Below are 53,960 nucleotides of genomic sequence, written 5' to 3'. Positions count from 1 at the left end.
GCAGTCCGGCGCGCAGCTCGGGGATCGGGCGGCGCAGCCGCTCGGGCATCGCCGCGTCCGGGTCGTCCAGGTCGAGGATGTCCTTGACGTGCAGGTAGCCGAGCACGGTGCCGGCGGCGTCGGCCACCGGGAAGCGGGAGAAGCCGGTGCGGACGGCGAGCCGTTCGACCTCCCGGGCGCTCACCCCGACCGGCACGGTGACCAGCTGGTCGGGCTTCAGCAGCACCTCGGTGACCGGCCGCTCGCCGAGCTCCAGGGCGTCCTCCAGCCGCTCCTGGCGCTGCTCGTCGAGCAGTCCGGCGTCGGCGGAGTCGGCCAGCAGGTGCAGCAGCTGCTCGCTGTTGAAGACCGACTCGACCTCGTCCTTGGCGTCGACCCCGAACAGCCGCAGGACCGCGTTGGCGAAGGCGTTCAGGAAGGCGATGAACGGGCGGAGGATCCGGGCGAGGCGGTCGAGCGGCGGGCCGAGCCAGAGCGCGGCCTTCTCCGGGCCGGCGAGGGCGATGTTCTTGGGCACCATCTCGCCGACCACCATGTGCAGGAAGACCACGACGGCGAGCGAGACCGCGTAGCTGAGCAGGTGCATCAGCGACTCGGGCACGCCGACCGCGTGGAAGGGGTCGTGCAGCAGGTGGGCGATGGTCGGCTCGGCGAGGGCACCGAGGCCCAGCGAGCAGACGGTGATGCCGAGCTGGGCGGCGGCGAGCATCGCGGAGACGTTGGACAGGGCGTGCAGCACGGTGCGGGCGCGCCGGTTGCCGGACTCGGCGAGCGGCTCGATCTGGCTGCGGCGCACCGAGATGACGGCGAACTCGGCGCCGACGAAGAACGCGTTGCCGAGCAGCAGCAGGACCGCTGCGGCGAGTTGGAGCGCGGTCATCGGTCCTTCCCCCCGTCCGTGCCGTCCTCGCCCGCGAGGTCGGGGTCGGTGCGCTGGATCCGGACGCGGCCGGTACGGTGCCGGTCGACGGCGAGCACGGTGAAGCGCCAGCCGGGCAGTTCGGCGGTGTCGGCGACGGCGGGCAGCTTGCCGAGCAGGTCGGCGAGCAGGCCGCCGAGGGTCTCGTAGGGGCCCTCCGGGGCCTGCAGGCCGATGATCTCCAGCTGGCCGGTGCGGGTGAGGCCGTCGGCCTCCCAGACGGGCAGGCCGTTCTCCGGCGGCATCGGCCGCAGGTCGGGCTCGTCGGCGGGGTCGTGCTCGTCCTGCACCTCGCCGACGATCTCCTCGACGATGTCCTCGACGGTGACGACGCCGGCGGTGCCGCCGTACTCGTCGACCACGACGGCCATCGGCTGCTGGCGGCGCAGCCGGTCGAGCAGTTGCTCGGCGGGCAGGGTCTCGGGGACGAGCAGCGGCGGGGAGGCGAGGTGGGCGACGCGGGTGTGGCCGCGGCGGTCCTCGGGGACGGCGAGCGCGTCCTTGAGCGTGACGGTGCCGGTGATCTCGTCCAGGTTGTGCACGTACACCGGGAAGCGGGACAGGCCGGTGGCGCGGACGAGGTTGACGACGTCGGCGGCGGTGGCGTCGTGGTGCAGGGCGACCACGTCGATCCGCGGTGTCATCACGGACTCGGCGGTGAGCCGGCCGAGTCCGAAGGTGCGCACGAACAGCGTCGCGGACTGCTGGTCTATCGCGCCCGCGCGGGCGGAGTGCCGGGCCAGGGCGACGAGTTCGGCGGGGGTGCGGGCGTGGCCCAGCTCCTCCTGCGGTTCGATGCCGAGCGCGCGGACCATCTTGTCCGCGGAGCCGTTCAGGAAGCTGATCAGCGGGCGGCAGGCGGCCGAGAAGGCGCGCTGCGGGCCGACGACCGCGTACGCGACCTGGAGCGGCCGGGAGATCGCCCAGTTCTTCGGGACGAGCTCGCCGATGACCATCTGCAGCACGGTGGCGCCGATCATGCCGATCACGACGGCGGCGCCGCGGGCGGCACCCTCGGACAGGCCGATCGCGGTGAACACGGGCGAGAGGATCACGGAGAGGGCGGGCTCGGCGAGCATACCGACCACCAGGGAGGTGATGGTGATGCCGAGCTGGGCTCCGGAGAGCTGGAACGACAGGTGCCGCAGGGCCTTGGAGAGGCTGCGCGCCCGGATGTCGCCGGCCTTGGCGGCGCGTTCGACGGTGCCGCGCTCCACGGTCACGAAGGCGAACTCGGCGGCCACGAAGAGGCCGTTCGCGAGGATGAGCAGGAAGGCCGCGAGCAACAGCAGCCAGGCGGTGGTCATCGTGCCGCCTGCTTTCCGAGCGTAGGACGCAGGGCGGCGCAGGTACTACCGGACGGATCGTCCATGGACGGGGAGTGTCACTCCTCAGGTCGGTTCGGGGACGGCGGGCACTTTTGCCCTGGCTTTACCAGCCGTCACCAGCCTAGACGATACCGAACGAGTGTAGGGATCCCGCCCGAGCGGGCCGTCAGCGACGCGCCGTCCCGCGCTCGTCCACGAGGTCGCGCAGCGTCCGGGCGGCGGTGATCGCCTGTTCCCGGCCGGCGGCGGGCTGGATGCCGACCGCGGCGAGCGAGGTGCCGTCGGCGAGGTCGAGGATCACCCAGGGGTCGCCGGCCCGCAGGTTGACCCGGACGATCTCGGCCCAGGCGAGGCGGCGGCTGCGGACGAAGTTGACCACCGTGACGCCGTCCTCGTCGGCGCTCACCCGGGGCCGGGCGAGCATCAGGCCGACGCCGGCGAAGAGCAGCCCGCTGAGCACCATCATGGCGCGGTCGTTGGTGTGCCAGTTCGCCGGGAGGATCACGGCGAGCACGGTGAAGACGATCACCAGCACGGCGCAGAGCGGCAGCAGCACGTAACGGTTGCGGCGCGGCGACCAGGTCATCGGCAGGGCGGCGGCGGGGGTCGACAACGGGGTGGCTCCAGGAAAGCGCGGGGCGGGGGCCGGCCGGCCCCCGCCCCGGGAAGGATCGGTCAGAGGCGGCAGGCGTGGATGTTGGTGACCAGGATGGCGCGGGCGCCGATCGCCCACAGGTCGTCCATGATCCGCTGGGCCTCCTTGCGGAGCACCATGGACCGGACGGCCACCCAGCCCTCGGTGTGCAGCGGCGAGACGGTCGGCGACTCCAGGCCCGGGGTCAGGGCGACGGCCTCGCCCACCTTCTCGGCGCGGATGTCGTAGTCCATCAGCACGTACCGGCGGGCCACCAGGACGCCCTGGAGGCGGCGCAGGAACTGCTCGACGCCCGGGTCGTCGCCGGCGCCCTTGGGGCGGATCACCACGGAGTCGGAGACCAGGATCGGGTCGCCGAACACCTCCAGGCCGGCGTTGCGCAGGCTGGTGCCGGTCTCGACGACGTCGGCGATGACGTCGGCGACGCCCAGCTGGACGGCGGTCTCGACCGCGCCGTCCAGCTTGGTGACGGTGGCCTTCACCCCGCGCTCGGCGAGGTGCTGCTCCACCAGGCCGGTGTAGGAGGTGGCGATCCGCATGCCCTCCAGGCCCTGCACGTCCTCGACCTGCACGCCGACCGGGCGGGCGAAGCGGAAGGTGGAGCCGCCGAAGCCGAGGGCCAGCACCTCCTCGGCGTCCGCGCCGGAGTCCAGCAGCAGGTCGCGGCCGGTGATGCCGACGTCGAGCCGGCCGGAGCCGACGTAGACGGCGATGTCCCGCGGCCGCAGGAAGAAGAACTCGACCTGGTTCTCCGGGTCGACCAGCACCAGTTCCTTCGGGTCCTTGCGCTGGCGGTAGCCGGCCTCATGCAGCATCTCCGCCGCGGGACCCGAGAGAGAACCCTTGTTGGGAACGGCGATGCGGAGCATGGGAGACGGTTCCTTCGCTGTGGGAGGGGTGGCTGACACGGATGCGGTCAGAGGTGGGCGTACACGTCGTCGAGCGTCAGCCCGCGGGCGATCATCATCACCTGGAGGTGGTAGAGGAGCTGCGAGATCTCCTCGGCCGTCTGCTCGTCCGACTGGAACTCGGCGGCCATCCAGACCTCGGCGGCCTCCTCGACGACCTTCTTGCCGATCGCATGGACGCCCTGCTGGACGAGCTGCGCGGTGCGGGAGGACGAGGGGTCGCCGGCGGCGGCCTTCTGCTGGAGCTCGGCGAAGAGCTCCTCGAATGTCTTCGAAGCCATGATGGGCTCACCATACGGGGTGCGGGCTGACCGACGGTAAACGGTTCCGGACCGTGGACAGTCCGGTGGGACAATCCCCGCCCCTCGGGGGCGCGGACACCGCCCGGGGGCGCGGGACGACCGTCGGGGGCGCCGGGAGACGGTCCCCGGCGCCCCCGCGTGTGCACTGCCCTAGGCGATGCCGCGCAGCGCGACCGCGGTGGCGACGGCGGCGGTGACCGCCTCGTGGCCCTTGTCCTCGGCCGAGTCGGGCAGGCCGGCGCGGTCCAGCGCCTGCTGCTCGTTGTCGCAGGTCAGCACGCCGAACCCGACCGGGACGCCGGTGTCCACCGCGACCTGGGTCAGGCCCAGGGTGGCGGCCTCGCAGACGTAGTCGAAGTGCGGGGTGCCGCCGCGGATGACGACGCCGAGGGCGACCACGGCGTCGTAGCCGCGGTCGGCGAGGCGCTTCGCGGCGACCGGCAGCTCGAAGGTGCCGGGCACCCGCAGCACGGTCGGCTCCTCGATGCCGAGCTCCTTGAGGGCGCGGTGGGCGCCGTCCAGCAGGCCGTTCATCACCTGGTCGTGCCACTGCGCGGCGATCACCGCGACCCGCAGGTCGCCGCAGTTCTCGATGGTCAGCTCGGGGGCTCCGTGGCCGCTCACGTCGTACTTCCTCTGTCTCGAAGGCTGTGCTGGTGGTCGTGCGGAAGGCGGTGGCTCAGGAGTCGGCGTCGAGCCACGGCAGGTCGTGGCCCATCCGGTCCCGCTTGGTGCGCAGGTAGCGCTCGTTGTGCTCGCCGACCCGGACCTCGACGGGCAGCCGGCCCTTCACCTTGAGGCCGTGCTCGGTGAGCGCGTTCTGCTTGTGCGGGTTGTTGGTGAGCAGGGTGAGCGAGCGGACGCCGAGGTCGGCGAGCATCTGCGCGCCGATCGAGTAGTCCCGGGCGTCGGCGGGCAGGCCGAGGTCCAGGTTGGCGTCGACGGTGTCGCGGCCGCGCTCCTGCAGCTCGTAGGCGCGCAGCTTGTGGCTGAGGCCGATGCCGCGGCCCTCGTGCCCGCGCAGGTAGAGGACGACGCCGCGGCCGGCCTCGGCGACCTGGCGCAGCGAGGCCTGCAGCTGCGGGCCGCAGTCGCAGCGCAGCGAGCCGAGGACGTCGCCGGTGAGGCACTCGGAGTGCAGCCGGACGAGGACGTCCTCGCCCTCGGGCAGCCGGCCGTCCGCGTCGAGGCCGCCGGCGACCAGCGCGAGGTGCTCGACGCCGTCGATGGTGCCCTTGTAGCCGACGGCGGTGAAGTCGCCGTACTCGGTGGGCAGGGCGGTGACGGCGGCCCGGCCGACGTGCAGCTCGGTGCGGCGGCGGTAGGCGATCAGGTCCTCGATGGAGATGATCGCGAGGCCGTGCTCGCGGGCGAAGGCGACGAGTTCGGGCAGCCGGGCCATGGTGCCGTCGTCGTTGACGACCTCGGCGATGGCGCCGGCCGGGGTGAGGCCGGCCAGCCGGGCGAGGTCGACGGCGGCCTCGGTGTGGCCGGGGCGGACGAGGACGCCGCCGTCCACCGCGCGCAGCGGGAAGACGTGGCCGGGGCGGGTGAGGTCGGCGGCCTCGGTGCCGGACGAGGAGAGCAGCCGGATCGTGCGGGCGCGGTCGGCGGCCGAGATGCCGGTGTCCACGCCGTCCCGGGCGTCGACGGAGATGCTGTAGGCGGTGCCCTTGCGGTCCTCGTTGACGGCCGTCATCGGCGGCAGCTTGAGCCGGTCGAGCTCCTCGCCGGTCATCGGAGCGCAGATCACGCCGGAGCTGTAGCGGATGGTGAAGGCGAGGAGCTCGGGAGTCGCGGCGGAGGCGGCGAAGACGATGTCGCCCTCGTTCTCGCGGTCCTCGTCGTCGACCACGATCACTGCGCGGCCGAGGGCGATGTCGGCGACGGCGCGCTCGACCGGGTCGAGCACCAGGTCGTCGCCGGAGTGCTGGATGGTCATGCCGTGACTCCCTGGGGGTTCTCGGTGAACGAAGGACGGGCCGTGCGGGTGCTCAGCCACCAGGTGCGCAGGCCGAGCAGCACCAGCACGAAGTAGATGGCGAAGGTGAGGGCGGAGAAGACGTAGCCGTGGGTGTAGGAGTACGGGACGCCGATCAGGTCGACGGCGATCCAGGCGAACCAGAACTCCACCCAGCCGCGGGCCTGGGCGACCATCGCCGTCAGGGTGCCGACGAAGATGTAGGCGTCCAGCCAGGGCGCCCAGGAGAGCTTCGGGAAGGCCATGAACACACCGGCCACGGCGGCGGTGCCGAGCGCTGCGCCGGCCACCAGCAGGGCGCGCTCGCGCCAGGTGGCGAACCGGACGGCGACCGTGCCGCCGTCGCGGCTGCCGCGCTGCCACCGGGCCCAGCCCCAGGCCGCGGTGACGATGACGATCAGCTGCTTGCCGACCATGCCGGGCGCCTGCCCGCCGAGGAAGGCGACGACCAGTACGGCGCCGGCGAGCAGCTGGACCGGCCAGCTGAGCACCGAGCGGCGCCAGCCGAGGGCGAGCGCGGCCAGGCCGAGCAGGTTGCCGATCATGTCGGCCCACTTCACCTGCTCGCCGAAGGCGGTGAAGGCGACTCCGGTCAGCGCGCTCACGAGGCGTCCCCGGTGAGGTGGTCGGGCAGGGTGCGGGTGTCGAGCAGCCGCTCGACGTACTTGGCGAGGACGTCCACCTCGAGGTTGACCGGGTCGCCGACGGCCTTGGTGCCGAGGGTGGTCAGTTCGAGGGTGGCCGGGATCAGCGAGACGCTGAAGGAGTCGAGGGCGGCGTCGACCACGGTCAGGCTGACGCCGTCCACGGTGATCGAGCCCTTCTCGACCAGGTACCGGGTGATGGACTGCGGCAGCGAGAAGCGCAGCACCTCCCAGCGGGGGTTGCCGTCGGCGTCGAGGTCGCCCGGGGCGCGGGAGAGCAGTTCGCCGGCGGCGTCGACGTGGCCCTGGACGAGGTGCCCGCCGAGCCGGGCGCCGAGCGCCATGGCCCGCTCCAGGTTGACCCGCGAACCGGGCTCCAAAGCGCCGAGGCTGGAGCGCTTCAGCGTCTCGGCCATCACGTCGGCGCTGAACTCGCCGCTCTCGGCGGCCAGTTCCTCGGGACTGTCGACGACGGTCAGGCAGACGCCGTTGACCGCGATGGAGTCGCCGTGCTTCGCGCCGGAACAGACCACCGGGCCGCGCAGGCGGATGCGCGAGGAGTCGCCGATCTCCTCGATGGAGACGACCTCGCCGAGCTCTTCGATGATGCCGGTGAACACCCGGGTACTCCTCGCGCTTAGGGGCGCGGACTCCGGGGCGGCACGGGAGATGACGCGGACAGCACGACCGGGAGGGAACCCACCCCGGCGCCGTCGCCGAAGAGAGCTCTCCTGTCCGCTCACCACGACCCGTCGCCGGGCCGTGGACCTGCTCGTCCGCCGCGCACGCCTCCCATCCGGACTTTAACCGTCGGTCCAGGAATTTCACCTGGTCAACCGGCCGCTGGCTGCGGACGGGTCGCGGACTGTAACCGCCGGTTCGGATTTTCACCGACCCCGGAGTGCGCTGAACGTCACTACTACTGCCGTCATTCTGCCATGATCGGCCGCGGAGCAGCAGGGGGTGGGGCTGTGGTCTGTTTCACTCGGCGACCGACCGGTCACGGGAATAGCCCGCCCGGCCGCGACCGCGGCGCCGCACCCGCCCTCCCCCGGGGCCTGACGGCGCGTCAATGAGGTGGCCCCGGGGGCGAGCGGGCGCTCCTCCTCCGTGGCCCTCCGACCCGGTTCTCCGGACAGTGGGCCCGCGCGGCGACGACGGACTCCGGGGCGGCGGCGGATCCCGGGGGTTGCGGCGGATCCGGCCTCCGGCCGCAGATTCTCCGGCACGGCGGACGCAGGCGGAGAAATTCACCGGTTCCGACCCCTGGTCAGCGGGTTCGGCGGTAAGGAATGATCCCGCAGCAACCCTCGCCCCGCCCTGGAGGACCCGTGTCCCGTCCTGCCCGCGTGCCCCGTCTCGCCGTCGCCACCGCCGCCGTACTCGCCTCTGCGGCCGGTCTCGCCGCCACTCCCGCCGTCGCCAAGCCCGCCCCGGCCACGAGCGGCGCGGTCGGCCGGGTCTTCATGGTCAATCCGGTGCAGTCCTCGGGCGACGAGACGCTGACCGACGCGAAGGACGCCGCCTCGGCCGTCCCCGCGTCCGCCTACGCCCAGGTGGCGCTGCGGAACCTGGACGGCAGCGGCTACCTGTCGGGCCGGTGGGCGGTGGTCCGCTCGGAGACCGGGGCGCCCGCGTACTCGGCCACCGGCGACTTCCGCTACGCCCGGGACAACGACCGCTTCGAGCAGGTGATGGCGTACTTCTGGGTCAACGAGGCGCAGGAGTACCTGCAGGGCCTGGGCTTCGGCAGTGAGCTGCCGGGTGCGAACGACCGGGCGCAGCCGGTGCGGATCAACCAGTGGGGCGCGGACAACTCCTTCTTCAGCGACAAGAAGGACGAGATCCGGTTCGGCAAGGGCGGGGTGGACGACGCGGAGGACGCCGAGGTGATCGTCCACGAGTACGGGCACGCGGTGCACGAGGCGCAGGTGCCGGGCTTCGGGGCGTCGGCGGAGGCCGGGGCGATCGGCGAGGCGTTCGGCGACTACCTGGCGGTGGCGGTCGGTGCGGCGGCCGACGCCAAGTACGGCTGGACGGCCCGCACTCCGGAGGCCTGCGTGGCCGACTGGGACTCCACCGACTACACCCCCGGCCCGGTGCACTGCCTGCGCCGTCTGGACACCGGCAAGGTGTACGGCGACAAGGTCGGCGAGGTGCACGCCGACGGCGAGATCTGGTCGCAGGCGCTGTACGACGTCCGCAAGTCGCTGGGGGCCCGCACGGCCGACCGGATCATCGTGAACGCGCAGTTCTCCTTCGCGCCCGACACCTCGTTCTCGGCGGCCGCGCTGGCGACCGTGGACACCGCCCGCCGGATGTACGGCGCGGCTGCCGCGGACACCGTCCGCAAGGCCTTCGCCGCACGGCAGATCCCCGGTCTCTGAGCCGCTCGCGCCGCCTCCGGCCCCGCCGTCGTCCGACGCGGGCCGCAGGCGGCGCTCGCCGTCGCGCGTAGGCTCGGCGGCATGACGACCCGTGACGTCCTCGTGGTGACCACGACCCACGATGCGGAGGAGGCGGCCCGCGCGCTGGCCGCGCTGGTGGTGCGCGAGCGGCTGGCGGCCTGCGCGCAGGTGTACCCGATCGCCTCGGTGTACCGGTGGAAGGGCGAGGTGCGGTCCGTCGGGGAGTGGCGGATCGACTTCAAGACCACGGCCGGCCTCGTGGACCGGCTCACCGCCTTCCTCCAGGAGCACCACGGCTACGAGACGCCCGAGGTGGTGGCCGTGCCGGTGGTGGCCGGCTCGGAGGCGTACCTGGCGTGGGTGGCGGCGGAGACCGCCGAGCCGTGACCCCTTGCCGACCCTTCCCGCCGCCGGGCTGACACGCCGTCACCGCGGGTGCCGGGCGGGCCCGGGCGGTCGTGCCAGCATGGAGCGGCCGGTCGTCGGAGCCGAGGGGTGTGCGATGCGGAAGATCGTGGTGCTGTTCTCGGTGTCCCTGGACGGGTACATCGAGCGGCCGGACCGGCGGATCGACTGGCACCTGGTCGACGAGGAGCTGCACCAGCACCTGAACGACGTGCTGCGGCCGATGGGAGGCTTCATCAGCGGCCGGGTCACCTGGGAGCTGATGGCCGAGTTCTGGCCGACCGCGGACGCCGATCCGGACGCACCCGGACCGATCGTCGAGTTCGCGGAGATCTGGCGCTCCATGCCGAAGACCGTCTACTCCCGCACCCTGACGCACGCCGACTGGAACACCGAGATCCGGCGGGAGGTCGTCCCGGCCGAGATCGAGCGGCTCAAGGCGGAGCCCGGCGGGGACCTCGTGCTCGGCGGCGCGGACCTCGCCGCGGCCTTCCTGGAGCACGACCTGGTCGACGAGTTCCGGATCTACGTCCACCCGGTGCTGATCGGCGCGGGCAAGCCGCTCTTCCCGCCCGCGGCGGCGGACCGGCCGCTGCACCTGCTGGAGAGCCGTACCTTCGGCAACGGCGTGGTGCTGCTGCACTACGGGCGGCCCGCGGCCTCCTGAGCGGCCCGTCCGGGCCGCGGGTCGGGCAGCCGGCCGGCCAGCGCGGCGCGCAGGTCGGCCGGGGTGCGGTGGTGCAGGCCCGCCATGCCGAGGGCGACGGCCGCGGCGACGTTCTCGGCGCGGTCGTCGACGAACAGGCACCGCTCGGGGGCGACCCCGGCGCGTTCGGCGGCGATCTCGTAGATCCGGCGGTCCGGTTTGGCCGAGCCCACCTCGGCGCTGTTGACCACGCCGTCCACGAGGCCGGTGAGGCCGAGGGCGGCGAGGTCCTCGTCCAGCCAGACGGTGGCGTTGGTGACGAGCAGCACGGGGCAGCTCCGGCGGGTGCGGCGGAGCAGCTCGACGACCTCGGCGTCGGCCGACTGGGGTGTGGTGGTGAACGCCTCGGCGAGGGCGAGGGCCGCGGCCTCGGGCACACTCGCGGCCAGCGCGGCGGCGATCGCCCCGCGCCACTGCGCCCGGGTGAGCCCGCCGAGGACGAGCGGCTCCGCGATGCCCGGCCCGAACGCGGCCTCCGCGGTGCTGCCCGGCCGCAGCCCGGCGGCCCGCTCCAGCCGGGTCACCCCGGCGTGGTCGAAGAACCTGATCACACCGTCGAGGTCGCACAGGACGGCGCCGAACACCGTCATCCGAGTTCGCCGGATCTGACCGCGTCGACGAAGGCCTGCCAGGCGGCGGCCCCGAAGACCAGCGCCGGCCCGGCCGGGTCCTTGCTGTCGCGCACCGGCACCACCCCGTCGAAGCCGTCCGCGACCTCGACGCATTCGCCGCCCGAGCCTCCGCTGAAGCTCGACTTCCGCCAGACCGCTGCCGACAGATCGAGTCCGTTCATTCGGTGAAGACCTCCTCCATCGCCGTCTCGACGGCGGTCAACGAAGCGTCCGGCGACAGGGCGTCAGCGCGCAGGTGATGGTACGCCAGTGTGTAGCGCGCCACATCCTCCGGACGGTCGATGAGTTGGCCCGAATAGGGCCCCTCCAGGTGGGCCACGTCCGGGCCCTCCGTGAACGACAGGAGGGTCATCGAACCGTCCAGGGCGGTGTGCGCACCGGCCGCGAACGGCAGCACCTGCATCACGACCCGCGGGCTGCGGGCGACGTCCAACAGCCGTTCCAGTTGGTGGCGCATCACGGCCGGGCCGCCCACCGGGCGCCGCAGCACGGCCTCGTCCAGCACGACCCACAGCAGCGGCGGGGTGGGCCCGTCCAGGATGGTCTGGCGGCTCATCCGGGCGGCGACCAACTCGGCGACGACCTCGTCCGGTTCGCCGGTCCGGCCCTTGCGGATCACCGCCCAGGCGTACTCCTCGGTCTGCAGCAGCCCCGGCACGACCTGGGCCTGGTACGTGGCGATGGACGTCGCGGTGGACTCCAGCTCGACGAAGCCGCGGAACCACGACGGGAAGGCCGGACGGCCGAGCAGCGGCCAGATGCGGGCGAGGGCGCCGTCGGTGCCGAGCGCCGCGTCGCAGCGTTCGGTGAACTCGCGGGAGGGCTTGCGCCTGGCCGTCTCCACCAGCCCGACGAGCGAGCCGGTGTAGTTGATGACCTCGCCGAGGCGGTCCTGGGTGAGCCCGGAGGCCTCCCGGAAGCGGCGGAGCTCCGATCCGAAGAAGCCGAGAACGGAGGACGAGGGGTCCAGGTCTCGCGTCGGTGCCATCGGCGTCCTCCCCCGGCCTACAGCGCCCGTTGTTGAGCGCCGAGCACTACCGAGCGTATCGCCGCGGACCGAATCTTGTGACGGACCGGCGCAGATCGCACCGGCCCGTGACCGTGGGAGCCCCGATGTACGACGTCCCCGCCCGTCCCGCCGCCGAGCGGCCGCCCTTCGCGTCGACGGGCGGGGCGGACGGCTCCGGCGGGCGGCTGGAGTTCTGGCTGCCGAGACGGCGGGACTCGGTGCGGGAGGCGCGGCGCCGGCTGCGCGACCTGATGGCGGTCTGCGAGCCGTGGGACGCCCGTACCGTGCGGCACTACACCGGGGACGGCTGCCTGGTGCTCTCCGAACTCGCCACCAACGCGGTGGTGCACGCCCGCGGGCGCGGCGGCCGGGTGCACGTCCGCCTCCGCTACGGCGCGCCGGGCCTGTTACTGGAGGTGTCCGACCCGGACGGCGGCTGCGGACCGGGCGGGGCACCGCTGATCGCGGGGGAGTTCCCGGAGGGCGGGCGCGGGTTGGAGATCGTCGGCGCGCTCGCGGCGGCCTGGGGCTGGCTCCCGCAGGCGGCCGGTGCGGGCAAGACGGTGTGGGCGCTGATCGCGCCGCCGGGTGCCGCGGGCCCGGCGCAGGGCTGAGGGGGGCGCAGGGCCGGGCGGACGGCGCGCAGGGCCGGGGAACGGCCGGGCGAGTGGCGAAATGCCGTTCCCCGGCGGGCGGTGCTCGGCTAGATTTCCGGTATGTGATCACAGAACCCGAGGCGCCCGGCCGCCTCTTCGACGCCCTGCAGTCCTCCGCCGTCCGGGAGGTGGCGCAGCTGCGGGAGGTGTACGAGCAGCCCGGCGACCACGCCCGCCGCAAGCAGGTCGACCGGCTCCACGACGTGGCCCGGCAGTTGATCGGCTGCTCCTCGCTGGTGATGGTGGCGAGCGCGGACGAGGAGGGGCGCTGCGACGTCTCGCCGCGCGGCGGCCCGGCCGGTTTCGTGGCCGTACTGGACGACCGGACGCTGGCGATCCCCGACGCCACCGGCAACAAGCGCCTGGACAGCCTGCAGAACATCGTGAGCACCGGCCGGGTCGGCCTGCTCTTCGTGGTGCCCGGTCGGGACACCACGCTGCGGGTCAACGGCCGGGCCTGCGTCACCACCGACGAACGGCTGCTCGCGCAGCTGACCTCGGTCGGCAAGCCGCCGCGCAGCGCGGTCGTGGTCGAGGTCGAGGAGGTCTACGGGCACTGCCCGAAGGCCTTCCTGCGCGGCTCCGCGTGGAAGCCGGAGCAGTGGCTGGGCAAGGACGCCCAGCCGACCTCGGCCCAGGTCACCCTCTCCCACCTGCGGGACCCGGAGCTGACGCTGGAGCAGATCGAGCAGGCGGAGCGGGAGTCCCTGCAGTACCGCTACGAGTGACCGCACCCCTCGCGAACGGGGCGCTCAGAGCGGCAGCTCCTCCCCCGCGCGGTACGAGCGGACGGCGGCGGCCCCGCCGCCGTCCGGCCGGACGAGGTGCACCCGGCCCGCACCGCGCACCCGGGCGGTCGCACCCCGCACGGTGAGGGCGGTGTTCTCGTCGATCGCGAGGCCGTACGGCACGGCGCCGCGGGCGACCGCCTCGACCAGCCGGCCGAGGGTGCCCCACTGCGCGGCGTGCACGTCCACGGCCGGGGCGACCAGGCCGAGGCCGTCGCGGACCTCGATCTCCGCCAGGTCCTCGGCGGTCTCCTCGGGGCAGACCGGCACCCCGTCGGAGAGCCAGCCGCCGACCACCGCGCGTCCGGCCGCGATCGCCGCGCCGGCCGAGAACCCGGCGTAGGGCAGCGGCCGTTCGGCGAGCCGGCGGCCGAGCGGTCCGGCCAGTGCGGCGGCGTACTCGGGGGTGAGTCCGCCGCCGACGAAGATGGCGTCCGCGCCGTCGAGCACGGCCGGGTCGAACACCGCGCCCGGCACCACCGGCACCGCGCGCGGCCGGCAGGGCCCGGCCGCGGTGAGCGCGCCGGACCAGCGCTCGAACTGCTCGGGCACGTCGCCCTCGTCGAGCAGCAGGCAGGCCACCTCGGGCTCCGCCCCCGCCCCGGCCAGGAACGGCCCGTACAGCTCCCGGTACCACGCCTCGTCGCGGCCGCCGCCGACCAGATGGATCGTCATCGCTCCCCCTTCACGGTGTGCATCCGGCGCACGCTAGGCGGTCGGGCGCGGTACGGGCGAGCGGTTTTCCGACCGGACCCGCCGGAGCGGGGCGGGCGGCCTCAGTCCACGTCGACGTCGTCGAAGAGCGCCAGCATCCGGGCGAGCACCCGGACGCAGGTCGCGACGTCCGCCCCGGTCAGGTCCGCGCCGGCCTGCCGCAGCAGCGCGTGCTCGCGCCCGGTCACGGCGGTGATGGCGGCGAGGCCGCCGTCCGTCAGCCGGATCAGCGAGGAACGCTGGTGGGCGGGGTTGGGGGCGGTCTCGACGAGGTTCCGCGCGACCGCGTCGTTGACCATGCGCTGGACGAACTGCCGGCTCAGCGACTGGGCGCGGCCCATCTGCGGGACGGTCATCGGACCGTGCTCGCGCAGCAGGTCGAGGACGGCGCGCACGCCGACCGACAGGCCCTGCTGCGGGGCGTCCTGCTCGATCTTGCGCTGCACCCGCCGGTAGAGCGGGCCCACCAGGGCGAACACCTCCATGAGCTGCGGGGCGATGTCGTCGGCGTCGGCGGTCGGCGGCTGCGGGTGCTCGGTCTCGGTCACCCGGCCATCATGACACCTCGGGTGCCACATCGACCGGGAAAGATGACAACCGGGTTGTCATCGTGGGCCGAATATGGCACCTTGGTTGTCATGAATGACGCTTCGGACATCGCCGCCTTCCCCTCCCACGACGGCCTCCTCGCCTACCGCGACACCGGCAGCGGCCTGCCCGTCGTGCTGCTGCACGCGGGATTCCTGGACCACACCATGTTCGACGAGCTGGTGCCCGCGCTCGCCCGCCGCCACCGGGTGATCGCACCGGACGCCCGTGGCCACGGCCGGTCCGCCAACGCCGCCGTGCCCTTCCGCCAGACCGACGACCTGGCCGCCCTGCTGCGCGGACTCGGCACCGGGCCCGCCGTCCTGGTCGGCACCTCGATGGGCGCGATGATCGCCGTCGACACCGCCCTGGAGCACCCGGACCTGGTCCGGGCCCTGGTGATCAGCGGCGGCGGCGCCGGCCTGCCCGAGTGCCGCGACCCGTGGACGCTGGAGCTGGAGGCCGAGAAGGCGGCCGCCATGGCGGCCGGCGACATCGCCGGCTGGGTGGACGCCTTCGCCCGGATCGCCGCCGGCCCGCACCGCGGCCTCGACGAGGTCGACCCGGAGGTCGTCCGCCGGGTCAAGGAGATGGTCCGGCGCACGCTGGCCAAGCACACCGCCGACGAGCAGGACCACAGCGTGCCCGTCGTCGGCGCCGCGGGCCGTGCGAAGGAGATCGCCGTCCCCGTCCTGGCGCTCAACGGCGCGCTCGACTCCCCCGACCTGATCGCGTCGGCCGCGGACCTCGCCGCCGCCGTCCCGGACGGCCGCACCGTGACCCTCGACGGCGCCGCCCACCTGCCGAGCATGGACCGGCCGGAGGCCTTCCTCCACGCGGTCGAGGACTTCCTGGCGGAGATCTCGCAGGCCGCGGAGGTCACCGGGGCCGCGGAGACCGCCGGCTGAAGGCGTTACGGCCGGTCCGCGGCGCCCCGGCCGTCCCCGCCGCGTTCCCGCAGGTCCGCGCCGCAGCGCCAGCACCGCACGCTGCCGGCGCCCTCCGGCACGGCGTCGCAGGACGGGCAGAGCAGTGCCAGCAGGCAGGCGGGTTCGCCGCCCTCGTCCTGCGCGTCGGGCCGGTGCGTCTGCTGCCGGGCGTGCGGCCCGAGCGGCTCCTCGTCCATGCCCGCCAGGCTACGCCGCGGCGGGTGCGGCGGTCACAGGGCGTGGCGGCTCGCGCAAACCCGGAGGTGGTGGTGGACTGAAGGGGACGGGAAGGGCCCCAGGAAGACGCGGGGTAGCGGCCAGAACCGTGCACCGCGCAATCAGGATCCGCGAGAAGCGGGTAGCCCCTTCCCGTCGCCGCATGTCGGACGCCGTGCAGCACGGCCGGCCGCCGCCGTTCCTGCTCCGGACACCGCTGGAGGAGCCATGACGTCAGCCGTGGGAAGCCGCCCGGTCGTGGTCGGCGTCGACGCCGGGGACCCGGCCTCCGCGGCCCTCGCCTGGGCCGCCGACGAGGCCGTCCGCCGGGGCCTGCCGCTACGGCTCGTGCACGCCGTGCCCCCGAGCAGCCGTGACTACCGGGGCTTCGACGAGGGCCACCACCGCACCGCGATGCACGAGGCCGGCGAGGCGGCGCTCGGCGAGGCCCGGCTCGCCGTCGAGGAGCGGTACTCGGGGCTCGACCTCAGCGTCGTCCTCGCCGACGGGCAGCCCGGGCAGGTGATCTGCCGGCGGGCCGCCAGCGCCGAGATGGTCGTCCTCGGCACCCGCGGGCTCTCCCGGATCGAGGCGGTGCTCAGCACCTACTCGGTCATCCTCCCGGTCACCGCCCAGGCACCGTGCCCGGTGGTGATCGTCCGGGATGAGGAGCAGGCCGCCGAGGAGCCGCCGTACGTCGTCGTCGGCGTGGACGGCAGCGAGGGCTCCGACGCGGCCATCGACTTCGCCTTCGACGCGGCGGCCCGGCGGGGGGCGGAACTGCGCGCCGTCTGGGTGTGGCAGGCGCCGACCATCCTGCCGATCGACAAGGCGACCGCGACCCAGGAGATCCGGCGGCAGCTCCACGAGGCCACCGCCGGCCGCACCGCCCTGCACCCCGACGTCCGGCTCACCCAGGAGGTGCTCACCGGCCATCCGGTGGAGCAGCTCGCCGCGGCCTCCGAGAACGCGCTGGCCCTGGTCGTCGGGCGCCGCGGCCGCGGCGGCTTCACCGGCCTGCGCCTCGGCTCCGTCCCGCACGGGCTGCTGCACCGCTCCCGGTGCCCGCTCGTGACGGTCCCGGCCGACCTCGGCTGAGCTGCCGCGCCGCAGCCCCTCGGTCAGCGCAGGACGCCGGTGACGCCCGTCTCCTCCAGGAATCGCACCACGTGCTCGACGTAGGGGAGTTCGCCCGCCGGGTCGACACTGACGCCGTCCAGGGCCCGACGGGCCGTGTCCGCGTCGTGCCGGATCAGGGTGAACGGCCCCCGGATCTCCTCGCCGCCGCAGGAACGGCCCAGGAGCATCCCCAGCACTGGTGGGGGTGCCGGCCCGGACCGGCGACCGCTTCGCCCAGCGCGCAGCGGAAGCCGGGGACGTCGGTGACGAACCTGCCGTCCCACGCGTCCGGGTGGCCGTCCGGGAATCCCACCGGGACGAACAGGTGGCCCAGCTCGACCGGTTCTCGCCGCGCGCGGTCGGCCGCCTTCAGCAGCCGGCCGGCCGGACGGCACCCGACCAGCGTGAGGGTCTCGCGCCGGGGAACCCGGTCCACGGACAGCCCGTCCATGTCGGCGCACCCGGCCCAGAGCGTCTGCTCCCCGTCCCACTCCCCGCCGACCAGCGCGTACCTGAGCGGGACGTCCCGCTGCCGCGCCCGCACGGCCTCGTCGAACCGCACGTCGTCCTTCCGTCGGCCCGCATCGTTGCAGGGCGGCGTCGGCCCGCACCACCGGGTTTTCGCACCGCCGGGGCCGCCGCCGGTCAGTCGGGGAGGAGGAGGTTGACGTCGCCGAACTCGTGCCAGAGGTAGTGGTGTTCGAGGGCCTCGGCGTAGCAGCGGGTGAGCAGGGGGCGGCCGGCGACGGCTTCGAGCATGAGGAGGTGGGAGGCGAGCGGCTCGTGGAGGCCGGTGAGCAGGCCGTCGACGGCGCGGACGCCGCGCGCGGGGGTGATGACGAGGTCGGTCCAGCTGTCGGCGGCGCGGACGTGCCCGTCGTGGTCGGCGGCGGATTCGAGGGCGCGGACGGCGGTCGTGCCGACGGCGATCACCCGGCCGCCCTCGGCGCGGACGTGGCCGACCAGCCGGGCGGTGGGCTCGGGGACGGAGTACCGCTCGGCGTAGGGGGCTTCGTGCGCTTCCGGGGAGGCCACCCCGGTGTGCAGGGTGATCGGGGCGACGAGGATGCCGCGGGAGACCAGCCGGGCCACCGTGTCGGTGGTGAACGGCCGAGCGGCGCTGGGCATTTCGCTGCTGCCGGGAACGGCGGCGAACACCGTCTGGTAGGCCTCGATCGGCCAGTCGCGGTCCACGTATCCGTAGCGGACGGCGCGGCCGTGCCGGGCGAGGTATCCGGTGAGTTCGCCGGGCAGGGTGAGGCGGGCGTGCCAGAGCCGCGGGGTGAACGGCGCGGTGAGCTCGGCGTCGGCCCCGCCGGGCAGGGCGATCCGCAGGGCCGGCCGGGCGGGCGACGTGCCGGGCTCCCAGGGGGCGGTGGCGTGCGCGGTGGGCCGGCGCAGCTCGACGAGGTGGTGGCCCCGCGGGTCGGGCTGGGCCGAGGAGAGGTGCACGGCGACCCCGGTGCCGTCCGGGAGGGTGCCGGTGAGTGCGGCGGGCAGGGTGGCCGAGTTGTTCACCACCAGCAGGTCACCGGGGCGCAGCAGGTCGGGCAGGTCGGTGAAACGGTGGTGGGAGGTGGCGGTGCCCTGCCTGCGGCCGACCAGGAGGCGGACGCCGTCCCGGGTCAGGCCGCGGGCCTCGGCGGGCGCCCGGGCGGAGAGTTCGGACGGGACGGTGAAGTCGTAGCCGGGGTCCACGGCGGTCGCCATCTCACTCACCGGCCGGGGTCGGGGCGCCGGCGGGCAGGTCGGCCGCGCGGTAGCGCCCGGCGGCGGGGCGGTCGCGGACCAGGCCGAGCAGGGCGGGGACGACCGTGGCGGGCAGCGGCCGGTCGGAGATGTCCTCGCCGGGGAAGGCCTCCTGGTGCATCCGGGTGCGCATGTCGCCGGGGTCCACGGACCAGACGGCGACGGCCGGTTCCTCGGTGGCGAGGACGGCGGAGGCGTGGTCGAGCGCGGCCTTGGACGCGCCGTACCCGCCCCAGCCGGGGTAGGCCTCGACGGCCGCGTCGGAACTGATGTTGAGGACGGCGCCGCGGTGGGCGCGCAGCTGGGGCAGCAGCAGCTGGGTGAGGGCGATCGGGCCGAGCACGTTGACCTCGAAGGTCTCCAGCAGGCCGGGCAACGGGAAGTCCGCCAGGGCGGGCAGCGCTGCGCCGTCGAGGTCGTAACCGGTCAGGGTGGAGGCGTTGTTGACGAGCAGGGCGGCGCCGCCGAGGGCCGCCGCGGCCTCGGCCAGACGTTCGCGGTGGTCGTCGTCGACGACCGAGCCGGCGGGGGCGGCGACCTTGGTGACGGCCGCGAGTTCGGCCTCGGCGGCGGCGAGTTCGGCGGTGTTCCGGGCGGTGATCACCAGCTGCCAGCCGCCCCGGGCGAGGGCGCGGGCGAGTTCCAGACCGAGCCCGCGGGAGGCTCCGGTGACGACGGCGACGGGCGGGGTCTGCGGGGTGTCGGTGGCTGCCGGTGCAGCGGCGGTGTCCATGCCCTCACTCTCGTCCCGCACCCGCCCCGGCCGGATCGGCCGCCGGCCCGGTGGCCCCGGGGCCCTTGGCCCTACGACCGCGGCCGTAGGGCCGGGGCCGGTGTGCAGTTCGGGGGTGGGTGACAGGACGCCGTGGGTCGCGTCCCGAGGTGGACGGTGGCCCGCATCACCGCACCCCTGTGCGGTGCACCCGTTCCCTTCGGCCTCACGCAGGCGGCAGGCGCCAGACGTTCAGGGTGTGCGGCGGGTCGGCGAGGGTCGTCCAGGTGCCGTTGCCGAGCGGCGTCGGGGCGCCGGAGGGCGGGACGGGGTATCCGATCTCGTCGAGGACGGCGAGCGGGTCGGCGGAGAGCAGCCAGTGCCGCGGCCGGCCGTACGGTTCGTCGCTCTCGGCGGTGCCGGCGAGGACGTGCGCCTCGTCGAGGAAGCCGCCCCGGTGGTCCCAGCGGGGGGCGTCCCGGTCCGGGGCGGCGGGGTGCCGGGGCACGGCTCCGTCGGCGTCCAGGCACGCGGTGTCGGAGCCGTCCGCCGTACGGTGCATGCGCAGGCTCTCCTGGTAGTGGCTCACGGTCAGCAGCCGCTCCCCCGAGGGGCTGACCGCCTGCGGGATGCACTCGCCGTCGCCGACCGGGACGGCCGTCATGGCGGTGCCGTCCCAGCGGCCCCGGTACAGCGGTACGCCGTCCTGGCCCTCGCCGATGCCGAGGCCCATCCGGGCCGGGTCGGGGTGCGGGACGTGCGAGGAGGCCTCGGCCGCGGTCGGGAGGCCGGTCCGGGCGAGGACGCGGCCGTCGGCGGGGTCGACGAGCAGCCACTCCTCCCAGGCGTGGTCGTCCCAGTCCTCCTCGCCGGCCTCCGTGCGGACGTGCGCCCAGAGCAGTGAGCCGGCGGAGGAGAAGGCGGCGGAGCCGCTGTTCGGCCGGCGGTGGTCGTCCGTGCCGCCGTACTCCTCGAAGGACGTGTGCAGTCCGAAGCAGCCGTCCTCCCAGCAGCCGTGGCGGATCTCCCAGCGCACCGCACCCGTCCGGTCGACGGCGCGCAGGGCGTGCGTGCCCGCGAACACGGCGAGGCCGAGGTCGGGGGCGACGGTGGCGGTGCCGTACCGCCGCGGCCAGGGCGCGGGGAAGCTCACGCGCTCGCCGGGGACGGCCGCCTCGTCCAGCCGGACGGCGACCAGTTCTGCGTCGTCGCGTTGCAGCAGTACGCGCCGGCCGGGCGGGCCGACCACTTCGGGAGCTCCCGCGCCGGCGGTGCGCAGGGGTGCCGGGAGGGCGGCGACGAGGCGGGCTTCGATCACGGGAGGTCCTTGCGGTGCGGACGGCGGCGCGGGCCACCCTAGACCGCCGCTCCGACGGCCACCCCGCCAGCCAGTGGGGCCGAGGGCCGCTACCCGGCCCAGCGGGTCTCGACGATGCCGCAGGCGTGGGCGGTCGAGTCGGTGGCGCGGTAGCGGCGTCCGGCGAGCCAGGGGCCGAAGATGCGGGCGCCGGTGCCGGCGAAGCCGGGGTTGGTGAACAGCCGGAGCTCGTCGGCCAGGTCCTCGCGGAGCAGCGACGAGACGAGTCCCGCGCCGCCGAAGCAGACCAGGTCGCCGCCGGCCTCCTTCTTCGCGCGGGCGACGGTGTCGGCGAGCGGGCCGTTGAGCACGGTGGTCCGCGGCCAGTCCTGCAGCGGCCGGCCGGTGCGGCTCACGACGAACTTGGGCAGGGCGCCGGTGGCCCGGCTGAACTCCCAGTCGGGGTCGGCGGGGTGCTGCTCGGCCGTCCGGGCCCAGTGCGCCAGGTACCCCTCGTCGGCCATCGGCCGGCTGAGCAGGATGCCCGAGGCGCCCGCGAGCAGTCCGTTGAAGGAGGCGCGGAGGTCGGCGCTCCACGGCCAGTCGGGGCCCCAGTTCCACAGCTGCCAGTCGCCCTCCGGCAGGCTGCTGTCGACGCAGCCGTCGATGGAGATCTGCATCGCCACGGTCAGGCGGGTCATGGTCTCGTCCGTCCCCTCGTCACGGTCCGGGTCTGCGGGCGGTCCGGGGTGCGCCCCGTCCTCCCCGACATCTACCAGCCGGACGCCGTTCCCGCCGGGCTTCCGGCCGGACGTCCCGCCACGGGGCGCGCGGGCCTCACCGTGGGGCGTGCGGGACCGGGCACGGGCGCGCAGGACTCGCCGAGCGCGGCTTCTGGGCATGCGTCGCACACTGACCTACCATCAGACGATCTGCCCGGATGATCTGCCCGGCCCCGATGCGGAAGGCTGCGGACACCATGACGATCAGCGAGGCCCTGACGGTCGACCAGGTGATCGACCGGATGGAGCGGTTGCAGGCGACCATCCCGGCCGGTGACGGCGTCGGGGTGTTCAACCACGTGTACCTGCGGGTGACCCGGCTGGTGGCCGAGCGGCTCGCGGACGGCTACTTCGCCGACCCGGCCGGCATGTCCGAGCTGGACGCGGTGTTCGCGGCCCGCTACCTGGAGGCGGTGGAGGCCGCGGCGAGCGGCCGGCGCCCGGCGCACTGCTGGCGGCCGCTGTTCGAACTGCGCGGCCGGCCGGGCCTCCACCCGCTGCAGTTCGCGCTGGCCGGGATGAACGCGCACATCGAGAACGACCTCCCGCTGTCCGTCCTGGACACCTGCCGGCTGCTCGGCCAGGAGCCGGAGGACGTCCGCGCGGACTACCACCGGATCAACGACGTGCTGGCGCAGGTGGAGGCCGAGGTGCGGGAGGAACTGCTGCCCTGCCCGGACGACCTGCACGCGGCCGACCGGCTGCTGCACGTGGTCGGGGTGTGGAGCATCGACCGGGCCCGGGAGGCGGCCTGGGCGAGCGTGCTCGCGCTGTGGGAGCTGCGGCACTCCCCGCTGGTGGAGGACGCGGTGGCCGCGGCGCTGTCCCGTTCGGTCGGCATGGTCAGCCGGGCGCTGCTCACCCCCGTCGAGTGACGCACCACGGGTGCACCCCCCGGGGAGGTGCACCCGTGCGCAGCAGCGGTCAGGCCCAGCTGGAGTGCAGCGGCTTGCCCTCGGCGTAGCCGGCCGCGCTCTGGATGCCGACGATCGCCTTCTCGCGGAACTCCTCCAGGGTGGAGGCGCCGGCGTAGGTGCAGGAGCTGCGGACGCCCGCGACGATCGAGTCGATGAGGTCCTCGACGCCCGGGCGGGCCGGGTCGAGGAACATCCGCGAGGTGGAGATCCCCTCTTCGAACAGCGCCTTGCGGGCGCGGTCGTAGGCGGACTCCTCGGCCGTCCGGTTGCGCACGGCACGGGCCGAGGCCATGCCGAAGCTCTCCTTGTACTGGCGGCCGTCGGCGGTGGTCTGCAGGTCGCCGGGCGACTCGTAGGTGCCGGCGAACCAGGAGCCGATCATCACGTTGGACGCGCCGGCGGCGAGCGCCATGGCGACGTCGCGCGGGTGCCGGACGCCGCCGTCCGCCCAGACGTGCTTGCCGAGGCGGCGCGCCTCGTCGGCGCACTCGAGGACGGCGGAGAACTGCGGCCGGCCGACCCCGGTCATCATCCGGGTGGTGCACATGGCGCCGGGGCCGACGCCGACCTTGAGGATGTCGGCGCCCGCCTCGACGAGGTCCCGGACCCCGGCGGCGGAGACCACGTTGCCGGCCACGATCGGCACCTGCGGGTCCAGGCCGCGGACGGCCCGCAGGGCGCTGACCATCGACTCCTGGTGGCCGTGCGCGGTGTCGACGACCAGCACGTCCGCGCCGGCCTCCAGCAGTGCCTTGGCGCGGCCGGCGACGTCGCCGTTGATGCCGACGGTGGCGGCGATCCGCAGCTTGCCGTCGGCGTCCACGGCCGGGGTGTAGAGGGTGGCGCGCAGCGCGTTGCGGCGGGTCAGGAGGCCGACCAGGCTGCCGTCGGCGGCGACCACGGGGGCGAGCTTGCGGTGGCCCTCGTTGAGCCGGTCGAAGGCGGCGCGCGGCTCGATGCCCTCGTCCAGCAGCAGCAGGTCGCGGGACATCACCTCGGCGAGGCTGGTGAAGCGGTCCACGCCGTGGCAGTCGCCCTCGGTGACGACGCCGACCGGCTTGCCGTCCTCGACCACGACGAGGGCGCCGTGGGCGCGCTTGGGCAGCAGCGAGAGCGCGTCGGCGACGGTGTCGCCGGGGCTGAGGGTGATCGCGGTGTCGTGCACCAGGTGGCGGCGCTTGACCCAGCCGATCACCTCGGAGACGACCTCGATCGGGATGTCCTGCGGGATCGCGACGAGGCCGCCGCGGCGGGCCACGGTCTCGGCCATCCGGCGACCGGCGACGGCGGTCATGTTCGCCACGACGAGCGGGATGGTGGTGCCGGTGCCGTCGTGGGCGGAGAGGTCGACGCCCTGCCGGGAGCCCACGGCGGAGCGGCTGGGGACCATGAAGACATCGTCGTACGTCAGGTCGTACGCGGGCTTGAGGTCGTTCAGGAAACGCATGAAAGGGCTCTCTGGCTTGGCGGTAGGTACACCACGGGTGCGGTTGCGGCTGGGCCGTCGGGCGCACTCGGGCGCCCCGCACCCAACCGTCAATGTTCATCGATACCCCGGGGTGAAGGCCAGTCCACGCGCAAACCTTGAAGATCCACACAAGGCGTTCCGGCAGGCCGCGCCGGCACCTTGGAGGAAGCTACGAACCGATCGTCCGCCAGGGCAGTTGAACGCGTTCAAAATCTGCGGCATGATCCTCGCAACGAGGTCCGGGACCGGCCCGGACCGGCGCCGCCGTGCCCTGCGCACGGACGGCGGGGGGAGGAGAGGGGGGATCGTGGCCGACATCGGAAGAACCCGTCTCCCGGCCGCCGCGGTCGCACTGATGTGGTGGTACGAGGGCTTCTGGTGCAAGGTCTTCCCCGGCCGGGCGGACCAGCGCGCCATCGTCGAGGGGCTGCCGCTGCTGCCCGCCGGCGCGGTCACACCGCTGCTCGTCGCCATCGGCCTCGCCGAGGTCGCGCTCGGCGCCTGGGTACTGCTCGGACACCGCCCGTACGCCGCCGCGGTCGTGCAGACCGTCCTGGTGGCCGGTTTCAACACCGGCGGACTGCTGGTGGGCGCGGAGCACATCCCCGAGCCGGGCCGGCTCGTCGTCCAGGACATCGCCTTCCTCGCACTGATCTGGCTGGTCGCCGCCCGGCGCCCCGCGGAGGCCGGACCGCGGTGGGCGGTGGCCCGGTGAACCCCTCCCCCGCCGCACGCCCCGGGCCGTCCCGCAGCGCGGGCACGCCGTGGCGGGCCGGCCGCCTGCTCGCCGGACCGGCCCGGCGCCCCCGGGTGCTCTTCGGCCGGATGTACGAGGACCCGGCCGTCGAACTCTCGCTCTTCCCGCCGCCCGGCGCCCGGGTGCTCTGCATCGCCTCCGCCGGGGACACCGCCGCCGCCCTCGCCGCGGCCGGGTACGAGGTCACCGCGCTCGACCTGAACCCCGTCCAGCTCGCCTACGCCCGGGCCCGCCTGGAGGACGGCGCACCCGCGCTCACCGGCACCGCGGAACGGCTGACCGGACTCGGCCGCGCCACGGCCGCCGCCCTGCTGCCCGCCTGGCGGACCGCCGCGGTCACCGGCTTCCTGCACCTCGACGACCCCGCCGAGCAGCGCCGCCGCTGGGCGGCCGAGTTCGACGGCCCGGGGCTGCGGCTGCTCGCCGCCGGCGCCCTGCGCCCCGCGGGCGCACTCGCCGCCGCACTGCGACCGGGCTTCCGCTGCGCCCTGCCGCGCGGCTTCGACCGCGTCCTGCTCCGGCGGATCGCCCGGACGGTCGCCCGGCACCCCAACGCGGCCAACGACTGGGCCTGGCGGCTGCTGCTCGGCCGCGAACGCCCCGGCGCCACCGACCTCACGGCCGGCGGCGCGCAGGTGCGGCTGCTGCTCGGCGAGGTCGTCGAACACCTGGAGCGCTCCGCCGCCGGCAGCTACGACGCGGTGACCCTCTCCAACGTGGTGGACGGGCCGGGGCCGGAGTTCGCCCGGCGGCTGCGCGCCGCCGTCGAGCACGCGGTGCGGCCGGGCGGCGTCGCGGTCGTCCGCAGCCTCCGCGAGCCGGGCCCCGCCGGGCCGGGGCTCGCCGCCGCGGACCGCTCGGCGATCTGGGGCGTGGTGCGGGCCGTCCGCACCGGGACGGACGGAGCCGACGCACGATGAAACACCTGCTGCAGCGCCATCCCGTCCCGATGCGGACCCGCTTCGCGCACTCGCTCGTCCTCACCTACGCCCTGCCGCCGCGGGTCCTGGAGCCGCTGCTGCCGCCCGGGCTCGCCCTCGACACCTACACCGACCCCGGCGGCACCGAGCACGGCTTCGTGGCCGCCGCCCTGGTGGACGCGCGGGACCTGCGGCCCGCCTTCCTTCCGGCCGGATCCGGCACCGACCGGATCCTCACCGGGTACCGGATCTTCACCCGCTTCCCCACCCCGCACGGGCGGACCATGCGCGGCCTGAAGATCCTCCGCAGCGACACCGACAGCCGGGTGATGGTCCTCGGCGGCAACCTGCTCTCGCGCTACCACTACCGGCTGGCCCGGATCGGCAGCCGGGTCGTCGGCGACACCCTGGAGTTCCGGATCGTCAGCCGGGACGGCCGGGCCGACCTGCACGTGCGGGCCGACCTCGGCGGGGCTCCCGCGGGCCTGCCGGCCGGCAGCCCGTTCGCCTCCGCGAAGGACGCCCGCCGGTTCGCCGGCCCGCTGCCGTACACCTTCGAGCACGAGCCGGAGACCGGGTCGATGATCGTGGTCAAGGCCACCCGGACCCACTGGGAGCCGACCCCGGTCGCCGTCGACCTGCCGACCCCGCCGACCTTCTTCGACCACGGCCCCTTCGCGGGGACGGCACCCGTGCTCGCCAACGCCTTCCACGTCGCCGACCTCGACTACGGCTGGGAGGCCGGCCGGTGCCGCGCCGAGAACGGGGCCGGACGGTGAGGCCGGGCGCAGCGGCGGAACGGCCCGCGGCGTCCGGGCGCGGCACGGGAACGGCGCGGGACGCAGCAGCGGCGCAGGACACAGGGACGGGGCGGAGCACGGGAGTGGCGAGGAGTGCGGCGATGGGGCGGGAACCGGTGGGGCAGGGGGAAGTGGCCGGGCTGTCCGGCGTGCGGGAGGTCATCTCCTACAACTGGCCGATGTACCTGACGGGATGCCTCGCCGTGGGGGCCGGCCTCGCGGTCTCGTACCGCCTGCCCGGGCCGGCCGCCCGGCTCGCCCGGGCGGGTGCGGCGGCGGCTGCGGGTCTGCTGGCGAGCAGTACCGCCGCCACCTGGTGGGTCTACGACCGTTCGGAACTGCGCACCTTCGACTGGCTGGAGGACCTGCTGCCGGCCGGACCGGGCGACCACCTGGTGGTCTCCTCCGGCCTCGACGAGGCCAGCCGGCCGCTGGCGGCGCGCTGGCCGGGGCACCCGCAGCGGGTGGTGGACCTGTTCGACCGGGCGACGATGACCGAGGGTTCGATCCGGCGGGCCCGCCGCCGGGTGCCGCCCGTCCCGGGCACCGTCACCGGACGGCCGGACCGGCTGCCCGTGGCGACGGGTTCGGCGGACACCGTCCTCGTCGTCTTCGCCGCCCACGAACTGCGCAGGCCAAAGGACCGTCGGGCGCTGTTCGCGGAGTTCGCCCGGGTGCTGCGCCCCGGCGGCCGCCTCGTCCTGGTCGAGCACCTGCGGGACGCCGCCAACACCGCGGTCTACGGCCCCGGCGCCCAGCACTTCTTCCCGCGGCGGACGTGGCTCCGGGCGGCGGCGGGCGCGGGTCTGCGACCGGTCGTGGAACGGCGGATCGGCGGTCTGGTCACCGCCTTCGCGTTCGCGCCGGCCGAGGCCCCGAACGACGTCCGGACCGACGCCCCGACGCATGCCGCGGCCCACGCCCCGGCCGACCCCGCGACCGGTACCGCGGTCGGGAAGGGCGGCAGGCCGTGACGCACCTGCTGACCCTGGAGGTCCAACTGCGGCTGGTGGGCGCGGCCCTGATCGCGATGGGTGCGCTGCACATCGTCCTGCCGCGCCTCATCGGCTGGCCGTCCGACCTGGCCGGGACGACCCTGCTGACCCGTCAGGTCTCCTACGTGCACCTGTTCTTCATCGCGATGACCTGTGTCCTGCTCGGGCTGCTGCCGCTGCTGCTCGCGCCGGACCTGCTCGCCGGCGGCCGGCTCGGCACCGCGCTGCTCGTCGCGCAGACGCTCTTCTGGGGCACCCGCTGGCTCTTCGAGTTCGCGGTGTTCTCCCCGGAGCTCTGGCGCGGTGACCGGCTGCGCACCGCCGCGCACGTGGGGCTGTCGGTGCTGTGGACGTGGGTGACGGCGGTGTTCGCCTGCGCGCTGGTGGCGGTGGTCCGCGGCTGAGCCCCGGTGCGGGTGCGGGTGCCGGCGGCCGGTGCGGGTGCGGGTGCCGGCGGCCGGTGCGGGTGCGGGTGCCGGCGGCCGGTGCGGGTGCGGGTGCGGGTGCGGGCGGCAGCGCGTCAGGTGGCGGGCCACGCCGCGAACGCGTGCACGGAGTCCGGCCCGAACTCCGCGCCGGTGCCCGTGCGGTCGGTGACCGAGACGACCCCGTCCACCGAGCGGCAGAGCCGGGCCACCAGCGGCGCCAGCCCGGGGGTCTCGATGGTGCCGCTGAGCACGACGCGGCCCTGCACCACCTCCACGAAGACCAGGGCCGGGCTGACCCCGTCGACCTTGCCCAGCACCTCCTCGACGATCTCGCGGTGGATCAGCCGGTCCTCGCGGAGGAACACCCGCAGCAGGTCGCCCCGGCTCACCAGGCCGGCCAGCCGGCCGTCCGCGTCGACCACGGGCAGCCGCTTCACGCCGTGGGCGGTCATCAGCCGGGCGGCGGCCACAACGCTCGCGCCGGGCGTGGTGCACAGCACCGATCCGGTCATCAGCTCCGCCGCGGTCACCGCGGCCCGAACGGCGTCGGGGCCGCCCCGGCCGTTCTCGGCGCCGTCCTCGGGCTCGGTCGGGGGGTCGTCCTCCTGGGCGGCCAGCGTGCGCAGCAGGTCCGCCTCCGAGACGATGCCGACCGGCCGGTCCTCGGCGTCCACCACCGGCACCGCCGTGATGTCGAACTCCGCCAGGAGCGCCACGATCTCCCGGAACCCCGTCTCCGGTGCCACCCGGACGACGTCCCGGGTCATCACCGACTCAACCGTGCGGTGCCCCATGACCAGCCTCCCTGCTGCCGTGCCCCGATCCTTGCCCACCCCCTGTCCCCAACGGTAGGGCCCTAGGACCCGTTCACGAACTGTCGCTGCGGAGGCCCGGGATTCGGGAGGTCCGATGCGTCGGGTCAGTCCGGCAGGAGCACGGCGACGCCGGTGACGCGGTCGGCGGCGAGGTCGGCGAGGGCCTCGGGGGCGCGGCTCATCGGGTAGCGGCGGACGTGCACGGTCGGCGGGTGGGCCGCGGTCTCGGCGAGGTAGGCGCGGCCGTCGGCGCGGGTGTTGGCGGTGACGCTGCGCAGCGTGCGCTCCTGGAACAGGTACTGGCGGTAGTCGAGGCGCGGGATGTCGGTGAGGTGGATCCCGGCCACCGCGAGGGTGCCGCCGCGGTCCAACGCGGCGAGGGCGACCGGGACGAGGTCACCGACCGGCGCGAAGAGGATGGCCGAGTCGAGCGGTTCGGGCGGGCTGTCGTCGGCGCCGCGGGCCGAGCTGGCGCCGAGGTCCTGGGCGAGCCTGCGGGCCTCGGCGGAGCGGGTGAGTACGTGGACGCGGGCGCCCCGGGCGAGGGCGAGCTGCGCGGTCAGGTGGGCGGAGGCTCCGAAGCCGTACAGGCCGAGGCGGCCGCCGGGCGGCAGTTCGGCGCGTTCGAGGGCGCGGTGGCCGATGATGCCGGCGCAGAGCAGCGGGGCGAGTTCCTCGTCGGCGGGGCCCTCCGGCAGCCGGTAGACGTAGTCGGCGTCGACCACGACGTGACCGGCGTAGCCGCCGGGGACGTCCCAGCCGGTGTAGCGGGAGTCCGGGCAGAGGTTCTCCCGGCCGGCGAGGCAGTGGCGGCAAGTGCCGCAGGTGCCGGCCAGCCAGGCGGCGCCGACCCGGTCCCCCTCGGCGAAGTCCGCGGCCCGCGGCCCGGCCCGCACCACCCGGCCGACGATCTCGTGGCCGGGCGGGCAGCCGGGCAGGTGCGGTGCGAGGTCCCCCTCGGCGAGGTGCAGGTCCGTCCGGCAGACGCCGCAGGCCCGGACCTCCAGCAGCAGGCTCCGCGGGCCGAGCGGCTCCAGCGGCCGTTCGACCCGGCGCAGCGGGCGTTCGGCGGCAGGTGCGGGGTGGTCGACGACCCAGGCGGTGGTGGTTCCCGTGGTCGTCCCGGTCTCGGCAGCCATCGGCTGTGGCCTCCCGTCGGCGCGGCCCCCGGCAGGACGGCCGGGCGGCGGACACGGTGCGGCTTCCGCCTCCAGCATGCACCGCGCCCGCACCCCGGGCAGCCGCGCCCGGACGGGACGGGAGGGGACCGTGCCGGGGGCGGAGGTCGCGCGGGTGCGGGTGGACCTCACGGTGCGGCGACGCTCGGTGACGGTCCGCTCGACCTGGTCCACAGCCCCCGGACGGGCCGCGGGCCGGCGGGTGCCTCGCCCACCGCCGGTGGCCTGCGGGGACCGACGGTCGGGGGCCGTCCACGGCCGGTGCCCGCGCGGGGCGGCCCTGCGGGGGCGGCGACCCTCGGTGACGGACGGCTCGGATCGGGAATCACCGCAGGTGGGGGTGGGCCGGGCGGGCGGCGGTGGGTGGGTCGTGCGCGTGGCGGGGTGCCGGTGGGGCCGGTTGGAGAGACGCTGGAGTCCGTAGCCGGCGGTAGGAGGCGTACTATGCGCACCCACTTCCCCGGCCGCTGCGGGGATTCCCGGTGGCGGCGCCTGGTGGTGCATCTGCGGCTGGCGGTCGGCGCGGACGCCGGGCCGCTGCGGCGGCCGGTGGACCGGTCGCGGAGCCGGGCCCTGCTGGCCGCGTGGCTGGCCGTGGTCGTGGCGGCGGTCGGTGCGGGGGCGGCGGCGCTCTTCATGTACTGGTCGGCGCAGGCGGACGCGGCGCGGGCCGCGGCCCGGCTGCACCGGGTGCCGGCGGTGGTCCGCAGCGAGCCCCAACAGGCGGACCTGAGTGCCGCCGGTGCGCCGGCGGGCGGCTACCGGGCGATGGCGACCTGGACGTACCCGGCCGGGCACACGGTGACGGCGGAGGCCCCGGTGCCGAGTTCGGCCGGGCCGGGTTCGCAGGTCAGGGTGTGGGTGAACGATGCGGGCGGGGCCGCGGAGGGTCCGCGGTCGACCTCGGACATCGTGGCGACCACCGGCTTCGTCGTGCTGGGCGGCTGGGCCGGCGTGGCGCTCGCCTGTGCGGTCGGCTACAGCGTGCGGCGCAGCCGGCTGCAGCGCCGGGCCGAGGAGGAGTGGCAGGCCGACTGGGCGGTGGTCGAGCCGACCTGGACGGGTCGTGCGGGAGGCCGCAACGGCTCCGACGCCTGAGCGCACCGCCGTGCGGAGGGCCGCCGCGCGGAGGGCCGACGGAGCGGCCCCGGCGGCGTGAGGCGCCCGTGTGGACGGGGCGGGGCCGGCCGGCCCCGCCCCGTCCGCCGTGCGCCGACCGCGGTCAGTTGATGTGGACGGCGGGGCTGCCGGGCCGGCTGGTGTCGGTGACGGGGCCGTAGGTGGCGGAGAAGTAGCCGTCCGCGGGGCAGAGGCCCGATCCGCCGCTCTTGGCGAAGTGCTCGTTGCGGAAGGCGAGGCCGTGGGCCGTGTTGTCGGCGCTGCCGGTGAAGGCGCCGCTGAGCTGGTAGGCGCAGGTGATGGTGCCGAACCAGGTGGACAGCACCGCGGTGGCCTGGATCGGTCCGGCCGTCCCGGCGGTGAGGGTGACGGGGTACCCGGCGGAGTCGTCGACCGCGACGGTGTAGGGCAGGTTCCCGACGGTCAGGCTCTTCACGGCGGTGACGCCGGTGACGTTGCTGGTGCACGAGCCGAAGGCCATGCCGGTGAGGGACTCGGTGGCGGTGCCGGGTGCCGCGGGGTTGGTGAGCACGGTGGCGGTGAACTGCGAGGTGCCGCAGGTGACCCCGGTGGTGCTGGTCGCCGTCGAGTAGAAGGTGGCCCGGGTCGTCGCGGCGAGCGGGGCGGCGAGCAGGTCACCGGCGGCGAGGGCGTCGCCGGTGGCGTCCCCGGCGGTGAGGACGGCCGCGGCGGCCGGGCGGGGCGCGGCGGGGGCGGCCGCGGCGGGGAGTGCGGGGACGCCGGCGACGGCGGTCGCGAGCAGGGCGGCGGCGAGCAGGGCGGGGCGGCTGGATGAGCGCATGGGTGGGCCTCTTCCTCGGTGAGGGGTTCGAGAAGACGCACGTTCACCGCTCCGGACGGAAGGGGGCACCGGAGCTCCCTTCTCTTGTAGATCCATGTCGGTACACCGTCAATACAAGCGGCGGAACTTGCTGACGAATAGTCAGCAGCGGCTGCGCCGACCGGTCTGCTACCGTCGTGCGGCGGTCGGCCGCGGGACTCCGGTGCGACTTCCGGAAGGCGCCTCTACAGCGATGATTCGCAGTTCGTGCCCCCATTCCCCGGCCGGCCCGCCACACCGACGGGGGCTGAACGATGGAGACGCCGGGCGATCTGGTCGCCGCCGAGGACGTGCTGCTGTTCGTGAACGCGGCCGTCACGGCCACCGGCCAGCGCGAGTTCCACACCGACGCGGCCGAACAGCGGCTCTCGCTGGACTTCCTGCACGCCTACATGCTCGGCAACTACCGCGACCTGTACGCGGCGGTGCTCGCCCTCGACGTCAACGACCACAACGCGGCGATGATCGTCCGTCGGCTGCTGGAGACCTCGCGGGAGGCCGCCGACGCGCAGCGCCACACCGAGGGGCGGCTGATCGCGCGGCGCCTCGCGCTGATGGCACCGCAGCGGGTGTACCGGCTCTTCGGCGAGCTGCGCCGGGCCGGGGTCAACAACCGGCGCACCCGCGCGGTCGTCCGGGACTGGATCGCGGCGCGGCCCGACCCGGCGCTGGACGCGGTGAAGTACCGCGGCGGCTTCCGCGCGGCACTGCGCCACACCCACCTGGCGCCGCCCGGACCGGAGTTGGGCGACTTCGCGTTCGGCGGGGAGAAGTCCCGGCAGGGCCGCTCCTTCGACTCGCCGCTGCTGGACGCCTGGCGGCGGGCGCACTACCAGAAGTCGGCGGTGTACGAGCTGCCGTACACCGTGGCCGAGGGCTTCGCGGCGAAGCACGGGATCCCGCGGGCGGTCTTCCTGGAGCGGATCGCGCCCCGGATGACCCGGCTGGAGCGGCTGCGGCTGCAGGAGTCGGCGCGCGCGGCGGGGGCCGGCGCCGTCGCGGTGGACCTCGCGCGGATGCCGCTGACCCGGCTGGCCGGGTACGTCCTCGCCCTGCCGGTCGAGCAGCGGCGCGCCCGGCGGGCCGAGCTGACGGCGGCCCTGGAGGCCGCGGCCCGGCGCACGGCGGGTGCCCGGCAGGGCACCTGGGGCCGGGTGGCCGCGGTGCTGGACGACAGCTTCTCGTCCTACGGCTCGGGGCAGAAGCGGCGGCGTCCGCTGGCGGTGGCGCTGGCCTGCCACCACCTGCTGGCGGTGCTGGCCGCGGAGTACGTCCCGCTCTGGACCTCCGGCCGCCGTGACGCGCTGCTGGCCCGGCCCTCCGGGGCGACACCGCTCGGCCGGCGCGTCCTGGACGCCCTGGAGACCGCCCCGGAGCAGCTGGTGATCGTCTCGGACGGCTGGGACAACGCACCGCCGGGCCTCGCCGCCGAGGTGCTGCGGGTGTGGCGCACCCGGCTGGATCCGGCCGGGGCGACCCGGATCGTGCACCTCAACCCGGCCTGGGACGCGGACGGCTTCGACGTGCGCCGCCTCGCCCCGGGCGTGCCGACCGCCGGCATCCGGGACGCCGAGGACCTGGTGCCGCTGGTCGGCATCGCCCGGTTCGCCGAGGGCCGGACGGGCCTGCCCGAGCTGAACGCGCACCTGGCCGAGCGGATCGCCGCCTTCCTGGCCGCCGGGCCGCGAACCGGCGGCGCGGCGGGCACCGAAGGGGAACAGGACGGCGGGCAGGACGGGGAGGCGGGCGCGTGAGCGGGCTGGACCTGACGGGCCTGGCCACCGGGCCGGCCCAGGTGTGGGGCGGGGTGCGCCTGGTGCCCCTGCTGCGCGCCGAGCCGGTCACCGACCTGCGGCTGCACCGGCGGGTGTACGGGGACGCGTACGCCCCGGTCGAGGTCGACCGCCGCACCCGCTACCTGTCCTACGTGCCGCACGGCTTCGTCGCGGAGTGGACGGACGACGGCTCCGCGGCCGCCTACGGCACCTCGCTCGGCGAGCGGGTGCCGGAGCGCGTGCCGGTGCGCCCGCACCACCGCCTGGCCCGCCGGGAGGGCTCGAACCGGTTGCGGTTCCTGCCGCTGCACCTGGCACTGGAGGGGTACCTCGCGCTGCACTTCGGCGGGCCGTCGGTGCTCTGGGCGGAGTGGTCGCAGCGGGCCGTGCGCGCCGGGCTGTCGCCGCGCGCCGAGGAGGCGTACCGCGGTGCGGAGGTCCGCGGGCTGGCGGACGCGCTGCGGGTGTTCGAGATCCACCGCGGGCAGTGCGGGGTGCTGGTGTACGTCGCGGACGCGCTGGCGGCGGCGTTCGCGGTGCCGCACCCGGAGGACTACCGGGCGCTGCACGCGACGCTGGTGCACGACCTGTTCGGCGAGCTGGTCCACCACTACGGCCTGCTGTCGGCGCCGGTGCCGGAGTTCCGGGCGGGCATCCCCGGCCCGGGGATCCGGTCCCTGGCCGATCTGCGGGCGGCGGTGGACGGGCAGGAGCGGGCCTGGGCGGAGTTCCACGACGGCACGATGGCGGCGGGCCTGCTGACGGCCCCCGTCCGGAGCAGCACGGTGTACCGGGCGGGCCGGTTCACCCTCGGCCGGTTCCTGCCGGAGTTCCGGCCGGGCGCGGAGAACCACATCGGCGAGACGATCACCGACGGGGACGGCCGGATCGCCTACCTGAAGACCTTCCGGCTGTCGGAGGCGCAGGTCCGCCGGGGGTTCCTGCTGGACACCCTGGCCGCACACGACTGGCACCTGGGCTCGGCGGCCGCCGCGCTGAACGCCACCGAGGCGCAGCTGGGTCTGCGGCTGGAGGCGGCGGGCTTCGGGGCGCTGCTGCGGCAGGACGTCCTGGACGGGTACCGCAAGCGGGCACGTGCGGGCGGGGACGGCGGCGCGGTTCAGCCGGCGGCGAGCCGGCGGCCCTCGTCGAAGTAGCGGGTGAGGGCGTCGGCGCCGCCGAGTTCGCGGACGGTGCGGGCGGCCCCGAAGGGGGCGTTCCAGAACTCGCCGGTGCGCGGGGTGTGCGGGCCGATGTAGGCGTACGGCTCGGGCTGGTAGGAGTCCCCGGCGGAGACCCCGTAGTTGACCGCGTCGACGGTGATGCCGATGTCGAAGTGCTCGGGCCAGAGCACCGGTTCCGCGTCCGGGGCGAGGCGGCGCAGGGCGGTGTCGGCGGCACCGAAGCAGTGGGCGATCCACTGGGCGGCCTGCGCGTCGGCGTCGACCGGGTCGTCGGGGGCCGTGCCGGAGCCGTCGTGGTAGAGGCCCTGCGGCGGGCCGGGTTCGAGGCCGACGGCGGCGGCGAGGGCGGCGCAGCTGGTCCGCCGGAGGGTGAGGCGGTGTCCGGGTGCCATCAGCTGGTCCCCGATGACCTGGAGGAAGGGTTCGGCACTGGTGGCGAAGCCGCCCGGGTAGGCCCGCAGCCGGATGGTGCCGCTCGCCCGGTACTGCGGCCCGGCGAGGACCGTCTCGGCGACGGCGTGCAGGGCCCGGCGGGTGCGGACGACCGTGTCGATGTCCATGTCTTCATGGTGGCCTGCACCGGCGGGGACGGCACAACCCGTCGTCCGTGGCCAGGTGTCGACAGGTCGACGAGGCGACTTGTCGCCTCTGCCGGGCCGCCGGGCGCCGGTGACCTGCGGAAGCGGACGGCCGCCCCGGCCGGGGCGGGCCGTGCGCGGCTCAGTGCCCGGCGCGGCGGCGGCGGAGCAGCAGGGCCCCGCCGGCCGCCGTGACGGCCAGCACGGCGACGACCACCGCCATCCAGGTCCAGGCGCTGTCGGCCTCGGCGGCGGCCGAGGTGCTGCGGATCGGCCCGGCGGAGGCGCTCGGTGCGGGGGCGCTCGGTGCGGGGGCGGTGCCGACCGGGGCCACCGGTCCGCTGCTGGGTGCGGTGCCGGGGACGGCGGTGACGTCGATCTCCGCCTCGCCGCGGCCGAGCGCGGGGAAGCCCGACTCGACGACCACCTTCCAGTGGCCGGGCGGCAGTTGGCGGGCGGTGGTGTAGGTGCCGGGCTTGCCGGCGACCGCGACCAGCTGCCAGGGGCCGACCGCGCGGCCGTCCCGGTCGGTGGCGCTCAGCGTTCCGGCGATCTTCTCGTCGACCGGGTCGTGGTCGTTCTCCCAGGTGGCGACGGCGGTGAGATGTCCGTCGACCAGGCTGGAGACGGTGAAGGCGATGGTGTCGCCGTGGGCACCGGCGGGCTGGGCCGTGCCGAGCACGGTCAGGCCGGTGAGGGCGGCGGCGGTGGCGAGGGTGCGCAGGCGCATGGGGGTGGCTCCTGGTCTGGCCGGCGGGCGGGAGCGCCCGGGGGACGGGACGGCCCGGTGGGGCGGGAGGGCCGACTCCCGCCCCACCGGGCTCAGGGGCGCCTCGTCAGGAGGCGGCCTGGATGGTCCAGTTCTGGTAGGACTGGCCGCTGGGCTGCTGCAGTTCCAGCAGCCAGCCGCCGTAGTACCAGCGCTTGCTGGTGCCGAGGACGAGCGAGGAGCCCTTGGCGGTCAGCGCGTAGCCGCTGCCGGCCGAGGCGATCTTCCACTGCTGGCTGTCGGCGGACGAGCAGGGCTGCTGCATCACGTACTGGCCGGCGACGGCCTGGCCGCCGATCTGCAGGCACTTGTCGGAGCGCGCGGAGCGGATCTTCAGGTAGCCGTCGCCGGCGTCCTCGAACAGCCACTGCTGGTTGGAGTAGCCGTGCCGCTGGTAGCCGATGAGCACGGCGCCGTCGCGGGTGGAGCCGCCCCACATGTCGGCGGCCTGGCCGGTGAGGCTGTTGATCATCAGGTAGCGGGTGCCGGGCTTGGTCGGCGTCGGGCCGGCCGCCTTGGTGGTGCGGAAGGCGGTGGTGCGGCCGGGCTTGGCGGTCTTGCCGGACTTGTCCTTGACCGCGACGGCGACCTTGTACTCGGTGTCGGGCTTGAGGTTGACCAGGCGGACGACGCTGGAGGTGACGGTCGCGATGGAACGGCCGTTGACCTGGAGGTCGTAACCGGAGGCGTCGGCCACCGCCGTCCAGCTGAGCACCGCCGAGTTGGTGGTGATCTGGCCGACCGTCACCTTGGGACCGGTGGTCGAGGTCGGGCTGGGGCTCGGGGTGGGCGTCGAGTCGGTCGGGCTCGGGCTCGGCGTCGGCGACTTGGTCGGGGTCGGCGTGGTCGGGCTCGGCGTCGGCGACTTGGTCGGGGTCGGCGTCGGGTTGGGGTTCGGGTTGCTGCCGCCGTTCGCGAACAGGAACTGGTTGTTCGCGATGTTCCAGTGCGTGGTCAGGTAGCTGCCCGGCTGCGGGTCGGTGTTGAAGTAGTCGTCGTGGTTGCAGTCGAGGCGGTCGTCCTCGGCCCGGTTCGGGCAGAGGGTCTGCATCTTCGGGTAGTACGGCGAGTCGGAGTAGCACATGATGTCCCACTCGTCGACGCAGTGCGCGCCCTTGCTGGTGTGCGGGGCGCTGTTGTTGACGGCGCCGAGGTTGTGGCCGAGCTCGTGGGCGGCGGTGGAACCGCCCCAGCAGCCGTTGTCGGTGCGGCCGTAGGACGGGCCGAAGTTGGACAGGTTGTCCTGGCCGGGGCGCTCGTCACCGTTGAAGGTGCCGATGCCGCAGTACACGTTGGCGTCCGCGAAGACCATGTACTTGCGGTCCTTGCGGTTGAAGCCCTGGGCGGCGAGCGCCTTGTTGCTGGCGCCGAACTCCTGCAGGGAGGCCGCGGACAGCTCGACGTTCAGCACCGAGACGCTGCAGTCGGCCTCGGTGACGAAGCGGATGTGCCGGACGCCGCCGGTCTCCTCGGCGCTCGCGTTGTAGATGGTGTCGGTGTCCGACGCCCACTTCTTGAACGAGGCGAGGTACTGGGCGAAGCGGTCGTTGCCCGGCGCGTGGACGTACATCACCTGCACGCGGTTACCGGTCGAACCGTCGCCCTCGCAGACCACCTTGGAGCCTTCGGCCGCGGCCCCCGCTCCGGCCGAGGGGGTGCCGGCGGGTGCGGCGGAGCCGCCGAGGGCCTTGCCGGACTGCAGGTCCAGCACGGGCGGCGCGTCGCTCAGCAGGTCGGCGGCGGACGGCGCGGCGGCCGCGGTCGGGGTGAGGTCCGCGGGCTTCTCGGTGGTCGCGACCACCGGGGCGGTGCTCTTGTGCACGTCGACGCCGCGCGGCGGGGCGTCCGGGCCGTGGGTGCACAGGCCCTGGTCGTTGACCTTGTAGACGCCGACGCACTTGTCGCCGCTGGCGGCGGGCACCAGGCCGCCGTAGACCATGCCGCGGGTCGGGTCGTCCTTGGGTATGGAGGTGACCGGGGAGGGCGCCTCGTTGTGGAGCGGACCGGACGCCGGCGAGGGCTCCACCTCCTGCGCGATCACCGCGTCGGCGGAGGTGCGGAGCGGCTTGTCGCCCTCCAGCGCGGAGCCGATGGTGACGGCTCCCGCGATGAGTCCCGCGGTGATGGCGGTTGCGGTGAACATCAGTCCACGGCGATTGCGGCGCCGGTGCGACGACGCTTTCCTGTGTGACATGTGTCTCTCCTCGTCGGCCCTCGGTGGGGTGTGGTGCTTGCCGACACCTGGGAGATCCGTGGGACGGGAGGGGATAACAGGAATCCCAAACATTTTTTCGCGGTTGTTTTCCGACGGGACGTCAGGACCACGACGATCGGCCCGGTTGACGGGCCGTCCGAGTACGGAGGAAGAGGGGGACCGGTGGACGCACGACAGGTGGCCGCCTACCTGGACCGGATCGGCCTGCCGCGGCCGAAGCGCGCGGACGCGGCGGCGCTGCGCGCCCTGCAGCTGGCGCACCTGCACGCCGTGCCGTTCGAGACGCTGAGCGTGGCCCGCGGCGAGCCGATCGTACTGACCGAACGGGCACTCTGGGAGAAGCTCGTGGAGCGCCGCCGCGGCGGCTTCTGCTACGAGCTCAACGGCGCCTTCGCGGCTCTGCTCACCGCGCTCGGCCACCGGGTGGAGCTGCTCTCGGCACGGGTGTTCGGCCGCGACGGCCGGCCCGGGCCGCCCTTCGACCACATGGCGCTGCGGGTCGAGCTGGACGAGCCCTGGCTGGTGGACGTCGGCTTCGGCCGGTTCAGCCACCACCCGCTGCGGCTGGACGAGCGCGGCGGGCAGCCCGACCCGGCCGGCCTGTTCACCGTCGCCGGGCACGGCACCGAGCTGGACGTGCTGATGGACGGCGAGCCGCAGTACCGGCTGGACCCGCGGCCGTACGCACTGGCGGACTTCGCCCCGACCTGCTGGTGGCAGGCGACCTCGCCGGAGTCGCACTTCACCCGGTCGACCACCTGCTCACGGCTGACCGGCGGGGGCAGGATCACCCTCGCCGGCACCCGGCTGATCCGCACCGGGACGGACGGCTCGCGCAGCGAGCAGCAGCTGACCGAGGAGCAGGCGCTCGCCGCCCACCGCGAGCACTTCGGGATCGAGCTGGACGCGCTGCCGGTCAGCGCACCGCTGCGACCAGGGCGTCACTGACCGAGCGCCAGGCCACCCCGGCCTCGCGGAAGCCGGCCCCGGTCAGCCGGGCGGTGTGCCACTCGGCGGGGTGGCTGTCGCCGTCGGCGTGGTCGCCGTGGATCGCAAAGCGGGCGGCGACGGCGTCGGCGAGCGCCGGGTCGGCGGCGGCCTCCCGCCACCAGCCGGCCCAGTCGAGGACGCCCTCGGCCCGCTCGCGTTCCCGCCGGGCACGCTGCCGGGCCTCGTCGGCGGCGTTCAGCAGCGGGGTGTCCGACTGCGGCATGTGGTCGGCGTTGGCGAACAGGCCGCCGGGCCGGACCAGCCGGGCGAGGTCGCCGTACAGGCGCACCAGGACGTCGGTGCCGAGCCAGTGCAGTGCGGTCGAGGTCAGGACCGCGTCGAAGGGGCCGCCCTGCGGCAGCCGCCCCGTCCAGCCGGGGTCGTTCAGGTCGGCGGTGACGAGGGTGAGTCGCGGCTCACCGGCGAAGTGGCCGCGGGCGATCGCCAGCAGCGCGGGGTCGACGTCCACGCCGACCGAGGTCGCCCCCGGCAGGCGGGCGAGCAGCCGCTCGCTGATCGAGCCGGTGCCGCAGGCCAGGTCGAGGACGCGCGGCGCGGGCCCGGCCACCGCCTCGACCAGGTCGAGCATCACCCGGAACCGCTCCTCTCGGTCGGGCAGGTACCACGCCTGCTGGCGGTCCCAGCTGCGCTGCCAGTCGTGCCAGGTCGTCATGCCCCGCTCCCGTCCGTAACGGCCGTGTACCGCGTCCGGCTCTTACGCTAGCTAGCTCTGGTAACCATCACAAGCCACTTTCAGATATTACTTTTCGCTCCGGCTCGGCAGGCTCCCGTAGCATTCGCCGGTACAGGCGGCACACCGAGGGAAGCAGCAGCAGGCATGACGGCGGGCCCGGACACCCAGACCCAGATCCAGCAGGACGACGAGCAGGACATCGACTTCGGTCGGGGCATCGACCCCGAGCGTCTGGCCCTGTGCCTGGACGTGCTCGCCGAACTCGACGACCTGCACGTGGACCACCCGGACGCGATCACCGTCCGCAGGGCGGTCGGCGGCATCTTCCGCACGCTCAAGCAGCGCCGCCGCCAGGAGACCCGCGCCCGCAAGACCGCCAACGACCGGCTGGTCACCTCGCGGACGGCGACCGGCGCACCCGGCCGGATCGACGACGAGACGGCCGGCGCCTTCGGCCTCACCACCGAGACCACCACCGAGATCGCCGGGATACTCGAGCGCCCCCGCTCCTGCTACACCTGCAAGCAGCGGTACGTCGAGGTCGACGCGTTCTACCACCAGCTGTGCCGCAACTGCGCGGCCCTCAACCACGCCCGCCGCGGCGCCCGCGCCGACCTCACCGGGCGGCGCGCCCTGCTCACCGGCGGCCGCGCCAAGATCGGCATGTACATCGCGCTCTGCCTGCTGCGGGACGGCGCGCACACCACCGTCACCACGCGCTTCCCCAACGACGCGATCCGCCGCTTCAAGGCGATGCCGGACAGCGACCGGTGGATCCACCGGCTGAAGATCGTCGGCATCGACCTGCGCGACCCGGCGCAGGTCATGGCGCTGGCCGACGAGGTCATCGCGGACGGGCCGCTGGACATCCTGATCAACAACGCGGCGCAGACCGTCCGCCGCCCGCCGGAGTCGTACCGCGAGCTGGTGGCCGCCGAGACGGCCCCGCTGCCGGCCGGCGAGCTTCCCCCGTCGACCGTGATCGGGCGCTTCGGCAGCGGCAGCGTGGACCTCCCTGCGCTGCCCGGTCAGGCCTCCGGCGAGATCGAGCGGATCAGCGCCGAGGACGTCACCGCGCTCGCCCTGGTCACCGGCTCCGCCTCGCCGGCCCGGATCCAGGCCGGCACCGCCATCGACGCCGGCGGCCTCGTCCCGGACCTCGCCTCCACCAACAGCTGGGTGCAGACCGTCGAGGAGGTCGGCCCGATGGAGCTGCTGGAGGTGCAGCTCTGCAACTCCACCGCGCCGTTCATCCTGATCAGTCGGCTGCGGTCGGCGATGGCCGCCTCCCCCGCCCGGCGCAAGTACATCGTCAACGTCTCCGCCATGGAGGGCGTGTTCAGCCGCGGCTACAAGGGCGCCGGCCACCCGCACACCAACATGGCCAAGGCCGCGCTGAACATGCTCACCCGCACCAGCGCGGAGGAGATGTTCCAGACCGACGGCATCCTGATGACCAGCGTCGACACCGGCTGGATCACCGACGAGCGGCCGCACCCCGACAAGATGCGGCTGCACGAGGAGGGCTTCCACGCCCCGCTCGACCTGGTCGACGGCGCGGCGCGGGTCTACGACCCGATCGTCCGCGGCGAGCTCGGCGAGGACCTGTACGGCTGCTTCCTCAAGGACTACTCCAAGGCCGCCTGGTGACCGGCGCGCCCGGCGGCGGTCGGCCCGGCGGCGGGCCGATCATCGGTGCGGGGGTCATCGTGCCCACCACCGACGGCCGGGTGCTGATCGGGCGGCGCACCACGGCGGGCGAGCCGCCTACCTGGAGCCTGCCCGGCGGCAAGGTCGACGGCACCGGCGAGTCCTTCGAGGAGGCCGCCGCCCGTGAACTCGCCGAGGAGACCGGGATCGTGCTGCCGGCGGCCGAGATGCGGGTGCTGGCCGTCCTGCTCGACCACGAGCTCGGCCGGCCCCGGCTGACCGCGGCCGTCCTCGCCCCGCCCAGCGACGCCGCGGCCGTCGTCACCGAGCCGCACGCCTGTGCCGGCTGGGAGCGGCTGCCGGTGGACGCGCTGCCCGAGCCGATGTTCCACCCGTCCGGGCTGGTGCTGGCCCTCTGGCTGCCCGGCTACCCGGGCCCGGCCGGCGCGCACGTCTACCCGCTCGTCTGAGCCCCGCTCCCCCGGGCGGCTCCTGCCGGCCGGCCGGCCCGGGGCCGCCCCGGCCGCCGCGGATGCGCCGAACGCGTCCGTGCGGCCGCCGGGGCGGGCCCGCTGGTCAGGGCCCGTTGGTCAGGGCCGGTAGGTCAGGGCCGGTAGGTCACGTCGCCGGGCGTGTAGCGGCAGTTGGTGCCGTCCGGGCCGCTGCCCGCCTCCTTGGGTTCGCCCGAGGTGACGCCGGTGTAGCGCTGGCAGACGGTGATCTTCCGGCTGCTGTCGCCGACCACGGTGAGCCGGGTGATCGTCGCGGTGTCGCCCAGGTTGGCGTTGATGCCGACGATCTTCTTGCCGGGCGCGGTGGCGATCACGTTGTCGATCACCACGTGGCGGGGGTACTGCGTCTTGCAGTTGCCGCAGGAGCGGTAGAGCTTGCCGAAGTCCTCCACCCGGAAGTTCTTGACGACGAAGGTGCCGGGGCCGTTGTGCTGGAAGACCTTGTCCGCGGCACCGCGCGCACCGCCGCCGTCCACGGTCATCACCTGGGAGGCGGAGGTGCCCTTGAAGGTGGCGGCGTCCTCGCCGACGTTCTCCCACCAGACGTTGCGCAGGGTGCAGCTGCCGCTGCAGTGCACGCCGTCGGCGGCCGGGTCGCCGAGGATCACGTTCTGCAGCACCGCGCCGTCGGCGAGTTCGAACATGGCGGGCTGGTTCTCGGACTGGCTGCCACTGCCCAGCGCGCCCTTGCCGACGTAGCGGCGGCCACCGCCGTCGAAGAGCACAGCGACCTTCTTGGTGGCGGTCAGCGGCACGTCGGCGCCCTGCGGGGTCGGCCAGGCCGGGATCGCCGTGCCGGTGCCGCCGGTCGCGGTGGCGGTCGGGGCGGGCGTGGCCGTCGCGGTGGGCTTGGCGGTGGCGGTCGGCTTCGGGGAGGCCGTGGCGGTCGGGGTGCCGGCGGTCGGGGTCGGGGTGCCAGCGGCGGCCTTGAAGGTCCAGCGCTTGGCGGGGGCCGAGTCGCAGGAGTTCTGCTGCACCGGCGTGCCCGCGGCGGTCGAACCGTCCTTCACGGCCAGGCACTTGCCGCTGGCGGCGTTGACGACCCGGTGGCCGCCCTCGACCGCCGTCAGGGTCCAGCGCTGGGAGGTGGCCGCCGGGTCGCAGGCCTCGGTCTGCACCGCGGCGCCCGCGCCCGTCCTGGCGTCCCGGACGCCCGCGCAGCGGCCGGTGGCGGCGTCGACCAGCCGGTACCCGCTGCCGTCGGCGGTCAGCCGCCAGGTCTCGCCGCCCGCACCGCAGTTCTGCTGGGTGAGCTGGGCGCCGGTGGCGGCCGCGGGTGCCTGCAGGCAGAGTCCGCCCGCCGCGCTCACCAGGGTGTAGGCGGACCCGGCCGCGGGGGCGGGGGCGGCGGCGTCCGCCCCCGCCCACAGACCGCCCGCGATGCCGGCGGTCAGCAGTGCGGCCGCACCGCCGAGGGCCGCGATCCTGCCGCGCTTGGGGCGTATCGCTCGCTTGCTCACGTGTCATGACTCCTTGGCGACTACCGGTACGGGGAGGGGACGGCCCCGCGTCACGGGGGCCGTCCCGACAGCGGGCCGACGGTCCGTCGCCCTGCTGTCCGACTCCCTGTTGCCGCCGCCCGCCGGGAGGTTGCCGCGGGCGGCGGACTTTCTTCCGGACGATGTCCGGGCCTGAACCGCGGGTCAGCCGACCGGGTTCCAGCCGTCGGTGCCGGCCAGGTAGGCGCGGGCCGTGCGGGTGGCGGCCTGCGCGGCGGTCAGCTGCGGACGGTCGGCGGCGACCCCGGCCCCGGGGCCGGAGTTGGCGTACTCGGCGAAGCGGGCGGACCGCCAGGAGTACCCGTGCATGTCCGTCCACGGCGCGCTCTTCACCGCCGCGGGCAGCACGGTGTTGCGGACGACGAACTGCCCGACCGCGGTCGGCCCGGTGCGCCAGGGCCTGCCGAGGTGGAAGGTGCCGGGCGCGGCGGTGCTGCTGATCGTGCTGTCGGTGACGAGGATCCCGTACGGCTTCGCGGCGTCGGTGTTGGGCGCGGCGAGGTAGCCGTTGCTGCCGCCGGCGGCCGCGCCGCGGTCCCGCAGGGTGATGTTCACGTGGTCGTAGACGGCGGTCGCGTTGCCGAACAGGAAGTCCACGTCGCCGGCGACGAAGCAGTGACGGAAGTACTGCCGGTACTGGCCGGTGGCGGTGGGCGCCCAGTTGAGCACGGTGTCCTGGTGGCCGATGAAGCGGGAGTTCAGGTACTGCTGGCGGTCGCCGCGGGCGGCGAGGGCGACGGCCTGGGTGGCCGTGGTGCCGGGGTGGGCGGACCGCTCGAAGGTGTTCTGCACGGTGAGGCCGGTGACGGTGGTGCCGTCGGCGGAGACGGTGAGGGTGGCGCTGCCCTCGGTGCCGTAGGTGCCGCCGCCGGGCTTCGGGCTGCCGGCCGCGTTGTCGTACGCGAGGACGACGTCCTCGGCGTTGCCGGTGGCGCCCTTCAGCGTCAGGCCCTTCTTGGCGGCCGGGACGTTCACCGTCCCGCGGTAGGTGCCGCGGGCGATCAGCACGGTGTCCCCGGGGCCGGCGGCGTCGACCGCGGACTGCACCGTGCGGTGCGCGGCGGAACCGTCCGCGGCGACCGTCACGACGCGGCCGGTGGCCGGGGCGGCGGAGCCGTTCTCGGTGAGCACGCCGGCACCGGCCTGCTGCGGCAGCCGGTCCGGCAGCGCGGCGGCGGGCTCCAGCCCGGCGGAGAGGACGGGCCGCCAGGAGACGGTCGGCCTGATCTTCTTGGTGTTGACGGCGTTGTACGCGGCGACCAGGTCGACCGCCGTGCCGTCGACCAGGTTGCCGCTGCCCGCGAACGCTCCGGTGCCGTCGCCGCTGAGCAGCTGGGAGGCCTTCCGGTCGGCCGACAGCCGCCAGTGGTTGTTCTGCGCCACGATCTGCGCACCGGCCCGGGAGTTGACGCTGTAGCTGTGCGCGTAGCCGTCGCGCGGCGCGGTGTCGTAGTAGTTGTCGTAGAGGTGGATCTGCCCGACCCGGGCGAGCGGGGCGCGCTGCACGACGCCCTGGAAGACGTTGTGGTGCAGGGTGACCCGCAGTCCGGTGTCCTTGTCGCTGCTGCCGATCAGCATCGTCTTGTCGTGGTCGCCGAAGCGGTTGTAGGAGGCGGTGACCAGGTCCGAGCCGTTGGTGATGTCCAGCGCGCCGTCGTGGACCTGGTACTCGCGGCCGAACCGGGTCGGATCGGCCGCGTCGAGGTGCGGCGCGTCGGAGAAGGTGTCGTGGTCGATCCAGACGTGCGTGGCACCGCGCAGCGAGACGGCGTCGTAGGCCGAGTTCCAGTTGCCGGTCGGGCCGTCTGTCGGGTCCCACTGCGGGAAGCAGTCGCGGACGTCGGTGAGGGCGAGGTTGCGGACGATCACGTCCTGGGCGTTCTTCACCGTCAGGTTGCCGCCGGTGATCCCGGCGCCGGTGCCCGGCACGCCGACGATCGTGGTGTGCGAGGGGACGGTGAGGACGACCCGGGCGGCCTGCCTGGCCTGCGCGGCCCGGCGGGCGTCCTCCTGACCGCCGGAGGGCAGCCTCGTCCGGCCCCAGACCGCGGGATCGTAGGCCTTGGCGTACGCGGCCTCCGAATAGCCCGTGCCGGCCGCGTAGTCGGCGCAGCCGAGCGCCCTGCCGGCGTCGTCGGCGTTGGCGTCGATCACGCCCTTCACCCGGACGATCCGGGGCGCGCCCGCGGGTCCGGCGGCCAGCGCCTTCGCCAGCTCGGCGCGGGTGGCGACGGTGAAGGTGTGCGCGGCGTCGGCCGCCCGGCCGCCGGTGGTGCCGGCGCCCTCGGCCGCCCAGCCGTCCTGTGCGGGCAGCACGGCGTGGCCGAGGTCGGCGGCCGCCGCGGCGGGCGTGCTGCCGGTGGACGCCCCGGCGCTCAGGGCGAACGGCACGGCCCCCAGCGCGAGGACGGCCGCCACGCCGGCCCCGGCGAGGGCGAGCCTGCGGCGGCCGGCGGGACGGCGGTGCGGGGAGTCGGACATGGCTGTCTCCGAAGGTGAGGAGGTGTGTCTGCCTCCCGGTTGCCGCCGCCCGGCGGAAGGTTGCCGCCGTTCTTCCGCCGCCGCGGGCTCGACCGGCGGCTGACCCGTGCCGGACGACGGCGGCCGGCCGCCGTCATCCGGGACCTTCGGCCCTCCCCCGGCGGGCACGGATCTGATGGAGTGTCAGCCGCCCTGCTGCCGGAAGGGTTTGCGAGGACCCCCGACGGCGGCAGGGCACCGTACGCTCCGCACCGCACTGGAGGCCTCCTTGCCCGCTCCCGCTCCGCACACCGAGGCCGCGATCGCCTCGGTCCGCCGCCAGTCCCCCGGCCGCCGCACCGTGGTGGCCCTGCGCGGCGAGCTCGACCTGCACTCGGCCGGCCGCCTGGAACCCAGGCTGCTGCCGCTGTTGGAGCGGGGCGGCGGCGAGCTGGTGCTCGACCTGGCGGCGGTGACCTTCTGCGACAGCTCCGGCGTCGAACTCTTCCTGCGGCTGAACGGCCGCTGCGCCGCGGACGCCTCGGTGGTACTGCAGGGCATCCCCCGCCAGCCGTCCCGGGTGATCCGGCTGCTGGGCGCCGACCGGGCGCTGCGCTGCGAGTTCGGCCTCACCCCGTAGACGGGCGCGGGGTCAGCCCAGGACGAGCGGCGCCGACCACACCAGACGCGTGCCGCCGTCCTGCGGGGCGGACAGGTCGAAGGCGCCGCCCACGCCCCGGGCCCGCTCCGCGAGGTTCCGCAGTCCGCTGCGCCGGCCCTGCTCGGGAATGCCCACGCCGTCGTCCTGCACGGTGAGCACGACCTGCTTGCCGGTCGCCTGCAGCACCACCTCGACCCGGCCCGCCCCGGCGTGCCGGGCCGCGTTGCTGAGCGCCTCGCCGAGCACGGCCACCACCTCGTCCGCGAGCCGCAGCGGCACGTCGGTGTCGAGCAGGCCCTCCATGCTGAGCCGCGGGGCGAAGCCGAGGGCCGACTGGGCCTCCCCCACCGCGGCGACCACCCGCGACCGCAGCCCCTGTCGGGAGTCCTCGCGGGCACGCAGCCCGAAGATGGTCGACCTGATGATCTTGATGGTCTCGTCGAGGTCGGCGACCGCCCGCAGCACCCGGTCGGAGGCGCCGGTGTGCTCGATCACCCGGGCAGCGCTCTGCAGCGTCATACCGGTCGCGAACAGCCGCTGGATGGCCAGGTCGTGCAGGTCGCGGGCGATCCGGTCGCGGTCCTCCAGCATCGCCAACTGCTCGGCGTCGCGGCGGCGTTCGGCCAGCTCCAGGGCGAGTGCCGCCTGGTCGGCGAAGCCGGAGAGCGGGCCCGTCTCACGGTCGGTGAAGGCGGCCTCGCCCGTCCGCCGGGCGAGCAGCAGCACGCCCTGGATGTCGCCCTCCTGACGGCCGATCGGCACGGCCACGGCCGGCCCGAGGCCGCGGTACCCGGTCGGGCCGCCCGCCGGTCCGCCCGCCTGCCCGCCGTCGGTCCGCTGCTCACCCGCCAGAGCCGTCGTGCTCACCGGGTGGCCGACGGTGACCGCCCGGCCGGGCAGCGAACCGTCCAGCGGCAGCAGCCGGCCCAGCCGGGCCGCGGTGTCACCGCCGAGGGCGAGTTCGACGCGCAGCGCCTGGCCGTCCCCGGTCGGGGCGGACATGTCGGCGAGTTCGGCGCCGGTGATGGCCATCGCCCGCTGGGCGATCAGCTCGACGACGTGCGCGCGGGAGGTACCGGAGAGCAGACTGCGGGTGATCTCGGCGCTCACCGCCAGCCAGCGCTGCTGGCGCTGCGCCTCCTCGTAGAGCCGGGCGTTGTCGATCGCGACCCCGGCGGCCACGGCCAGGGTGGAGATGACGGACTCGTCGTCGGCGTCGAAGCCCTCGCCGTTGCGCTTGTCGGTGAGGTAGAGGTTGCCGAAGACCTCGTCGCGGACCCGGACGGGCACGCCGAGGAAGGTCCGCATCACGGGGTGGTGCGCGGGGCAGCCGTGCGAGGCGGGGTGGGCGGCGAGGTCCTGCAGCCGGAGCGCCTCGGGCCGGCGGATCAGCTCGCCGAGGATGCCCTTGCCGGTCGGGTACGGGCCGATGTGGGCGATGTCCTCCGCGCCGAGCCCGACGGTGAGGAACTGCGAGAGCGTCTCGCCGTCCGGGCCGATCACCCCCAGGGCCGCGTACTTGGCGTCGACGAGGACGGCGGCCGCCTCGACGATCCGCCGCAGCACGTGGGTGAGGTCGAGTTCGCGGCCGACGGAGAGCACCGCCTCCAGCAGGCTGTGCACGCGGTCCCGGGTGCCGCGGGCGGCGTCGATCCGGGCCTGCAGTTCCTCCAGCAGCTCGTCCAGCCTCAACTGCGGGATCCGCGCCCTCATCGCGTCCTCGCCCACCGGGTCTCCTCACCCTTCGCCACCGGAGGATCGATTCTTGCAGACACAGCGGGTACTGACGGGCCGTCCGCGCGAGACCGCGGGACGGCGCGTCGGGGTCACGGCGGCAGGCTGCCGCTCCCGGTCGGCGGACGCCGTGCCGGAGCGGCCCACGTGGGAGGAGTCCGGTCGGACGGCCCGGGCCACGGGGCGGCGGCCAGGTGGAGCGTGTCGGGTCGTGCCGGAGCTGCGGACGGGGCACGGTGAGGACGGGACGGACCGAACGGCACACGCAGGGGGCGTGACGAGCGGGCCGCCGGGGTCCGCACCTCCGAATACATGCCCATCGATCCGCCGTCCCCGCACCGGTCCGCGCGGGCGCACTCCGACGCCCTGCTCCCGGCTGGCCGCGCCGGGCGTCGAGATCCCGTCAGGGATCGGGCCGCGGCCGTCAGGATCGCGTCAACCGCGGGCGTCGCGGCCCGCCGGGGGCGTCCCATTGGAGGTGCGGGGGCTGTCGAAGGAGGCGCATCGGTCATGGCCGGAGCAGTACGGGTGGTGGTGGGCCTGGACGGATCGCCGGAGAGCCTCGCCGCGCTGGAGCGGGCCGTCCGGGAGGCGGGCCGGCGGGAGGCCGTCCTGGTGGCGGTCTCCACCTGGGTCGGGCCGGCGCGGCGTCCCCGGTCGGGCGCGGAGCGGTCGGCGCGGCGGCGCGTGGACGAGTCCTTCGCCCGGGTCACCGGCGGGTACCCGGCCGGTCTGGTGATCCGTCCTGCCGTGGTCCGGGGCGGGCTCGGTGCGGCGCTGGTCGCGGCCGCCGCGCCGGGTGACCTGATCGTGGTCGGCGAGGGCGGGAGCCGCCTCGCCCGGCTGCTGCACGCCTCGCCGGCCGCGCTCTGCCGGGCCCGGGCGCGCTGCCCGGTCCTCGCCGTACGCCTGCCGCGCCGGATGTCCGGTCCCGTGCCGGCCCGGGCCGCCGCGGCCTGACCCGCGGCCGGCGAGCAGGCGGGGCGACCTCGCCCTGGCCGAACAGGAAGAACCGCAGGAACTGGGCGAACGGGTTGCCCTCGGTCCACTCGAAGTAGATGTGCGGCTGCTGCCCGGTCGAGTCGCGGACGTGCAGCAGCAGCGCGGCCAGCGCGTTGGGGACGCTGGAGTGCTCCAGGGTGAGCACCCGGAAGCGGTCGTGCAGCACCGCGCCGTGCACCCGCAGTTCGGCCTCGAAGTCGGACGGGTCCCGGACGGTCACCTCGACGAAGACCAGGCCGTCCTCGGTGGGGATGGCGTTGTCCGTGCGGATCTGGTGCAGCTTGTCGCGGTACTCGGCGAGGTCGCGGCGGTGCGGCTCGTTGGCGATCAGCCGGATCTCCCGGTGCGTGGCATCGCGGACGAACCGGTCGGCCAGGGTGTCGAACACGACGTCGGTGACCCGCAGTTCGAAGGCGCGGGCGAGCCGGGAGGCGAGCGAGATCAGCACGATCGCCGCGATGAAGCAGGCACCGATCTTCACGCCGTCGGGCCGTTCGGCGATGTTCGCGCCCGTGGTGTAGAGGAAGACCGCGGCGATCACCGCGAAGCCGATCGTCCAGCGGTGCTGGCCGGCCCGGCGGGCTGCGATGGTGACGGCCACGGCGGCCGAGCTGATCAGCACGAGGACGCCGGTCGCGTACGCGCCGCCCTGCTTGTCGACGCTCGCGTCGAAGATCCAGGTGACCAGGAAGGCGACCGCGGTCAGCACCAGGACGGTCGGGCGGACGGCCCGCGCCCAGTGCGGGGCCATGCCGTAGCGCGGCAGGTAGCGCGGCATCAGGTTGAGCATGCCGGCCATCGCCGAGGCGCCGGCGAACCAGAGGATGGCGATGGTGGAGATGTCGTAGACGGTGCCGAAGGCGGTGCCGAGGTACTCGTGGGCGAGGTAGGCGAGGGCCCGGCCGTTGGCTGCCCCGCCCGGCTGGAAGGCGGGGGCGGGGATCAGCAGGGTGGTGATGAAGCTACTGGTGATCAGGAAGACGCTCATGATCACGGCGGCGGTGGTGAGCAGCTTTCTCGAAGCCGGAGAGGCCGAGCGCGAGCTTCGGGAAGACGATCAGCGAGACGCCGATCATCGCGACCACGTTGCCGTGCTCGGCGGTCAGCGCGTGCGTCCAGTCGGTGATCAGGTCGGGGTCGGCGAGCACCTTCACCAGGCCGGTCGCCACCACCACCACGTTCAGCGCCAGGTAGACGGCGACCAGGACCACCGCGACGCCGATGGCCTCGCCGAACCCCTTGAGGAAGACGGCGCCGAGCAGGGCGATCAGCAGCAGCGTGATCAGCACCTCGCGGCCCTGCAGACTGCTGGTCAGGTGCGGGTTCTCGACCATGTGGGCGGTCGCGTCGGCGGCGGAGAGCGTGATCGTGATGAGGAAGTCGGTGGCGGCGAAGCCCAGCAGCGCCAGCACGAACAGCTTGCCCTGCCAGAAGCTCAGCAGCCGTTCCAGCATGGCGATCGAGCCCTCGCCGTGCGGGCTCTCCTTCGCCACCCGGCGGTACACCGGCAGTGCACCGCACAGGGTGACGAGGACGAGCACGATGGTCGCCAGCGGGGAGACCACGCCGGCCGCGAGGGCCGCGATGCCGGGCTGGTAGCCGAGGGTCGAGAAGTAGTCCAGGCCCGTCAGGCACATGACGCGCCACCAGCGCTGGCCGTGTCCCTCGGGGAGTTCCGCGTGCGGGCCGGGGTGCTGCTTGGCGGTGTCCGCCATGCCCTCGAGCATCCAGGCGCGGAACCGCACCCGTCTGGACGGTGCCGCGCCCTGGCCCGACGGAACAGAGACCACCGTTGCACTCCCGTCAGCACAAGGGCACCGGACCGGACCGGCGGAGGACCAGGCCAGCGTAAGTGACCCCCTCCCCCATACCCGGGAAGCCGCCCCGCACCGTCGCCCCCGGCCCGCCCGCCGCACCCCGATCGGCGCCTCGTCGCGGGGGACGGTCACCGACGGCGACGGGCGGCGTCGAGCGGACGGTCACCCTCCCGGGGCCGGGAGTCGGCCAGCCGCCTCAAGCCAGTTATTTACATATTTACACTCTTTCAGGGGTGGAGCGGATCCGGCGCGGCCCGCCCACTGCCGAACACCGTCCTGATGAGCCTGTCCAGCGCCGCCGGGAACGCCTGTGCCGGGTCGACGGCGGCGTCGCCGGTGGTCAGTCCGGCGGTGAGGGTCCTGCTGCCGTCGGGGCTGGCGATCATCAGCGCGCCGTATCCCCCGGGGGCCCCGCCGTTGTGGTGGACGACGGTACCGCCGTCCGGGCCGAGGTCCTGCACGAACAGCCCGAGGCCGTAGCCGAGCACGCCGTGCGGTGTGCGCATCTCCGCCAGCAGCGGGGCGGGCAGAAGCTCGCCGCGCAGCAGCGCGGAGACGAACGCGTGGAGGTCCCGCGTACTGGAGATCATGTCGCCGGCGCCGGTCAGCAGGCTGAGGTTCTGGCGGGTGACGTCGACGACCTTCCACTGGTCGCCGTCCTGGTAGCGGTAGTAGCCGTGGGCGTGCGGCACGGGCAGGTCCGGCGAGTCGCCGGGCACCGCGGTGTCGGTCAGCCCGAGCGGCCCGAGGATCCGCAGCCGCATCTGCTCGGCGTACGGGCGCCCGGCGACCTCCTCGATCAGCAGCACGGCCAGGGTGTAGTTGGTGTTGGAGTAGCTCTGGTCCGTCCCGGGCTCGAACCGCGCCGGCTTCGCCAGGGCGAACCGGACGAGTTCCTCCGGCCGGTAGGTGCGGAACCGGTTGTCCACCCACGGCTTGCCCACCGCGGGGAGGCCCGGCACGAAGGTCCCGTCGGGGCCGAGGTCGCCGGTGTACCCGGCCAGCCCGCTGGTGTGCCGGAGCAGCATCCGCACGGTGATCCGGCCGTCCAGTCCGAGGTCGGGCAGGTGGTCGGCCACCGGGTCGTCCAGCCCGAGCGACCGGTCCGCGACCAGCTGGAGCACCAGGGTCGCGACGAAGGTCTTGGTGGTGCTGCCGACCCAGAACCGCCCGTCCACCGGTGGCGGTTCCGCCTCCCCGAGCTTGCGCACCCCGGCGGTGCCGGACCACGCGCCCCGCTCGTCGTGCACCCGCATCTGCACCCCGGCGAACCCGGCGTCGACGAAGTCCTGGACGGCCTGCTGCAGATCCGGACGGTCCTGCCCGGCCGGGTTCTCGGCGGTGCGCAGGGATTCACTCATGGTCGTCTCCTCGTCTCGTGACGGAACGTCTGGGGTACGGCTTCGTACGGATTCGCCCGCCGCGCCGCGGGAGGTGCCGTGCACCTCCCGCGGTCCGGCCGGCCGGTCGGCGGTGTTCAGAGGCTGCGGGCGGTGATGTCGCCGTGCGTGGTGGTGGCGCGGACGGTGACGGCGGCGCCGGCGCCGTCGGTGTTCTTCAGGGCGTTGGTGATCCGGCCGAAGGCGGTGCCGGCGTCCAGCGAGGCGGAGACCCCGCGGGCGACGCCGACCTCGATCCGGCCGGACCCGGTGCGCAGCGCGAGGGCTCCGCGGACGGCCTCGGCGATGCGGAGGTCGCCCTGCTGGGTGCTGATCTCGGCGGGGCCGGTGAGGCGGCCGACCGTGACGTCGCCGGACTGGAGGGTGAGGCGGGCCGCCGACGCCTCGTCGAGTTCGACCGGGCCCTGGGCGATCTCGACGGTGACCTCGCCGAGCCGCCCGGTGCTGCGGAAGTCGGCGGCGGCGCCCTTCGCGTCGACCCGGGAGCCGGCGGGCAGGTGGACGGTCACCTCGACGGAGCCGGAGGTGCCCAGGATCCGGTTCTTCGCCGCGGGCGCCTCGATCCGCAGCACTCCGTCGCGGTGGGAGACCTCGATCAGCTCGGCCGCCTTCACGTCGCGGCCCTTCGAGGCGTCCGCGGGCAGCACCTCGACGACGGTGTCCGTGCGGTCGGCGGCGGCGACCCGGACGCGGCCCGCGGGGACGTCCAGGACGACGGCGACCGGGGCGGGGGTGTTGAACGTGTGCATCGTGCTCTCCTCGACTGGCCCTGATGGTTTCTGACATCGGAAACGCTACGTTGCATTCCAAGTCACGGCAACCAAGTCGTTGCATCAAATACCTATATCAGCAGGTCAACACCGATAAATCGTTGCAAAAGTCGAAGATCTAACGCAACGTCACGCCCGACAAGCGTTGCAATGAAGGAGCGTGAACGCTACTCCCCGTCCGGGCCGCCCGGCGCCGCCGCCGGGCTGTCGTCACCCGAGGCCGCTCAGGGCCCTGTTGAGCAGGACGACGTTGACGCCGGCCTGGCCGAGGAAGCCGAGCGAGCGGCCCTCGGTGTACCTGCCGATCAGCCGGTCGAGCTGCTCGGTTGGCGTGACCTCTCAGCTCAGGCCGGGGACGAACCGGACGACCAGGTCGATCGCCTTGATTCCGATGAACGGGACGACCAGGCCGCCCACGCCGTAGAGCCCGAGGTTCCGGGCCAGCAACGAGCTCGCGTTCGACGGCCGGTACTTGACGCCGCGCAGGGCGAGCGGGATCAGGCCGACGATGACCAGGGCGTTGAAGACGATCGCGGAGGTGATCGCGGACTCGGGGCTGTGCAGG

At 74.6% G+C, this 53,960-nt stretch carries 54 protein-coding genes, 5 pseudogenes and 1 riboswitch (1 of these 60 running past the window's edge); of the genes and pseudogenes, 21 read left to right on the top strand and 38 right to left on the bottom strand.

Annotation, left to right across the window (positions count from 1 at the left end; genetic code table 11):
* The 9 genes from IE98_RS0135710 to IE98_RS0135670 all read right to left on the bottom strand — a co-directional run.
* Positions 1-880, bottom strand: the 5' portion of a protein-coding gene (locus IE98_RS0135710) for a hemolysin family protein (protein ID WP_030276049.1). The gene continues 161 nt to the left of window position 1, outside the view; only the first 880 of its 1,041 coding nucleotides appear in the window; the start codon lies at positions 878-880; its stop codon lies off the left edge, out of view.
* Positions 877-2,226, bottom strand: a complete 1,350-nt coding sequence (locus IE98_RS0135705; protein WP_030276047.1) for a hemolysin family protein — start codon at positions 2,224-2,226, stop codon at positions 877-879. The genes IE98_RS0135710 and IE98_RS0135705 overlap by 4 nt, the downstream gene beginning before the upstream one ends.
* A gap of 187 nt (positions 2,227-2,413) precedes the next feature.
* A complete protein-coding gene (locus IE98_RS0135700; RefSeq protein WP_030276046.1) occupies positions 2,414-2,860 on the bottom strand; it encodes a PH domain-containing protein in 447 nt (148 codons plus the stop codon).
* Positions 2,861-2,922: 62 nt separating this feature from the next.
* Complete coding sequence (gene hisG, locus IE98_RS0135695) at positions 2,923-3,771, bottom strand: ATP phosphoribosyltransferase (RefSeq protein WP_030276044.1); 849 nt, start codon at positions 3,769-3,771, stop codon at positions 2,923-2,925.
* Between the two features lie 47 nt (positions 3,772-3,818).
* Positions 3,819-4,091 carry a phosphoribosyl-ATP diphosphatase gene (locus IE98_RS0135690; RefSeq protein WP_030276043.1) on the bottom strand — a complete coding sequence of 91 codons (273 nt, stop codon included), beginning with the start codon at positions 4,089-4,091 and terminating at the stop codon, positions 3,819-3,821.
* 171 nt (positions 4,092-4,262) lie between these two features.
* Positions 4,263-4,736 (bottom strand): 6,7-dimethyl-8-ribityllumazine synthase, encoded by a 474-nt coding sequence (gene ribH / locus IE98_RS0135685; RefSeq protein WP_030276041.1) that lies wholly within the window; start codon positions 4,734-4,736, stop codon positions 4,263-4,265.
* A 55-nt stretch (positions 4,737-4,791) separates the two neighbouring features.
* A complete protein-coding gene (locus IE98_RS0135680) occupies positions 4,792-6,054 on the bottom strand; it encodes a bifunctional 3,4-dihydroxy-2-butanone-4-phosphate synthase/GTP cyclohydrolase II (RefSeq protein WP_030276039.1) in 1,263 nt (420 codons plus the stop codon).
* Entirely contained in the window at positions 6,051-6,638 is a 588-nt protein-coding gene (locus IE98_RS0135675) for a nicotinamide mononucleotide transporter family protein (RefSeq protein ID WP_078661570.1), read from the bottom strand. Before IE98_RS0135675 ends, IE98_RS0135680 begins: the two co-directional genes overlap by 4 nt.
* Before the next feature lie 56 nt (positions 6,639-6,694).
* Positions 6,695-7,357: a riboflavin synthase gene (locus IE98_RS0135670; RefSeq protein ID WP_030276036.1), complete on the bottom strand. Its 663-nt coding sequence runs from the start codon at positions 7,355-7,357 to the stop codon at positions 6,695-6,697.
* 160 nt (positions 7,358-7,517) lie between these two features.
* Positions 7,518-7,645: riboswitch (FMN riboswitch) on the bottom strand.
* 441 nt (positions 7,646-8,086) lie between these two features.
* Between IE98_RS0135670 and IE98_RS0135665 the strand changes: the two genes are divergently transcribed.
* From IE98_RS0135665 to IE98_RS0135655, 3 genes are all read left to right on the top strand, one after another.
* The gene (locus IE98_RS0135665) at positions 8,087-9,124 is read left to right on the top strand and encodes a M4 family metallopeptidase (protein WP_030276034.1); all 1,038 of its coding nucleotides are present in this window, start codon (positions 8,087-8,089) and stop codon (positions 9,122-9,124) included.
* An 81-nt stretch (positions 9,125-9,205) separates the two neighbouring features.
* Positions 9,206-9,532: a divalent-cation tolerance protein CutA gene (gene cutA / locus IE98_RS0135660; RefSeq protein WP_030276032.1), complete on the top strand. Its 327-nt coding sequence runs from the start codon at positions 9,206-9,208 to the stop codon at positions 9,530-9,532.
* A 115-nt stretch (positions 9,533-9,647) separates the two neighbouring features.
* On the top strand, positions 9,648-10,217 hold the full coding sequence (locus IE98_RS0135655) for a dihydrofolate reductase family protein (RefSeq protein WP_030276030.1): 570 nt from the start codon (positions 9,648-9,650) through the stop codon (positions 10,215-10,217).
* On the opposite strand, the gene IE98_RS0135650 is transcribed toward IE98_RS0135655, so the two are convergent.
* The 3 genes from IE98_RS0135650 to IE98_RS0135640 are packed head-to-tail and all read right to left on the bottom strand — an operon-like array spanning position 10,193 to position 11,876.
* A complete protein-coding gene (locus IE98_RS0135650) occupies positions 10,193-10,846 on the bottom strand; it encodes an HAD-IA family hydrolase (protein ID WP_030276028.1) in 654 nt (217 codons plus the stop codon). The two genes, IE98_RS0135655 and IE98_RS0135650, sit on opposite strands and share 25 nt — an antisense overlap.
* Positions 10,843-11,049 (bottom strand): DUF397 domain-containing protein, encoded by a 207-nt coding sequence (locus IE98_RS0135645; protein ID WP_030276026.1) that lies wholly within the window; start codon positions 11,047-11,049, stop codon positions 10,843-10,845. Before IE98_RS0135645 ends, IE98_RS0135650 begins: the two co-directional genes overlap by 4 nt.
* The gene (locus tag IE98_RS0135640; RefSeq protein WP_030276024.1) at positions 11,046-11,876 is read right to left on the bottom strand and encodes a helix-turn-helix domain-containing protein; all 831 of its coding nucleotides are present in this window, start codon (positions 11,874-11,876) and stop codon (positions 11,046-11,048) included. Before IE98_RS0135640 ends, IE98_RS0135645 begins: the two co-directional genes overlap by 4 nt.
* 125 nt (positions 11,877-12,001) lie before the next feature.
* Between IE98_RS0135640 and IE98_RS0135635 the strand changes: the two genes are divergently transcribed.
* Together IE98_RS0135635 and IE98_RS0135630 are read left to right on the top strand one after the other, a co-directional pair.
* Positions 12,002-12,511 (top strand): ATP-binding protein, encoded by a 510-nt coding sequence (locus tag IE98_RS0135635; RefSeq protein WP_052391424.1) that lies wholly within the window; start codon positions 12,002-12,004, stop codon positions 12,509-12,511.
* A gap of 146 nt (positions 12,512-12,657) precedes the next feature.
* Positions 12,658-13,281: an MSMEG_1061 family FMN-dependent PPOX-type flavoprotein gene (locus IE98_RS0135630; RefSeq protein ID WP_420706256.1), complete on the top strand. Its 624-nt coding sequence runs from the start codon at positions 12,658-12,660 to the stop codon at positions 13,279-13,281.
* A gap of 24 nt (positions 13,282-13,305) precedes the next feature.
* Here the strand turns inward: IE98_RS0135630 and IE98_RS0135625 are convergent, their stop codons facing one another.
* A complete protein-coding gene (locus tag IE98_RS0135625; RefSeq protein ID WP_030276017.1) occupies positions 13,306-14,016 on the bottom strand; it encodes a Type 1 glutamine amidotransferase-like domain-containing protein in 711 nt (236 codons plus the stop codon).
* Between the two features lie 101 nt (positions 14,017-14,117).
* The gene (locus tag IE98_RS0135620; protein WP_030276015.1) at positions 14,118-14,603 is read right to left on the bottom strand and encodes a MarR family winged helix-turn-helix transcriptional regulator; all 486 of its coding nucleotides are present in this window, start codon (positions 14,601-14,603) and stop codon (positions 14,118-14,120) included.
* A gap of 90 nt (positions 14,604-14,693) precedes the next feature.
* On the opposite strand from IE98_RS0135620, the gene IE98_RS0135615 reads away from it, so the two are divergent.
* Positions 14,694-15,551 (top strand): alpha/beta fold hydrolase, encoded by an 858-nt coding sequence (locus tag IE98_RS0135615; RefSeq protein WP_052391423.1) that lies wholly within the window; start codon positions 14,694-14,696, stop codon positions 15,549-15,551.
* A gap of 5 nt (positions 15,552-15,556) precedes the next feature.
* On the opposite strand, the gene IE98_RS45400 is transcribed toward IE98_RS0135615, so the two are convergent.
* Positions 15,557-15,769, bottom strand: a complete 213-nt coding sequence (locus IE98_RS45400; protein ID WP_030276012.1) for a hypothetical protein — start codon at positions 15,767-15,769, stop codon at positions 15,557-15,559.
* Positions 15,770-16,016: 247 nt separating this feature from the next.
* Here IE98_RS45400 and IE98_RS0135605 point away from each other — a divergent pair, with 247 nt between their 5' ends.
* A complete protein-coding gene (locus IE98_RS0135605) occupies positions 16,017-16,886 on the top strand; it encodes a universal stress protein (protein WP_030276010.1) in 870 nt (289 codons plus the stop codon).
* Positions 16,887-16,909: 23 nt separating this feature from the next.
* Here IE98_RS0135605 and IE98_RS0135600 read toward each other — a convergent pair whose 3' ends face one another.
* From IE98_RS0135600 to IE98_RS0135575, 6 genes are all read right to left on the bottom strand, one after another.
* Positions 16,910-17,095 (bottom strand): hypothetical protein, encoded by a 186-nt coding sequence (locus IE98_RS0135600; protein WP_030276009.1) that lies wholly within the window; start codon positions 17,093-17,095, stop codon positions 16,910-16,912.
* A complete protein-coding gene (locus tag IE98_RS0135595; protein WP_030276008.1) occupies positions 17,041-17,469 on the bottom strand; it encodes a hypothetical protein in 429 nt (142 codons plus the stop codon). The genes IE98_RS0135600 and IE98_RS0135595 overlap by 55 nt, the downstream gene beginning before the upstream one ends.
* Before the next feature lie 83 nt (positions 17,470-17,552).
* On the bottom strand, positions 17,553-18,617 hold the full coding sequence (locus tag IE98_RS0135590; RefSeq protein ID WP_052391422.1) for an S-adenosylmethionine:tRNA ribosyltransferase-isomerase: 1,065 nt from the start codon (positions 18,615-18,617) through the stop codon (positions 17,553-17,555).
* Between the two features lies 1 nt (position 18,618).
* A complete protein-coding gene (locus tag IE98_RS0135585; RefSeq protein ID WP_030276006.1) occupies positions 18,619-19,389 on the bottom strand; it encodes an SDR family NAD(P)-dependent oxidoreductase in 771 nt (256 codons plus the stop codon).
* A gap of 205 nt (positions 19,390-19,594) precedes the next feature.
* Complete coding sequence (locus tag IE98_RS0135580) at positions 19,595-20,686, bottom strand: hypothetical protein (protein ID WP_030276005.1); 1,092 nt, start codon at positions 20,684-20,686, stop codon at positions 19,595-19,597.
* Positions 20,687-20,775: 89 nt separating this feature from the next.
* Positions 20,776-21,366 carry a dihydrofolate reductase family protein gene (locus tag IE98_RS0135575; protein WP_030276004.1) on the bottom strand — a complete coding sequence of 197 codons (591 nt, stop codon included), beginning with the start codon at positions 21,364-21,366 and terminating at the stop codon, positions 20,776-20,778.
* A 278-nt stretch (positions 21,367-21,644) separates the two neighbouring features.
* Here IE98_RS0135575 and IE98_RS0135570 point away from each other — a divergent pair, with 278 nt between their 5' ends.
* Entirely contained in the window at positions 21,645-22,322 is a 678-nt protein-coding gene (locus tag IE98_RS0135570) for a DUF5995 family protein (RefSeq protein ID WP_030276003.1), read from the top strand.
* 49 nt (positions 22,323-22,371) lie between these two features.
* Here the strand turns inward: IE98_RS0135570 and IE98_RS0135565 are convergent, their stop codons facing one another.
* Positions 22,372-23,811 carry a GuaB1 family IMP dehydrogenase-related protein gene (locus tag IE98_RS0135565; protein WP_030276002.1) on the bottom strand — a complete coding sequence of 480 codons (1,440 nt, stop codon included), beginning with the start codon at positions 23,809-23,811 and terminating at the stop codon, positions 22,372-22,374.
* Positions 23,812-24,139: 328 nt separating this feature from the next.
* Here IE98_RS0135565 and IE98_RS0135560 point away from each other — a divergent pair, with 328 nt between their 5' ends.
* The 5 genes from IE98_RS0135560 to IE98_RS0135540 all read left to right on the top strand — a co-directional run bounded on the left by IE98_RS0135560 (position 24,140) and on the right by IE98_RS0135540 (position 27,708).
* Positions 24,140-24,547: a DoxX-like family protein gene (locus tag IE98_RS0135560; RefSeq protein WP_199923018.1), complete on the top strand. Its 408-nt coding sequence runs from the start codon at positions 24,140-24,142 to the stop codon at positions 24,545-24,547.
* Positions 24,544-25,509: a DUF3419 family protein gene (locus IE98_RS0135555; RefSeq protein ID WP_052391430.1), complete on the top strand. Its 966-nt coding sequence runs from the start codon at positions 24,544-24,546 to the stop codon at positions 25,507-25,509. Before IE98_RS0135560 ends, IE98_RS0135555 begins: the two co-directional genes overlap by 4 nt.
* On the top strand, positions 25,506-26,288 hold the full coding sequence (locus IE98_RS0135550; protein ID WP_199923017.1) for a DUF2071 domain-containing protein: 783 nt from the start codon (positions 25,506-25,508) through the stop codon (positions 26,286-26,288). Before IE98_RS0135555 ends, IE98_RS0135550 begins: the two co-directional genes overlap by 4 nt.
* Positions 26,289-26,410: 122 nt before the next feature.
* Positions 26,411-27,283 carry a class I SAM-dependent methyltransferase gene (locus IE98_RS0135545; protein WP_063749062.1) on the top strand — a complete coding sequence of 291 codons (873 nt, stop codon included), beginning with the start codon at positions 26,411-26,413 and terminating at the stop codon, positions 27,281-27,283.
* Positions 27,280-27,708 carry a hypothetical protein gene (locus IE98_RS0135540; RefSeq protein WP_030275996.1) on the top strand — a complete coding sequence of 143 codons (429 nt, stop codon included), beginning with the start codon at positions 27,280-27,282 and terminating at the stop codon, positions 27,706-27,708. Before IE98_RS0135545 ends, IE98_RS0135540 begins: the two co-directional genes overlap by 4 nt.
* A gap of 116 nt (positions 27,709-27,824) precedes the next feature.
* Here the strand turns inward: IE98_RS0135540 and IE98_RS0135535 are convergent, their stop codons facing one another.
* Entirely contained in the window at positions 27,825-28,526 is a 702-nt protein-coding gene (locus tag IE98_RS0135535; RefSeq protein ID WP_043175898.1) for a CBS domain-containing protein, read from the bottom strand.
* A gap of 125 nt (positions 28,527-28,651) precedes the next feature.
* The gene (locus IE98_RS0135530) at positions 28,652-29,686 is read right to left on the bottom strand and encodes a zinc-dependent alcohol dehydrogenase family protein (protein ID WP_030275992.1); all 1,035 of its coding nucleotides are present in this window, start codon (positions 29,684-29,686) and stop codon (positions 28,652-28,654) included.
* A gap of 483 nt (positions 29,687-30,169) precedes the next feature.
* Here IE98_RS0135530 and IE98_RS0135525 point away from each other — a divergent pair, with 483 nt between their 5' ends.
* Positions 30,170-30,823 (top strand): hypothetical protein, encoded by a 654-nt coding sequence (locus IE98_RS0135525; protein WP_030275991.1) that lies wholly within the window; start codon positions 30,170-30,172, stop codon positions 30,821-30,823.
* Between the two features lie 124 nt (positions 30,824-30,947).
* Here IE98_RS0135525 and IE98_RS0135520 read toward each other — a convergent pair whose 3' ends face one another.
* The gene (locus IE98_RS0135520; protein ID WP_030275984.1) at positions 30,948-31,646 is read right to left on the bottom strand and encodes a hypothetical protein; all 699 of its coding nucleotides are present in this window, start codon (positions 31,644-31,646) and stop codon (positions 30,948-30,950) included.
* Between the two features lie 293 nt (positions 31,647-31,939).
* Here IE98_RS0135520 and IE98_RS0135515 point away from each other — a divergent pair, with 293 nt between their 5' ends.
* A complete protein-coding gene (locus IE98_RS0135515) occupies positions 31,940-33,439 on the top strand; it encodes a hypothetical protein (protein WP_052391421.1) in 1,500 nt (499 codons plus the stop codon).
* On the top strand, positions 33,436-34,617 hold the full coding sequence (locus IE98_RS0135510) for an ARPP-2 domain-containing protein (protein ID WP_030275981.1): 1,182 nt from the start codon (positions 33,436-33,438) through the stop codon (positions 34,615-34,617). Before IE98_RS0135515 ends, IE98_RS0135510 begins: the two co-directional genes overlap by 4 nt.
* Here the strand turns inward: IE98_RS0135510 and IE98_RS0135505 are convergent.
* The 3 genes from IE98_RS0135505 to IE98_RS0135495 form a co-directional block, all read right to left on the bottom strand.
* Positions 34,581-35,204, bottom strand: a complete 624-nt coding sequence (locus IE98_RS0135505) for a hypothetical protein (protein WP_030275979.1) — start codon at positions 35,202-35,204, stop codon at positions 34,581-34,583. The genes IE98_RS0135510 and IE98_RS0135505 overlap by 37 nt on opposite strands.
* Before the next feature lie 160 nt (positions 35,205-35,364).
* The gene (locus tag IE98_RS0135500; RefSeq protein ID WP_030275977.1) at positions 35,365-35,952 is read right to left on the bottom strand and encodes a hypothetical protein; all 588 of its coding nucleotides are present in this window, start codon (positions 35,950-35,952) and stop codon (positions 35,365-35,367) included.
* 106 nt (positions 35,953-36,058) lie between these two features.
* Complete coding sequence (locus tag IE98_RS0135495) at positions 36,059-38,134, bottom strand: RICIN domain-containing protein (RefSeq protein WP_234443802.1); 2,076 nt, start codon at positions 38,132-38,134, stop codon at positions 36,059-36,061.
* Positions 38,135-38,368: 234 nt separating this feature from the next.
* Between IE98_RS0135495 and IE98_RS0135490 the strand changes: the two genes are divergently transcribed.
* On the top strand, positions 38,369-39,154 hold the full coding sequence (locus IE98_RS0135490) for an arylamine N-acetyltransferase family protein (RefSeq protein ID WP_030275974.1): 786 nt from the start codon (positions 38,369-38,371) through the stop codon (positions 39,152-39,154).
* Here the strand turns inward: IE98_RS0135490 and IE98_RS0135485 are convergent.
* Positions 39,123-39,869: a class I SAM-dependent methyltransferase gene (locus IE98_RS0135485; RefSeq protein ID WP_030275972.1), complete on the bottom strand. Its 747-nt coding sequence runs from the start codon at positions 39,867-39,869 to the stop codon at positions 39,123-39,125. The two genes, IE98_RS0135490 and IE98_RS0135485, sit on opposite strands and share 32 nt — an antisense overlap.
* Before the next feature lie 165 nt (positions 39,870-40,034).
* On the opposite strand from IE98_RS0135485, the gene IE98_RS0135480 reads away from it, so the two are divergent.
* Both IE98_RS0135480 and IE98_RS0135475 read left to right on the top strand, forming a co-directional pair.
* Positions 40,035-41,540 carry an SDR family NAD(P)-dependent oxidoreductase gene (locus tag IE98_RS0135480; protein WP_052391420.1) on the top strand — a complete coding sequence of 502 codons (1,506 nt, stop codon included), beginning with the start codon at positions 40,035-40,037 and terminating at the stop codon, positions 41,538-41,540.
* On the top strand, positions 41,537-42,010 hold the full coding sequence (locus IE98_RS0135475) for an NUDIX domain-containing protein (protein ID WP_052391419.1): 474 nt from the start codon (positions 41,537-41,539) through the stop codon (positions 42,008-42,010). The genes IE98_RS0135480 and IE98_RS0135475 overlap by 4 nt, the downstream gene beginning before the upstream one ends.
* Before the next feature lie 134 nt (positions 42,011-42,144).
* Here the strand turns inward: IE98_RS0135475 and IE98_RS52400 are convergent, their stop codons facing one another.
* The 3 genes and pseudogenes from IE98_RS52400 to IE98_RS52705 all read right to left on the bottom strand — a co-directional run.
* On the bottom strand, positions 42,145-43,512 hold the full coding sequence (locus IE98_RS52400) for a pectate lyase (RefSeq protein WP_106976801.1): 1,368 nt from the start codon (positions 43,510-43,512) through the stop codon (positions 42,145-42,147).
* 183 nt (positions 43,513-43,695) lie between these two features.
* A pseudogene (locus IE98_RS52710) lies at positions 43,696-44,625 on the bottom strand (pectinesterase family protein); the annotation flags it as partial.
* A gap of 48 nt (positions 44,626-44,673) precedes the next feature.
* Positions 44,674-46,032: pseudogene (locus IE98_RS52705) on the bottom strand (pectate lyase family protein); the annotation flags it as partial.
* Between the two features lie 268 nt (positions 46,033-46,300).
* Here IE98_RS52705 and IE98_RS0135460 point away from each other — a divergent pair.
* Complete coding sequence (locus IE98_RS0135460; protein ID WP_052391418.1) at positions 46,301-46,651, top strand: STAS domain-containing protein; 351 nt, start codon at positions 46,301-46,303, stop codon at positions 46,649-46,651.
* Between the two features lie 12 nt (positions 46,652-46,663).
* On the opposite strand, the gene IE98_RS0135455 is transcribed toward IE98_RS0135460, so the two are convergent.
* A complete protein-coding gene (locus IE98_RS0135455) occupies positions 46,664-48,385 on the bottom strand; it encodes a GAF domain-containing protein (protein WP_030275961.1) in 1,722 nt (573 codons plus the stop codon).
* 333 nt (positions 48,386-48,718) lie between these two features.
* On the opposite strand from IE98_RS0135455, the gene IE98_RS47205 reads away from it, so the two are divergent.
* The gene (locus IE98_RS47205) at positions 48,719-49,366 is read left to right on the top strand and encodes a universal stress protein (protein WP_106976800.1); all 648 of its coding nucleotides are present in this window, start codon (positions 48,719-48,721) and stop codon (positions 49,364-49,366) included.
* Here the strand turns inward: IE98_RS47205 and IE98_RS43615 are convergent.
* The 5 genes and pseudogenes from IE98_RS43615 to IE98_RS43610 all read right to left on the bottom strand — a co-directional run.
* Positions 49,365-51,135: pseudogene (locus IE98_RS43615) on the bottom strand (amino acid transporter); the annotation flags it as partial. The gene IE98_RS47205 and the pseudogene IE98_RS43615 sit on opposite strands and share 2 nt — an antisense overlap.
* Positions 51,136-51,452: 317 nt before the next feature.
* Entirely contained in the window at positions 51,453-52,586 is a 1,134-nt protein-coding gene (locus tag IE98_RS0135445) for a serine hydrolase domain-containing protein (RefSeq protein ID WP_030275960.1), read from the bottom strand.
* A gap of 116 nt (positions 52,587-52,702) precedes the next feature.
* Entirely contained in the window at positions 52,703-53,374 is a 672-nt protein-coding gene (locus IE98_RS0135440; protein WP_030275959.1) for a DUF4097 family beta strand repeat-containing protein, read from the bottom strand.
* A gap of 231 nt (positions 53,375-53,605) precedes the next feature.
* Positions 53,606-53,713 (bottom strand): annotated as a pseudogene (locus tag IE98_RS48540) (potassium-transporting ATPase subunit C); the annotation flags it as partial.
* Positions 53,714-53,734: 21 nt separating this feature from the next.
* A pseudogene (locus IE98_RS43610) lies at positions 53,735-53,960 on the bottom strand (potassium-transporting ATPase subunit B); the annotation flags it as partial.

It is taken from the genome of Streptomyces sp. NRRL B-24484, assembly GCF_000717715.1.
Taxonomy (GTDB): Bacteria; Actinomycetota; Actinomycetes; order Streptomycetales; family Streptomycetaceae; genus Kitasatospora.
The sequence above is the reverse complement of the archived record's forward strand: the minus strand, read 5'-3'. Positions and strand labels throughout refer to the sequence as shown.

Coding starts and splice junctions, on each gene's coding strand:
- IE98_RS0135705 (WP_030276047.1), bottom strand. CDS start 2,226: ATGACCACCGCCTGGCTGCTGTTGCTCGCGGCCTTCCTGCTCATCCTC.
- hisG (WP_030276044.1), bottom strand. CDS start 3,771: ATGCTCCGCATCGCCGTTCCCAACAAGGGTTCTCTCTCGGGTCCCGCG.
- IE98_RS0135690 (WP_030276043.1), bottom strand. CDS start 4,091: ATGGCTTCGAAGACATTCGAGGAGCTCTTCGCCGAGCTCCAGCAGAAG.
- IE98_RS0135680 (WP_030276039.1), bottom strand. CDS start 6,054: ATGACCATCCAGCACTCCGGCGACGACCTGGTGCTCGACCCGGTCGAG.
- IE98_RS0135675 (WP_078661570.1), bottom strand. CDS start 6,638: ATGATCGGCAACCTGCTCGGCCTGGCCGCGCTCGCCCTCGGCTGGCGC.
- cutA (WP_030276032.1), top strand. CDS start 9,206: ATGACGACCCGTGACGTCCTCGTGGTGACCACGACCCACGATGCGGAG.
- IE98_RS0135655 (WP_030276030.1), top strand. CDS start 9,648: ATGCGGAAGATCGTGGTGCTGTTCTCGGTGTCCCTGGACGGGTACATC.
- IE98_RS0135650 (WP_030276028.1), bottom strand. CDS start 10,846: ATGACGGTGTTCGGCGCCGTCCTGTGCGACCTCGACGGTGTGATCAGG.
- IE98_RS0135645 (WP_030276026.1), bottom strand. CDS start 11,049: ATGAACGGACTCGATCTGTCGGCAGCGGTCTGGCGGAAGTCGAGCTTC.
- IE98_RS0135640 (WP_030276024.1), bottom strand. CDS start 11,876: ATGGCACCGACGCGAGACCTGGACCCCTCGTCCTCCGTTCTCGGCTTC.
- IE98_RS0135635 (WP_052391424.1), top strand. CDS start 12,002: ATGTACGACGTCCCCGCCCGTCCCGCCGCCGAGCGGCCGCCCTTCGCG.
- IE98_RS0135625 (WP_030276017.1), bottom strand. CDS start 14,016: ATGACGATCCATCTGGTCGGCGGCGGCCGCGACGAGGCGTGGTACCGG.
- IE98_RS0135615 (WP_052391423.1), top strand. CDS start 14,694: ATGAATGACGCTTCGGACATCGCCGCCTTCCCCTCCCACGACGGCCTC.
- IE98_RS45400 (WP_030276012.1), bottom strand. CDS start 15,769: ATGGACGAGGAGCCGCTCGGGCCGCACGCCCGGCAGCAGACGCACCGG.
- IE98_RS0135605 (WP_030276010.1), top strand. CDS start 16,017: ATGACGTCAGCCGTGGGAAGCCGCCCGGTCGTGGTCGGCGTCGACGCC.
- IE98_RS0135600 (WP_030276009.1), bottom strand. CDS start 17,095: ATGCTCCTGGGCCGTTCCTGCGGCGGCGAGGAGATCCGGGGGCCGTTC.
- IE98_RS0135590 (WP_052391422.1), bottom strand. CDS start 18,617: ATGGCGACCGCCGTGGACCCCGGCTACGACTTCACCGTCCCGTCCGAA.
- IE98_RS0135585 (WP_030276006.1), bottom strand. CDS start 19,389: ATGGACACCGCCGCTGCACCGGCAGCCACCGACACCCCGCAGACCCCG.
- IE98_RS0135575 (WP_030276004.1), bottom strand. CDS start 21,366: ATGACCCGCCTGACCGTGGCGATGCAGATCTCCATCGACGGCTGCGTC.
- IE98_RS0135570 (WP_030276003.1), top strand. CDS start 21,645: ATGACGATCAGCGAGGCCCTGACGGTCGACCAGGTGATCGACCGGATG.
- IE98_RS0135565 (WP_030276002.1), bottom strand. CDS start 23,811: ATGCGTTTCCTGAACGACCTCAAGCCCGCGTACGACCTGACGTACGAC.
- IE98_RS0135550 (WP_199923017.1), top strand. CDS start 25,506: ATGAAACACCTGCTGCAGCGCCATCCCGTCCCGATGCGGACCCGCTTC.
- IE98_RS0135545 (WP_063749062.1), top strand. CDS start 26,411: ATGGGGCGGGAACCGGTGGGGCAGGGGGAAGTGGCCGGGCTGTCCGGC.
- IE98_RS0135535 (WP_043175898.1), bottom strand. CDS start 28,526: ATGGGGCACCGCACGGTTGAGTCGGTGATGACCCGGGACGTCGTCCGG.
- IE98_RS0135530 (WP_030275992.1), bottom strand. CDS start 29,686: ATGGCTGCCGAGACCGGGACGACCACGGGAACCACCACCGCCTGGGTC.
- IE98_RS0135525 (WP_030275991.1), top strand. CDS start 30,170: ATGCGCACCCACTTCCCCGGCCGCTGCGGGGATTCCCGGTGGCGGCGC.
- IE98_RS0135520 (WP_030275984.1), bottom strand. CDS start 31,646: ATGCGCTCATCCAGCCGCCCCGCCCTGCTCGCCGCCGCCCTGCTCGCG.
- IE98_RS0135515 (WP_052391421.1), top strand. CDS start 31,940: ATGGAGACGCCGGGCGATCTGGTCGCCGCCGAGGACGTGCTGCTGTTC.
- IE98_RS0135505 (WP_030275979.1), bottom strand. CDS start 35,204: ATGGACATCGACACGGTCGTCCGCACCCGCCGGGCCCTGCACGCCGTC.
- IE98_RS0135500 (WP_030275977.1), bottom strand. CDS start 35,952: ATGCGCCTGCGCACCCTCGCCACCGCCGCCGCCCTCACCGGCCTGACC.
- IE98_RS0135495 (WP_234443802.1), bottom strand. CDS start 38,134: ATGTTCACCGCAACCGCCATCACCGCGGGACTCATCGCGGGAGCCGTC.
- IE98_RS0135485 (WP_030275972.1), bottom strand. CDS start 39,869: ATGACGACCTGGCACGACTGGCAGCGCAGCTGGGACCGCCAGCAGGCG.
- IE98_RS0135480 (WP_052391420.1), top strand. CDS start 40,035: ATGACGGCGGGCCCGGACACCCAGACCCAGATCCAGCAGGACGACGAG.
- IE98_RS0135455 (WP_030275961.1), bottom strand. CDS start 48,385: ATGAGGGCGCGGATCCCGCAGTTGAGGCTGGACGAGCTGCTGGAGGAA.
- IE98_RS47205 (WP_106976800.1), top strand. CDS start 48,719: ATGCCCATCGATCCGCCGTCCCCGCACCGGTCCGCGCGGGCGCACTCC.
- IE98_RS0135445 (WP_030275960.1), bottom strand. CDS start 52,586: ATGAGTGAATCCCTGCGCACCGCCGAGAACCCGGCCGGGCAGGACCGT.
- IE98_RS0135440 (WP_030275959.1), bottom strand. CDS start 53,374: ATGCACACGTTCAACACCCCCGCCCCGGTCGCCGTCGTCCTGGACGTC.